Annotated in this window: 45 protein-coding genes and 1 pseudogene (1 of these 46 only partly in view); 18 read left to right on the top strand and 28 right to left on the bottom strand. The window is 72.0% G+C overall.

The features are described from left to right. The 8 genes from ABD832_RS41520 to ABD832_RS41555 form a co-directional block, all read right to left on the bottom strand. Nucleotides 1–1785 carry the 5' portion of a DUF2264 domain-containing protein gene (locus tag ABD832_RS41520; protein ID WP_344908385.1) on the bottom strand. 216 nt of this gene lie to the left of the window's left edge, so the window shows 1785 of its 2001 coding nt (coding positions 1–1785); its start codon is at nt 1783–1785; its stop codon lies off the left edge, out of view. After that, nucleotides 1782–2630, bottom strand: coding sequence for a carbohydrate ABC transporter permease (locus ABD832_RS41525; protein ID WP_344908389.1), 849 nt, complete (start codon nt 2628–2630; stop codon nt 1782–1784). Before ABD832_RS41525 ends, ABD832_RS41520 begins: the two co-directional genes overlap by 4 nt. After that, complete coding sequence (locus tag ABD832_RS41530; RefSeq protein ID WP_344908394.1) at nt 2627–3595, bottom strand: carbohydrate ABC transporter permease; 969 nt, start codon at nt 3593–3595, stop codon at nt 2627–2629. The genes ABD832_RS41525 and ABD832_RS41530 overlap by 4 nt, the downstream gene beginning before the upstream one ends. 16 nt (nt 3596–3611) lie before the next feature. Next, complete coding sequence (locus ABD832_RS41535) at nt 3612–4829, bottom strand: ABC transporter substrate-binding protein (RefSeq protein WP_344908397.1); 1218 nt, start codon at nt 4827–4829, stop codon at nt 3612–3614. Between the two features lie 150 nt (nt 4830–4979). Continuing rightward, complete coding sequence (locus ABD832_RS41540) at nt 4980–5708, bottom strand: hypothetical protein (protein WP_344908400.1); 729 nt, start codon at nt 5706–5708, stop codon at nt 4980–4982. Nucleotides 5709–6029: 321 nt separating this feature from the next. Beyond that, a complete protein-coding gene (locus ABD832_RS41545) occupies nt 6030–6296 on the bottom strand; it encodes a hypothetical protein (protein WP_344908403.1) in 267 nt (88 codons plus the stop codon). 62 nt (nt 6297–6358) lie between these two features. Continuing rightward, a complete protein-coding gene (locus ABD832_RS41550; RefSeq protein WP_344908406.1) occupies nt 6359–6748 on the bottom strand; it encodes a hypothetical protein in 390 nt (129 codons plus the stop codon). Nucleotides 6749–6753: 5 nt separating this feature from the next. Beyond that, nucleotides 6754–7119 (bottom strand): hypothetical protein, encoded by a 366-nt coding sequence (locus ABD832_RS41555; RefSeq protein WP_344908410.1) that lies wholly within the window; start codon nt 7117–7119, stop codon nt 6754–6756. A gap of 95 nt (nt 7120–7214) precedes the next feature. On the opposite strand from ABD832_RS41555, the gene ABD832_RS41560 reads away from it, so the two are divergent. Continuing rightward, nucleotides 7215–7643 (top strand): hypothetical protein, encoded by a 429-nt coding sequence (locus tag ABD832_RS41560; RefSeq protein ID WP_344908413.1) that lies wholly within the window; start codon nt 7215–7217, stop codon nt 7641–7643. Nucleotides 7644–7739: 96 nt separating this feature from the next. Here the strand turns inward: ABD832_RS41560 and ABD832_RS41565 are convergent, their stop codons facing one another. Both ABD832_RS41565 and ABD832_RS41570 read right to left on the bottom strand, forming a co-directional pair. Beyond that, a complete protein-coding gene (locus tag ABD832_RS41565) occupies nt 7740–7934 on the bottom strand; it encodes a CsbD family protein (protein WP_344908416.1) in 195 nt (64 codons plus the stop codon). Nucleotides 7935–8155: 221 nt separating this feature from the next. Further along, nucleotides 8156–8881: a DUF2470 domain-containing protein gene (locus ABD832_RS41570; protein WP_344908419.1), complete on the bottom strand. Its 726-nt coding sequence runs from the start codon at nt 8879–8881 to the stop codon at nt 8156–8158. 88 nt (nt 8882–8969) lie between these two features. On the opposite strand from ABD832_RS41570, the gene rpsD reads away from it, so the two are divergent. Next, the gene (gene rpsD / locus ABD832_RS41575; protein WP_344908422.1) at nt 8970–9584 is read left to right on the top strand and encodes a 30S ribosomal protein S4; all 615 of its coding nucleotides are present in this window, start codon (nt 8970–8972) and stop codon (nt 9582–9584) included. Nucleotides 9585–9628: 44 nt separating this feature from the next. Here the strand turns inward: rpsD and ABD832_RS41580 are convergent, their stop codons facing one another. Then, nucleotides 9629–10594, bottom strand: coding sequence for an ion transporter (locus ABD832_RS41580; protein ID WP_344908426.1), 966 nt, complete (start codon nt 10592–10594; stop codon nt 9629–9631). Nucleotides 10595–10750: 156 nt separating this feature from the next. Then, nucleotides 10751–11485, bottom strand: coding sequence for a TetR/AcrR family transcriptional regulator (locus tag ABD832_RS41585; protein WP_344908430.1), 735 nt, complete (start codon nt 11483–11485; stop codon nt 10751–10753). 75 nt (nt 11486–11560) lie between these two features. Here ABD832_RS41585 and ABD832_RS41590 point away from each other — a divergent pair, with 75 nt between their 5' ends. Continuing rightward, nucleotides 11561–12490, top strand: coding sequence for an ABC transporter ATP-binding protein (locus ABD832_RS41590; RefSeq protein ID WP_344908433.1), 930 nt, complete (start codon nt 11561–11563; stop codon nt 12488–12490). Nucleotides 12491–12498: 8 nt separating this feature from the next. Next, nucleotides 12499–13230 carry an ABC transporter permease gene (locus tag ABD832_RS41595; RefSeq protein ID WP_344908436.1) on the top strand — a complete coding sequence of 244 codons (732 nt, stop codon included), beginning with the start codon at nt 12499–12501 and terminating at the stop codon, nt 13228–13230. 198 nt (nt 13231–13428) lie between these two features. Here the strand turns inward: ABD832_RS41595 and ABD832_RS41600 are convergent, their stop codons facing one another. Beyond that, a complete protein-coding gene (locus tag ABD832_RS41600; RefSeq protein WP_344908439.1) occupies nt 13429–14916 on the bottom strand; it encodes an MFS transporter in 1488 nt (495 codons plus the stop codon). Between the two features lie 100 nt (nt 14917–15016). Here ABD832_RS41600 and ABD832_RS41605 point away from each other — a divergent pair, with 100 nt between their 5' ends. Continuing rightward, a complete protein-coding gene (locus ABD832_RS41605) occupies nt 15017–15985 on the top strand; it encodes an Lrp/AsnC family transcriptional regulator (protein ID WP_344908442.1) in 969 nt (322 codons plus the stop codon). 51 nt (nt 15986–16036) lie between these two features. Here the strand turns inward: ABD832_RS41605 and ABD832_RS41610 are convergent, their stop codons facing one another. Both ABD832_RS41610 and ABD832_RS41615 read right to left on the bottom strand, forming a co-directional pair. Further along, nucleotides 16037–16279 carry a hypothetical protein gene (locus ABD832_RS41610; protein ID WP_344908445.1) on the bottom strand — a complete coding sequence of 81 codons (243 nt, stop codon included), beginning with the start codon at nt 16277–16279 and terminating at the stop codon, nt 16037–16039. Nucleotides 16280–16283: 4 nt separating this feature from the next. Then, nucleotides 16284–17642, bottom strand: coding sequence for a S8 family peptidase (locus ABD832_RS41615; protein ID WP_344908448.1), 1359 nt, complete (start codon nt 17640–17642; stop codon nt 16284–16286). Nucleotides 17643–17873: 231 nt separating this feature from the next. Between ABD832_RS41615 and ABD832_RS41620 the strand changes: the two genes are divergently transcribed. From ABD832_RS41620 to ABD832_RS41640, 5 genes are all read left to right on the top strand, one after another. After that, nucleotides 17874–19862, top strand: coding sequence for a spermine/spermidine synthase domain-containing protein (locus ABD832_RS41620; protein ID WP_344908452.1), 1989 nt, complete (start codon nt 17874–17876; stop codon nt 19860–19862). A gap of 424 nt (nt 19863–20286) precedes the next feature. Continuing rightward, a complete protein-coding gene (locus ABD832_RS41625; RefSeq protein WP_344908455.1) occupies nt 20287–21123 on the top strand; it encodes an alpha/beta fold hydrolase in 837 nt (278 codons plus the stop codon). Then, nucleotides 21116–21703, top strand: coding sequence for a TetR/AcrR family transcriptional regulator (locus tag ABD832_RS41630; protein ID WP_344908460.1), 588 nt, complete (start codon nt 21116–21118; stop codon nt 21701–21703). Before ABD832_RS41625 ends, ABD832_RS41630 begins: the two co-directional genes overlap by 8 nt. A 99-nt stretch (nt 21704–21802) precedes the next feature. Continuing rightward, nucleotides 21803–23026, top strand: coding sequence for a low temperature requirement protein A (locus tag ABD832_RS41635; protein WP_344908462.1), 1224 nt, complete (start codon nt 21803–21805; stop codon nt 23024–23026). A 175-nt stretch (nt 23027–23201) separates the two neighbouring features. Further along, nucleotides 23202–23891 carry a DUF998 domain-containing protein gene (locus ABD832_RS41640; RefSeq protein ID WP_344908464.1) on the top strand — a complete coding sequence of 230 codons (690 nt, stop codon included), beginning with the start codon at nt 23202–23204 and terminating at the stop codon, nt 23889–23891. Between the two features lie 243 nt (nt 23892–24134). On the opposite strand, the gene ABD832_RS41645 is transcribed toward ABD832_RS41640, so the two are convergent. Together ABD832_RS41645 and ABD832_RS41650 are read right to left on the bottom strand one after the other, a co-directional pair. Continuing rightward, nucleotides 24135–26003, bottom strand: a complete 1869-nt coding sequence (locus tag ABD832_RS41645) for an LCP family glycopolymer transferase (protein WP_344908467.1) — start codon at nt 26001–26003, stop codon at nt 24135–24137. Between the two features lie 308 nt (nt 26004–26311). Then, the gene (locus ABD832_RS41650) at nt 26312–27448 is read right to left on the bottom strand and encodes a neutral zinc metallopeptidase (protein WP_344908470.1); all 1137 of its coding nucleotides are present in this window, start codon (nt 27446–27448) and stop codon (nt 26312–26314) included. Between the two features lie 615 nt (nt 27449–28063). Between ABD832_RS41650 and ABD832_RS41655 the strand changes: the two genes are divergently transcribed. Beyond that, nucleotides 28064–28933: a LysR family transcriptional regulator gene (locus ABD832_RS41655; protein WP_344908473.1), complete on the top strand. Its 870-nt coding sequence runs from the start codon at nt 28064–28066 to the stop codon at nt 28931–28933. 91 nt (nt 28934–29024) lie between these two features. After that, complete coding sequence (folP, locus tag ABD832_RS41660) at nt 29025–29858, top strand: dihydropteroate synthase (RefSeq protein ID WP_344908476.1); 834 nt, start codon at nt 29025–29027, stop codon at nt 29856–29858. A 297-nt stretch (nt 29859–30155) separates the two neighbouring features. On the opposite strand, the gene ABD832_RS41665 is transcribed toward folP, so the two are convergent. From ABD832_RS41665 to ABD832_RS41680, 4 genes are all read right to left on the bottom strand, one after another. Then, the gene (locus ABD832_RS41665) at nt 30156–31577 is read right to left on the bottom strand and encodes a pyridoxal phosphate-dependent decarboxylase family protein (protein ID WP_344908481.1); all 1422 of its coding nucleotides are present in this window, start codon (nt 31575–31577) and stop codon (nt 30156–30158) included. Between the two features lie 167 nt (nt 31578–31744). Further along, nucleotides 31745–32383, bottom strand: coding sequence for a TetR/AcrR family transcriptional regulator (locus tag ABD832_RS41670; RefSeq protein WP_344908484.1), 639 nt, complete (start codon nt 32381–32383; stop codon nt 31745–31747). A gap of 58 nt (nt 32384–32441) precedes the next feature. Then, nucleotides 32442–33902 carry a sensor histidine kinase gene (locus ABD832_RS41675; protein ID WP_344908487.1) on the bottom strand — a complete coding sequence of 487 codons (1461 nt, stop codon included), beginning with the start codon at nt 33900–33902 and terminating at the stop codon, nt 32442–32444. Next, nucleotides 33899–34573: a response regulator transcription factor gene (locus tag ABD832_RS41680; RefSeq protein WP_344908490.1), complete on the bottom strand. Its 675-nt coding sequence runs from the start codon at nt 34571–34573 to the stop codon at nt 33899–33901. The genes ABD832_RS41675 and ABD832_RS41680 overlap by 4 nt, the downstream gene beginning before the upstream one ends. A gap of 244 nt (nt 34574–34817) precedes the next feature. On the opposite strand from ABD832_RS41680, the gene ABD832_RS41685 reads away from it, so the two are divergent. The 3 genes from ABD832_RS41685 to ABD832_RS41695 all read left to right on the top strand — a co-directional run bounded on the left by ABD832_RS41685 (nt 34818) and on the right by ABD832_RS41695 (nt 38287). Next, on the top strand, nt 34818–36002 hold the full coding sequence (locus ABD832_RS41685) for a LolA family protein (RefSeq protein WP_344908493.1): 1185 nt from the start codon (nt 34818–34820) through the stop codon (nt 36000–36002). A gap of 250 nt (nt 36003–36252) precedes the next feature. Further along, nucleotides 36253–37266: an ABC transporter ATP-binding protein gene (locus ABD832_RS41690; protein WP_344908497.1), complete on the top strand. Its 1014-nt coding sequence runs from the start codon at nt 36253–36255 to the stop codon at nt 37264–37266. Continuing rightward, nucleotides 37253–38287 (top strand): ABC transporter permease, encoded by a 1035-nt coding sequence (locus ABD832_RS41695; protein ID WP_344908500.1) that lies wholly within the window; start codon nt 37253–37255, stop codon nt 38285–38287. Before ABD832_RS41690 ends, ABD832_RS41695 begins: the two co-directional genes overlap by 14 nt. Before the next feature lie 106 nt (nt 38288–38393). Here the strand turns inward: ABD832_RS41695 and ABD832_RS41700 are convergent, their stop codons facing one another. The 4 genes from ABD832_RS41700 to ABD832_RS41715 are packed head-to-tail and all read right to left on the bottom strand — an operon-like array spanning nt 38394 to nt 43530. Beyond that, complete coding sequence (locus tag ABD832_RS41700) at nt 38394–40430, bottom strand: beta-galactosidase (protein ID WP_344908503.1); 2037 nt, start codon at nt 40428–40430, stop codon at nt 38394–38396. Nucleotides 40431–40476: 46 nt separating this feature from the next. Then, on the bottom strand, nt 40477–41838 hold the full coding sequence (locus ABD832_RS41705) for an ABC transporter substrate-binding protein (protein ID WP_344908505.1): 1362 nt from the start codon (nt 41836–41838) through the stop codon (nt 40477–40479). Between the two features lie 34 nt (nt 41839–41872). Then, nucleotides 41873–42709 carry a carbohydrate ABC transporter permease gene (locus ABD832_RS41710; protein WP_344908507.1) on the bottom strand — a complete coding sequence of 279 codons (837 nt, stop codon included), beginning with the start codon at nt 42707–42709 and terminating at the stop codon, nt 41873–41875. After that, nucleotides 42706–43530, bottom strand: a complete 825-nt coding sequence (locus tag ABD832_RS41715) for a carbohydrate ABC transporter permease (protein WP_344908509.1) — start codon at nt 43528–43530, stop codon at nt 42706–42708. The genes ABD832_RS41710 and ABD832_RS41715 overlap by 4 nt, the downstream gene beginning before the upstream one ends. A 376-nt stretch (nt 43531–43906) precedes the next feature. On the opposite strand from ABD832_RS41715, the gene ABD832_RS41720 reads away from it, so the two are divergent. Continuing rightward, entirely contained in the window at nt 43907–44986 is a 1080-nt protein-coding gene (locus ABD832_RS41720) for a LacI family DNA-binding transcriptional regulator (RefSeq protein ID WP_344908512.1), read from the top strand. A gap of 66 nt (nt 44987–45052) precedes the next feature. Here ABD832_RS41720 and ABD832_RS41725 read toward each other — a convergent pair whose 3' ends face one another. After that, nucleotides 45053–45262 carry a hypothetical protein gene (locus tag ABD832_RS41725; protein WP_344908514.1) on the bottom strand — a complete coding sequence of 70 codons (210 nt, stop codon included), beginning with the start codon at nt 45260–45262 and terminating at the stop codon, nt 45053–45055. A gap of 168 nt (nt 45263–45430) precedes the next feature. After that, nucleotides 45431–45580, bottom strand: coding sequence for a hypothetical protein (locus ABD832_RS41730; protein WP_344908517.1), 150 nt, complete (start codon nt 45578–45580; stop codon nt 45431–45433). A gap of 1027 nt (nt 45581–46607) precedes the next feature. Between ABD832_RS41730 and ABD832_RS41740 the strand changes: the two genes are divergently transcribed. Both ABD832_RS41740 and ABD832_RS41745 read left to right on the top strand, forming a co-directional pair. Further along, nucleotides 46608–46811 (top strand): hypothetical protein, encoded by a 204-nt coding sequence (locus ABD832_RS41740; protein ID WP_425582753.1) that lies wholly within the window; start codon nt 46608–46610, stop codon nt 46809–46811. Between the two features lie 145 nt (nt 46812–46956). Then, nucleotides 46957–47247 (top strand): annotated as a pseudogene (locus tag ABD832_RS41745) (DUF6596 domain-containing protein); the annotation flags it as partial. Between the two features lie 204 nt (nt 47248–47451). On the opposite strand, the gene ABD832_RS41750 reads toward ABD832_RS41745, so the two are convergent. Then, nucleotides 47452–47645, bottom strand: a 194-nt coding sequence (locus ABD832_RS41750; RefSeq protein WP_344908528.1) for a hypothetical protein, incomplete at its 5' end; no start/stop codon positions are given.

The following is a 47645-nucleotide window of genomic DNA, read 5'->3' on the forward strand; positions in this document are numbered from 1 at the left end:
GTGCTCGCCCGGCCCGCCCGTGCCCGGCCGGGACCCACCGGGCCCGCGCCCGCCCGAGCCGGGCCCGTCCGACCGGTGCCCGTCCGAGCCGTGTTCACCGAAGCCGGGTCCGTGCTCGCCGCGGAGCGTGGGGATGACCGTGCGCGGGACCATGACGTTCGTGCCCGGCAGGGCGTGGACCAGCTCCCCGGTCCTGGCCCCGGTCAGGTCCTCGATCACGCACAGCCCGGCGGGCGAGTCGACCCGGGCGTGGCCGGGGCCCGCGGCGGCATGGCGCGCGGCGGGGTCGCGGTCGACCGCGAACGCCCCCTCGGCCGACAGCAGCCTCCGCCCCGTCCGCAGGCGGTGCACCCGCAGGTGCCAGGGAGGGTGCGGCAGGAGCCAGGTGTCGACCTCCACGTCCGGCCACGGCGACCACCGCGCGTGCAGCAGCCCGTCGCGTACCGAGAAGTCCCGGGGCACCTCGCAGGGCCGCCAGTGCGTCCCGTCGTCGCTCAGCGCCAGCGTGCTGTCGAAGGCCCCCTGCTCCAGGCCCCACGAGCCGCCCGGCACGCTGAACCCGAAGTGCGTCGAGTAGGCGAACTTGGCGTACTTGGCCGCGCCGTGCCGTACCCAGGTGTTGTGCTGGCCCGCGCTCAGCATGACGACCTGGCGCCCCTGCTCGCACCGCATCAGTGCGGCCCCCGCGTGCGGCTGGACGCCGACCTCGGCGAGCGGCCGCGCGGGCTCCTCGGCCGCGGTCCAGAAGGGGTGCTCCGCGGGCAGGGCCAGCGGCAGGGACGCCTTCAGCGCCCAGTACGGGGAACCCGGGGCGTTGTACTGCTCGGCGAGCGTGGGCTGGGCGTAGCCGTACCCCACGGTGAGCAGCCCCGCCGCGTCCAGGATCGGCCGCTCCCGCCAGCGGCGCAGGTGCCGCATCAGGTGGCCCCTGACCTCGCCCCAGGGCAGGGCCTCCACCCCGGCGAAGGCGAGCGCGCCCCAGAAGGCCCCCTGGGCGAACCGGTAGGTCAGGCTCCGGCCGAACGGCACGGCGTCCCCGTCGCGGGTGAACCAGTGCTGGAAGTCCAGCGCGAAGGACGCCGCCCGCTCGCGCAGCCGCTCGGCGCGGCCGGGGTCGTGGTCCCCGGCCAGGGCGGCGTAGACCAGGCCGTAGTAGTGCATCGCGAACGGGACGTAGTAGTCGCGCTGGGCGGTGGGGCCGTCGGAGTACCAGCCGCCGCCCAGCGCGAAGGACTCCAGCCGCTCCAGGTGGGCCCGGACCGGCGCGGGGTCGAAGCGCACCCCGGCCCGGTCCAGGCCGAGCCCCACTAGCACGGGGAAGAAGTGCCAGTTGTTGTCGGCGGGCCGTACCGTCAGCGCGCCGGTCAGCCAGGCCGCCAGACGGTCCCGTTCGCGACCGGTCAGCGGGTCCCAGACCCGCTCGGGCGCGATCGCCAGCGCCAGGCCGATCGCGGCGGTCTCCACCAGCCGCTGGTCGACGTCGGTCACCGGCCCCCAGAACTCCTCGTGCCCGGGGTCGGTCCCGGCGGCGAGCCCGGCGCGCCACAGCTCCCAGTGGCCGAAGGACCCGCCGCCCGCGGCCAGCGGCGCCAGCCCCCACAGCGGCCGGGCGAACGCCTCCAGCTCGGCCGCCGCGTCCGGGTAGTGGGCCGCGTTCACCCCGAGCCGCAGGCGCGCCCGCCCGGGGCTGAGGCGGGGCACCAGCGGCTCGACCAGACCGGTCACCAGCTCGCGCACGTCCTCGCGGTCGCGCGGCGCCCCGCTCCCCGCCCCGGCGGGGATCAACTCTTGAGCCCGGTGAACGCGATCCCCTCCATGATGCGGCGCTGGAAGATCATCAGAACCACGATCACCGGCACGACCGCCAGCGCGGCACCGGCCATCATGTAGTAGGCCCGTCCCGACTCGCCGCTGGCGAGCTGCTGCAGGGCCAGCGGAAGCGTGTAGAGCTCGGGGTCGTTGAGCACCACCAGCGGCCAGATCAGGTCGTTCCAGTGGAAGATGAAGCTGGTGATCGTCACGACCGCCAGCACCGGCTTCGACAGCGGCACGACGATCCGCCAGAAGATCTGCATCCGGCCCGCGCCGTCGATGCGCGCGGCCTCCTCCAGCTCGGTGGGCAGCGACAGGAAGAACTGGCGCAGCAGGAAGATGTCCAGCACCGAGGCCACGTTGGGCACGATCAGGCCCCAGCCGGAGTCGAACATGCCCAGCGACTGGGTGACGTGCAGGCGCGGCACCAGGAGCGTGATCGTGGGGACCATCATGCCGGCGAGCAGCAGGATGAAGATCTTGTCCCGGCCCGGGAAGGGGATGCGGGCGAAGGCGTAGGCGGCCAGCGCGTCCACCAGCAGCTTGGCCGGGACCAGGATCAGGCAGACCCAGACGCTGTTGACGAACGCCTGGCCCATCCCGCCGTACTCCAGGACGTAGGAGTAGTTCTCCAGGGTGGGGGACCACTCACCGGTCCTGCGGTCCAGCGGCAGCAGGCTGGGGACCTTGGTGTAGACGTCCGAGCCGTGCTTGAAGGAGGTCGCCAGCATCCACAGGAACGGGACGACCGACACCGCCGCCAGCAGCACCAGGGCGATGTAGACGGGTGCGAGCCGTGCGTTCCTCGCCGTCTTCACGACGCCTCCTGCCTGACGAACTTGAACTGCAGCGCAGTGATGATCATGATGAAGACGAGCAGGATGAACGACATCGCGCAGGCCGCGCCCATCGCGTCGTAGCGGAACGCGTACAGGTACAGGTGCAGCACGTAGGTCAGGCCCGACTGCTCGGGACCGCCGGTGACGCTCCTGCCGCCACCGCCCGACAGGATCACGTAGACCAGGCCGAACACCTGCAGCGCCGCGATCACCCCGGTGACCAGCAGGTAGAAGGTGGTGGGCCGGAGCATCGGCACGACGACCTTCCAGAACCGCTGGACAGGCCCGGCGCCGTCGATGATGGCGGCCTCGCGGATCGAGCCCGGGATGCCCTTCAGCCCGGCCAGGTAGATGAGCATCGAGATGCCGCACTGCCAGGCCGCGATGAACGCCAGCGCCGGGATGACCAGATCGGGGTTGTTGAGCCAGTTCTGCCCGGGGATGCCGAACAGCTCCAGGAACCCGTTGACCAGCCCGTAGCGGGGGTCGTAGAGCCAGCGCCAGATGACGCCCACCGCGGCCTCGGCCGTCACCACCGGCAGGAACAGCAGCAGCCTGAAGGTGTTGGAGCCGCGGCGGATCACGTTGATCAGCAGGGCCTGGCCCAGGGCGGCGACCAGCGTCAGCGGGACGGCGATCACCGTGTACAGCAGGGTGACCTGGATCGACTTCCAGAAGTGCGGGTACTTCGCGTCGTTGAAGAGCAGGTCGGAGTAGTTGGTCAGGCCCACCCACTCGGCCGCCGACCGCAGGTTCCAGTCGGTGAAGCTGTAGTACAGCGCGGCCAGCGCCGGGTAGAGCATGAAGATCACGAAATAGATCATCGCGGGGGCGATCAGAAGCCACCCGATGACGTGGTCGCGCCGCCCGAGACCCGGGCGGCGGCGACGCCGCCCGGGACCAGGCGTCACGGTGGGCTGGTCGGCCAGCACCGGAGATGCCACGTTCGCCTCTTTTCGGTTAGCCGTTCCAGCCGAGGAGCGCGCGCGTCTTGGCCGCGGCCTCGGTGAGCGCTTCCTGGGAGGTCTTCTTGCCGCTCAACGCCGCCTCGATGGCGGGGGCGATGATCTCGTCGTTGATCTGGATCCACTCCGGCAGGGCGGGCCGGGCCTGGGCGACCTTGAGCTGCTCCAGGAACGCCGCCTGGTCGGGCCCGAAGGTCGCGGCGTCCTTCTCGGCCGCGGCCACGTTGGTCGGGAAGCCGCCGAGCGCCTGCGCCAGTGCGGTGTTGTTCTCGGCGCTGGTCAGGTGCGCGAGCCACTTCCAGGCCAGCTCGGCGTTCTTGCCCTTGCTGAAGACCACCGCGTTCTCGCCGCCGATGTTGCCACCGGGCTCGGTCTTGTACGGCAGCGGGGCGGTGCTGAACTGCAGGTCCGGGAACTGGTCCTTGATGTTGGCCACGTCCCACGGCCCGGAGATCGTCATCGCGGCCAGGCCGTTCTCGAAGGCCTTGTCCGAGTCGGTGATCTCCCTGGGCGAGGAGGGCAGCAGGTCCACCCAGAGCTGGAGCGCCTCCACCCCGGGCTGCTGGTCGAACAGGATCTTCTTGCCCTGCTCGTCGACCATGGAGCCACCGGCGCCCGCGACGAAGCCCGGCCACATCCAGCCGCCGTAGCCGTCGCCCTTGGGCACCACGATCCCGGCGGTCTTCGGGTCGTCCTGGTGGACCTTCGCGGCCATCTGCTTGAGCTCGTCCCAGGTCTTGGGCGGCGTCGGGATCAGCTTCTTGTTGTAGAAGAGCGCGACCGCGGTGTGGTCCAGCGGCAGTCCGTAGAGCTTGCCGTTCACCCGGTTGGTGTCGAGGGCGCCCTTGTAGTACGCCTTCTCGTCGACCGTGCCGGCGGGCACCTCCTTGATGGTGCCGTCCAGCGCGTACCTGGCCACCAGGGGCTGGTCCAGGATGCCGACGTCGGGGACGGTCCCGGCGGCGACCGCGCTTCCCAGCTTGGTGTTGTAGTCGTCCTTGGGGATCTTGACGATCTTGACGGTGACCTTGTTGGCCTTCTCGAAGTCCGCCCGCAGCTTCTCGACGACCTCCCCCGCCTGGGGGGTGCGGTCCTGGAACATCCAGTAGGTCAGCGTCGTGGCCTCCGAGGCCGTTCCGGTGTCGCCGCCGCAGGCGACGAGTCCGGCGAGCAGTGCCATACCGGCCGCAGCCCCTGTGACTCTCCTGATCATTTCTTCCTCCTGATGGGGGGTGCAACGGACGATAATGTAAGATGTGAAAAAAGTTCAGCCCCCTTGAGAAACGCTTTGGTAACACGGTGACGGGACGGGCCTCGGAAGCCCGCCCCGGGAGGTCGATCACATGATCGCCGAGTGCTCGGATCAGCTCCCCGCGGCGAGCCGCGGGCCCTTGGTGCGGGCGGCCCCGCCGAAGGTGCCGGCGCCGCTGCCGGTGCCGCGGCCCGCCCGGCGCCTGCCGTACGGCGTCCGGCCGAACGGCTTGAACGTGGACAGGGTCACGTTGAGCAGGTAGACGACCAGGGCGACGCCCGGCGCGACGACCAGGACGACCCCGTCCCGGCCGGGGAGAGGGGACGGCAGGGGGCCGGTCCCCGACACCGCGGCGGCGACCTCCCCGATCTGCGGGCGGAGCGCGAACACCGAGGCGATCAGCGCGGCCGTGCTGGTCACGAGCTTGAGCACCACCCAGTGGTGGCGGAAGAGGCCCCACGGCGTGCACAGGCAGAGCAGGAGCCCGCTCAGCACCGCGGTCAGGCCCACCGGCGCGATCAGGGTGCCGGCCAGGACGTCCATCGCGAGGTAGGAGGCGCGCACCAGGGCGGGGTCGCCGGTGACCAGCGCGGTGACGCCGAGGGTGAGCAGTCCCAGGTCGAGCCCGAGCCAGCCGACCGAGGCCGCCACGTGCAGGGTGAGCACGGTCTTGCGGAGCGCGGGCGGCATGAGCGGGACGGAACGGCGCTCGCCGCGCCGGGCGGGTCCACCGGACGGGACGGGCCCGCGGGCCGGGCCGGGCGTCCCGCGCGGGACGGCCTCGACAGGCGAAGGCGCCGGGGTCACCGGGGTCGATCGGGGCGGGACGGGCTCGGGCATGGGGTCGCCTTCCGGGCACGTACCGCGCCGCGTCCCGGCTCTCGCCCCGGACGCGCGGGGTGTGCCGAGGCGTCGTCGTCGGGGTGCGGGGAGGGCGGGGCGGCGCGGTGGGAGCGGACACGGTCGTCGTGCTGTCCGCTCCACTGTCGCCGTGAACGCGCTCCCGGCCGTCCTCCACCGGAAGGTCACGTGTCTACGCCCCGTGTCGTACGGGCGGCGCTCCTCGCCGGGCGATCCGCCCCTCGGCTCGTACCCCGGGCCGCTTCACCGGGGTGTCCGTCGCCGGGGCGGGCGGCCGGACGCGGAACGCGCCCGAAGCCGCTAACCGGCCTCCGTCGTGCTCCCCGAGGGTGTGCGCGACTGGCGGCGCATCGCCAGCACGATGTCCCCGATGACGACCAGGGCCAGCACGCCCGCGACGATCGTCAGCCAGGGGATGCCCGCCACGACCCCGAGCACGCCGAGAGCGATCGCCGCCACCAGCGCGAACGACCCGAACCGGATGTGTGCGACGTCGCGGGGCGTACCCCTGACCATCGGCTTGCCGGACGCCGAGGTCGTCTCCGGCATCTGTCCTTCGGAAGTCATTTTTCCCCTCCTTGCTCGTGAATGCACCCTTTACCCGGATGCGCCCCTCTCATGTGTCCGGTTCACACCTCGCGTGCGTGTTCGATGGCCTCGGCCAGTTCTTCGGGTGCCGACACCGTCAGGGTTGCGCCCGGATGGGTCAGGAAACCGCCGGGCACCAGAGCCGGCACCGGGGTACGGAACCGGACGCACAGTCCCTTCCTGGCGTTGGTCCCGAACGTCACCCCCCGGTCGGCCAGCGACAGGTGCGGCCCGATGACCTTCCAGGCCGTATAAGGGCCGGTCACCTCGGTGCCCGAGATGTTGGCCACGGGGGTCCGCAGCGACCAGGGGCCGAAGCGGACCGAGAACACGCCCTCGCCCACCTCGGCGAAGGCCCGCCCGGGGCCCACCCCGATCAGCGAGAGCGGGGTCCGCCAGGCCGGGGCGACGTCGAACGCGAAACGTGTCATCGCGGTCAGCGTTCCCAGGGGGCGGTCTCGCCCATCTTGGCGTAGTACTTGGCCAGGTGCGCCTTGATCCTGCCGAGCTCCTCCTCGGGGACGTTCACGCCCCCGCGCGCCCCCTGCAGGACACCCCCGGCCGCCCGTACGGCGTGCGGCACGACCTTCAGCCTTCCGTCGATCACGTCGGCGATGGGCAGCTTGTAACTCCCGAACTCCTCGGGCTCGTCGCCGTCGTACCACAGGTGCGCCTCGCGGTAGCGGGCGTTGGGCTCCTCCTCGGCGTCGGCCCAGGAACGGACGCGCTTCTCGGCCGCGTCGCCGTCCCATGCCCTGTCGCCGTCGGCCAGCGGCAGGTCCTGAAACCGGGTGACCGTCATGACCTCACTCCCTTCGTCGGTGGTTCCCTAACCCGATCGGCCGATCCCATGCCTGGCGGCGACATATTTAGGGTTTGCCGGGGGAGGGGGGCGGCATGACCCAGAACCCTGAGATCAGCGAAGAGACGGTCCCTTCAGAAGAGGCGGAGGACCAGGCCCGGGACGGCGACGTGCCGCAGGGGACGCCCGGAGCGGATGCCTCCGACCAGGCGCCGCCCCCCGCCGGGCCGCGAGGCGCCGACGGGGAGAGCCGGGTCGTGGCGGAGCGCTCGGGCTCGGACACCACCTTCCCGGCGCGCCCGCTGCTGGCCGACCCGGACGACGCGCGCCGCGTCCCCGGGGAGGACGGCCCCGAGATCGAGGACGACTCCGCCGGTGAGGGATCCGGTGGGACGGACGAGGGCGACGGGAACGACACGGAGATCACGGACGGTGGCGCCGAGAGTGCCGGCGACGCCGAGGGGTCAGATGGCGCCGACGGCTCCGGCGGGACGGCCGAACCCGAGGTGGGCCCGGCGTCCTGAGGCCTCTGTCCATGGTGTCCGGGGCGCGACGACCCCCGGACACGGCGGTGGGGGTCCCGGAGATTCCGGGACCCCCACCACGGGGTTGGTCTCAGGTCAGCTCTTGAAGGCGTCCTTGACCTTCTCCGCGCCGTCCTTCAGCTTCTCCCCGGCCTGCTTGAGGTGGCTCTCGCTCTGGTCGGTCCTGCCCTCGGCCTCGAGGCGCTCGTCACCGGTGGCGCGACCCGCGCCCTCCTTGAGCTTGCCGCCGAGCTCTTCGGCCTTGTTGGAGATCTTGTCGTCGGTACCCATGGTGTCATTCCTCCCGTTGATGGAACTTCGTCCATGCAGTGGTAACCCCTGTCCTGCATCGGGGGAGGTAAACATGCCCGGACGGGACCCCCGCCGGGGCAGGGGCTGAGCGCAGGGGAGGCCGGGGCGCGGATCATGCGGTCGGCCGGACGGTCACGGCGACCGGGTGACGGGATGACGGGGCGGGTGACACCCCCGGGCGGGCCGCCGTCACGGTGGGCTCAATGGTGGCAGAGCAGGCAGCGCACGGCGTGTTCGAGGGACCCGGCGTCGCCGATGGGCGAGGGCCAGGGCAGGCGGATCAGCGTCGGGTCATCGATGCCGCAGCGCACGGTCGCACCGAAGCGGTCGAGCTCCCAGAGCCAGGCCCCGGGCACCGGGGCGGCCAGCAGCGAGCTCAGGGCGGCCTCCAGCTGCCTGCGGTGCGCGCCGTTGACGTGGTGGAGCATGCGCTCGGCCTCGCCCATCAGCGGGTCGGGGGTCGCTCCGAGGTACTCCTCGGCGTCCAGCACCCCCGACTCCGGGCCGGTCAGGTAGATCACCCTGCCGACGTCGACGCGGAGCAGGCGAGGCCCCCGCGTCCCCTCCAGCACCTCGAACAGCGCCTCGTCGGGGCAGCGCTCGGCGATCTCCACCGCCGTCTCCCGCACCTCGTCCGCGGGTACGGCCTGCACCCAGCCCTGCACCTTGAGCAGGCCGCGGGAGAGCTCGTGCTCGCCCAGGAAGCGCATCGACGTCAGGTCCACGGTCACCACCGGCTCGTCCCGGGCGTCGTAGAGCGGGTCACCCGGCAGGACGAGCAGCACCGGTCGTCCCGCTCCGTCGACCCCGCCGCGCGCGGGCGTCGCCGGGCCGTCGGCGCCGGAGATGGAGACGTGGGTGGGAGCGGCGGTGGCGGCGAGGGTGCGGACCCGCTCGGGGACGGGCGGAGCGGTGACGGGCTGCATGGACCGGCTCTCCTTGAGGTGGGGGAGATACTGCTGTATAAGATTAGCCTTGCCTAACTAAGGTAAACCTAACCACACAGGAGTGAGCATGCGCTACACCGGACCCAAGGTGCGTCTGTCCCGCAGGGCGGGCATCCCCCTGACTCGCAAGGCGGTCCGCTACTTCGAGCAGCGCCCCTACCCGCCGGGTGAGCACGGCCGCAAGACCAACCGGCGGCAGACGGGTGACTACGGGCTCCGGCTGATGGAGAAGCAGAAGCTCCGCTGGTACTACGACGTCTCCGAGCGGCAGATGCGCCGCTACTGGGACATGGCGCTGCGCAGCAGCGGCCGTTCCGGGGCCGAGCTGGTGGTGCTGCTGGAGACGCGCCTGGCCTCGCTGGTCCTGCGCTCCGGGCTGGCCCCGTCCATCTACGCGGCCCGCCAGTACATCGCCCACGGGCACATCACCGTGGACGGCCGCAAGGTCGACATCCCCAGCTACCTGGTCAGGCCGGGCCAGGTCGTCGCGGTGCGCGAGAAGTCACGCAGGATGCAGCCCTTCGTGGCCGCCTCCGAGGGCACCTACGCCGACGACCGGATCGCCCCCTACCTCGACGTCGACCACGCCGACCTCCGTTTCACCCTGTTCAGCCGCCCGCTGCGCGAGCAGGTCGCGGTGCCCGTGGACGAGCAGCTGGTGGTCGAGTTCTACTCGCGCTGACCCGCCGATCCGCGACGCCGGCCCGCCGCCCCCGGGTGGCGGGCTCACTGGCGTTTCCCGGCCCCCGGGCCCGTACGCCCCCGCGTCCCGTCGCCGTTCTTCCCGCCCCCGGTGCTCTTCGCTCCCCGGCCGGTCTTCCCGGCCACGCCGTGCCCCGTGCCGGCGCCGTTCGCTGTGCCGGTGCCGGTCCCTGTGCCAGCGGCCCTCTCCGCGGTGGAGCCGTCGTCCCGCGCCGCCGGCAGCCGGTCCCGCAGCTCCCGCACCTCGGCCCGGAGCGCGGCCAGCTCGGTGAGCACGGCCCGGCCCACGTCCTCGGTGGCCTGGACGGACTCCTCGGCGTGCTCCTCCTCCATGGCGCTGACCACCACCGCGATGAACAGGTTCAGCACCACGAAGGTGCAGACCAGCATGAAGGCCACGAAGAACACCCACGCCCAGGGGTGGGTGTTCATCACCTGGCGGGTGATGTCGGACCAGGCGTCGCCGGTCATCATCTGGAACAGGGTGAACAGCGAGGTGGGCAGGTCGCCGAAGTAGGCCGGCGCGGTGGCGTGGTAGAGCTTCGTGCCCATCACGGCCGCGACGTAGAGCACCAGCGCCAGCAGCAGCACGATCGAGGTCATCCCCGGGACCGCCGTCAGCAGCGCGCTCACCACCCGGCGCAGGCTCGGCACCACCGAGATCAGCCGTAGAGCCCGCAGGATCCGCAGGGCTCGCAGCACCGAGAGCCCGCCCGCCGTGGGCAGCAGCGAGACCGTCACGATCGCGGTGTCGAACAGGTTCCAGGGATTGCGGAAGAACCGCGGGCCGTACGCGTACAGCTTGCAGCCCAGTTCGGCGACGAAGACGTAGAGCGCCAGGTGGTCGATGACCGTGAGCACCGTGCCGTACCGCTGTACGGCCGCCGCCGAGGTCTCCACCCCCAGCGTGGCCGCGTTGATCACGATGACCGTGACGATGAACCGCTGGAAACCGGGTGTTTCAAGGGCGGCGCGGAGACGCTCGCGCACCGGCACGAAGGCTCCCGTGGTCGGAATGGCCGAGGACAGGTCAAGATCATAACGGCTTGATGAAGGCCCGCGTCCGCCACCGGGATCCGCCCCCGGGTCGACCGTCCGAGTCCGCCCCTCGGATCCATCGCCCCGGTCGGCCGGTCAGAAGGTCGGTCAGGAGGCCGGTTCCGGAGTCGTGACCGGTTCCGGAGTCGTGACCGGTTCCGGGGTCGTGACCGGTGCCGGGGCCGACGACGCGGGGGCCTCGGCGTGCCGGACGGCGTAGTCGCCGATGCCCGACTCCAGCATCGCGAAGCCCCGTTCGGCCTGAAGGCGCAGGTCGGGGGCGATGGCGTCCAGGGTCTCGCCCGCCAGCATGCGCTCGACGGCGCGGGTCATCAGCCGGTTCAGCACCGCGCTGACCTGTGCGGCGACGAGTGCGGGGATGAGGTCGTCGGGGTCGGCGTCGACCTCGTCGGCGAGCGTCATGGCCAGGGCCCGCTCCCGCGCGTCGTTCATCTCCCGCAGCCGCGCGCTGAGCGAGGGGCTCTGGGACGTCATGAGCATGCGCGCGAAGGCGTCACCCCCCTCGTGGAACCCGTAGCGGTGGTGGCGGGTGTCGATCGCGTCCAGGAAGTCCCGGCGCAGCGCCCGCAGCGCGCTCTCCCCGGGACGGCGCTCCCGGACGACCCTGCTCGGCAGGTCCTCGACCTCCCCCTGGCGGTCGAGGAGCAGGTCCTCCTTGGTGCGGAAGTAGTTGAAGACCGTGTTGACCGACACGTCGGCGGTCCTGGCGACCTCGGCCACCGTCACGTTGTCGAAGCCCTTCGTCAGGAAGAGCCACGTGGCGATGTCGGAGATGCGCTGCCTGGTCTCTCGCTTCTTACGCTCCCGCAGGCCTTCGCTCATGGGGACATTCTAGGTGCCGAACAAATTTTGCAGTGACTCCAAGTTTGGTGTTACTTTACGAAAGGAGGCGATCAAATGATCAAGACATCAGCTCTGAGCAAGACCTTTCCCGGCGGCGTCGAGGCGGTCCGGGGGATCGATCTGACGGTGGAGGCAGGGGAGATCGTCGGGTTCCTCGGCCCCAACGGGGCGGGGAAGACGACCACGATGCGCATGCTCACCACGCTGCTGCGCCCCACCGGGGGCGGTGCAACGGTCGCCGGGCACGACCTGCTCACCGACCCCGCCGGGGTACGGCGGCACATCGGTTACGTGTCCCAGAAAGGCGGGATCGCCCCGGCGAACCCGGTGGGGGAGGAGCTCGAACTGCACGCCATGCTGTACGGGATGCGCCCGGCACGGGCCCGCGAGCGGGTCGCCGAGGTGCTCGACCGGTTCGGGCTCACCGCGCTGCGCGACCGGCCGGGAGGGGCGCTGTCCGGCGGTCAGCGCCGCCGGTTCGACCTCGCCTTCGGGCTGCTCCACGATCCCGCGCTGCTCTTCCTCGACGAGCCCACCACCGGCCTCGACCCGCAGACCAGGGCGAGCCTGTGGGACCACATCAGGAACCTGCGCGACGGAGCGGGCCTGACGGTCTTCCTGACCACGCACTACCTCGACGAGGCGGACCTGCTGGCCGACCGGCTGTTCGTCATCGACCACGGCGTCATCGTCGCCGAGGGCACCCCGGCCGAGCTCAAGGGCGGCACCGGGGGCACCCTCGACGACGTCTTCCTCGCCATCACCGGCCGCTCCATGAGGGACGACCCGCCGGGAGGCGATCCGTCCGCCGGCCCGTCCGATGAACCGGACGGGCCCGCCGCGACGGGCGTACGGGACGGTGCGACCGGCGGTGTGACCACCGCTGCGACGAGCGCTGCGACGGCTGGCAGTGCGGGTGGCGGGGGCGCTGGCGGAGCAGGCGATGACCGGCGCGCGGCCCGGATGGCCGGTGAGGAGCGGTGAACGGGGCGATGCGCGTCCTCAGGGAGACCTGGTTGATCTTCCGGCACAACGTGCGGATATCCCTGCGGCAGAAGGCCGGGATCGTCTTCGGGGTCCTGCAGCCCATGCTCTACCTGGTGCTGTTCGGCCCGCTGTTCGCCACGATCGGGACCTGGGAGACACTGATCCCCGGCCTGCTGGTCCAGGTGGGGCTGTTCAGCGCGGGCCTGGCCGGGTTCGGCATCGTCTTCGACCTCCAGTCGGGGGTGCTGGAACGGCTGCGGGTCACCCCGGCGCACCGGATCTCCCTGCTCCTCGGCCGGGTGCTGTCCAACTCGCTCACCCTGCTGATCCAGTCGATCCTGCTGATCGCGGTGGGGTACGCCTTCGGGCTGCGCGCCGCGCTTCCCGGTGTGGTGCTCGCGCTGCTCATGATGACCCTGCTCGGGGTGAGCCTGGCCGCGCTCTCCAACGCGATCGCGCTCACCATGAACCCCGACGCGTTCGCACCGGTCATGAGCACGGCGATCGTCCCGCTGCTCCTTCTCTCCGGGGCGTTCCTGCCGATGTCGATGGCACCCGCCTGGCTGGACGCGCTCTCGCGCGCCACCCCGTTCCGGTACGTGCTGGAGGCCATGCGCGAGCTGTTCGCCGGGCACTACGCGACCTGGACCGTGGGGGTGGGCGTCGCCGTGACCGTGGCCCTGTCGGTGGTCTGCGTCATGGTGGGGACCCGCGTCTTCAACCGCGAGAACGCCTGACCACCCGAGCCCCTGACCACCCGCACGTCTGACCACCCGCACGTCTGAGCATCCGGACTTCCGGCCGGCCGGATCTCTGACCCCCGGAACCCCAGGACGTCCCGCCCGCTGCACCGAGATCGGTGCGGCGGGCGGCGCCCCCGTCCCCCCCGCGGACCTCTCCCACCCCTCATCCCCGACCACCCCCGGCCGGCCCGCTCACCGGGACACGGCCGCTCCTTCCGGTTCGACCGGCCCCCGGGCCGCGGTCCTCACGAGCACCAGGACGATCAGGCCGGCCACGATGCCCAGGACGCCCGCGGCCACCAGGGTGACGTTGAGCCCGTGCGCGAAGGACTCCCGGACGATCTGGCCGTGTCCCTGGCCGGTCAGGACGTGCGCCCGGCCGCTGGTCAGGGCGTCGACGGCGGAGCCCGCGTCCGGCACCCTGCCGTCCAGGCCGCCCTCGACACCGGTGCGGAAGACGCCTCCCAGCAGCGCGACACCGAACGCGAACCCGAGCTGCCGGAACGTGTTCACGGCACCGGCCGCCATGCCGCCGCGCTCCTGCGGGACCGACGCCATCGCCGCCGCCGACAGGGACGGGCTCGCCACCCCCACGCCCAGGCCCACGAGCACCAGGCCGGGGACGAGGGCGGCCCACCCGGAACCGGCCGTGAGCACCGCCTGGGCCAGCGCGCCCGCACCGATGATCAGCAGGCCGACGCCGACGACCAGGCGGGGTGAGGCGTCGTGCAGGAACCGCCCCGCGACGCTCGCCACGATGAAGGCGGTGACGCTCATCGGGAGCATCACCAGGCCCACCTGGACCGCGCCCAGGCCAAGGACCGTCTGCAGCCACAGCGAGACGTAGGCCAGGCAGGCGAAGGCCGCCGCCGTGAGCAGGGCCGCACCGATCATGATCCCGGTGAACGCCCGGTCGCGGAACAGCGACAGGTCGAGCATCGGGTCGTCGCTCCGGAGCTCCACCGCGACGAACAGGGCCAGGGCCACCAGGCCCGCCGCCAGCAGGCCGAGGACCGAGCCCGAGCCCCAGCCGTCCTCACCGGCCCGGATGAGCGCGTACGTGATCGCCGCCGCGGCTGCGGTGAACGTCAGCATGCCGGGAACGTCCAGCCCGCGGGCGCGCGGGTTGCGGGACTCCTGGAAGACCGCCAGCGTGAGGACGATCGCCACGGCGCTGATCGGCAGGTTCACCAGGAAGATCGAACGCCAGCCGAAGTGCTGGGTCAGCAGGCCCCCGGCGATCGGTCCCGCGGCCGCGGCCGCGCCGTTGACCGCGCCCCAGACACCGAAGGCGACGCCCCGGTCCCTGCCCCGGTAGGTCGTGTTCAGCAGGGCCATGGTCGTCGCGAACATCGCCGCCGCGCCGAGCCCCTGCAGGCCCCGCGCCGCGATGAGCGTGCCGATGTTCGGTGCCAGGCCACAGGCCAGGGACGCGAGCGCGAACAGTCCCAGGCCCGCGACGTAGATCCTGCGCCGTCCGGTCAGGTCGGCCAGCGAGCCCGCGCCGAGCAGGAGTGCCGCCAGGACCAGCGCGTAGACGTCCATCACCCACTGCAGGGCCGAGAACGAGGTGCCGAGGTCCCCGGCGATGTCGGGCAGCGCGACCATCACGATCGTGACGTCCACCAGCAGCATGAAGGCGCCCGTGCAGACCGCCACCAGCGGCCACCATTTACGCATGATCCTCCTTGGGTAGGCCACCAGGATCGGGCGTGAGTGACGATGAGAAGAAGCCAGCCGCGATATCACGGCGAATACCGACATCTGATAGTTGTTGGTGATGGAATCCGTCAGGGCCGACGCGCTCGACCGGCAGCTGGTGCACGCGCTGGGGCTGGACGGGCGGGCCCCGTTCAGCCGGATCGCCGAGGTCCTCGGCGTCTCGGACCAGACCGTCGCCCGGCGCTACCGGCGGCTGCGCTCGCGGGGCACCGTGCGGGTCGTGGGGCTGATCGACCGCCGGATGGTGGGCGGGACCCGCTGGTGGCTGCGGCTGCAGTGCGTCCTCGGGGCGGGGACCGCCATCGCCACGGCCCTGGCCAAGCGGCCCGACACCTCCTGGGTGCAGCTGCTGTCGGGCGGGACCGAGGTGCTCTGCGCGGCCCATCCCGGGTCGGACCAGGAGCGCGACGCCCTGATGCTCGACAAGCTCCAGCGCACCGACCGCGTCGTCGCGGTCACCGCGTACTCGATGATGCACATGTACGCCGGAGGCCCGACCGGCTGCGGGATGTTCGAGGTGCTCACCGAGGCGCAGGTCGCCGCGCTGCGCCCGCCGCGGACGCCCGCCGGTGGCCGGGTGGAGCTGTCGGACCAGGACCGGCTCCTGCTGACCGGGCTCTCCGTGGACGGCCGGACCTCGCACACCGACCTCGCCGCGGCCACGGGCTGGTCGGAGTCGACCGTCCGGCGCCGGCTCGACCAGCTCCGCGAGTCCGGCGCGCTCTACTACGACCTGGAGGTCGACTGTCCCTACTTCGGGTTCCGCACCCAGGCCTGGCTCTGGATGACGGTGTCACCGTCCCATCTGGCCGCCGTCGGCGAGGCCCTGGCCACCCACCCGGAGGTCACCTTCGCCGCGGCCACCACCGGCCCGACGAACCTCGCGGCCAACATCCTCTGCCGGGACGACGAGGCGCTGTACGCCTACCTCACCGACCGGATCGCGGGCCTCGACGGCATCCAGAGGCTGGAGACCGCCCCGATCATCCGCAACATCAAGCAGTCGGGATCGCTGCTGCCTGCCTGAGCCCTCGCCCTGCCCACTGGGCCCACCTGGCCCGCCCGGCCCGTCCGGTTCTCACTCCGGGGGACCGTAGGGCTCTATCCGCGGATCGGCGTAGGGGCCCCCGTCCGCCGCGAGCCCGGTGCGGTGGGCTGCGCTCTCGCTCACCCGCAGGCCGTACAGGCCCTGGCCGGGGTCGAGGAGGTCGATGAGCACCAGGCCGTACCCGATGTCGACGTCCTCCTCCGGCAACTCCAGGTGCCGCAGGGCCTGCGCGAGCGTCGCGCCGGAGGGGAGCCGCACCGTGATGAGGACCATCACCTCACGGTACGCGCCCCGCCCGGCGCCGCAATGAGGCGAGTACCCCCAAGGGGTCGACGACCCCGTAGCCGTGGTCGTGGTCGAACCCGACGTCGCTGCGGTCGTCGGCCGTACGGCGCAGCAGGGTGCGCAGCTGGGCGGGGGAGAGCCGGGCGGCGGGCCAGCGGGTGCGCACGGCCGCGACCAGGCCCGCCGCGACCGGGCACGCGGCCGAGGTGCCCGAGTCGGGCTCGTCGTCGCCGAACGCCCGCGAGCCCGAGAAGTGGGTGTAGGCGCACACGTCGGGCTTGCGGGCGACCAGGCGGCCCGGCCCCTGGGAGGAGTAGCCGACCCGCTCGCCCCGGGTGTCGACGCCGGCGACCGACAGCACGGAGCCGTGGGAGTTGGCGCCCGTGATCGGCCGGTCCGGGTAGGCGCAGCGGCCGTCCGGGCAGTCGCGTCCGCAGTTGCCCGCGGCGAAGAGCACGTCCGCGCCGGAGCGCTCCAGGCTGGAGACGATCAGGTTGAACGGGTGGGCCGGGTTGTCGGAGTAGTTGCCCGGATGGCCCGCGGGAAAGTCCCACTCCGGGGAGAAGGACCCCCAGCTGTTGCTGACCACCAGGGAGCGCGAGGCGGCGGGCTGGGCCTCCAGGACGGTGCGCAGGTGGGCGAAGGCCGCCACCGCGTCCGAGAGCAGGCCGTCCAGCGCCGAACCGCCCGGACGCCGGGAGAGCAGCACGGGAATGTCGATGATCGACGCCCTCGGGGCCGCGATGAGCGCGTCGAAGGCGCACATCGTGCCGTGGTCGACGGGGAACTCGCCCGCCCTGCCCGTCACCCCGTCGGGCTTCCAGCTGCGCTCCACGTCGAGGATCACGTCGCGGCCCAGGTGGCGGGCGACGTGCGCGCGGTTGACGCCGGTGTCGAGCACCGCGAGCGCGACCCCCGACCCGTCGAGGCCCTCCGCGGCCAGGTCGGGGACGCCGAGCAGCCGCTCCACGTCGTGCCAGTCGCCGACCGGGGGCGTGCCGCCGCAGGTCAGGCCCGGCTGGATCACCGGGTCGGCGAAGATCCCCACCACCTCGCGGCGCAGCGCGGGCAGCAGGGTGATCCGGGTGGACGCCTCGTCGTCGGAGATCTCCCCGCGGACCAGGACGGAGGCCTCGTCGTCGGCGAAGGAGAACACCAGCGGCTGGTGCAGCGACAGCGGGTCGCCCCCGGCGGCGGGGACCGGGCGGGGCGCCACGACCGGGGCGAAGGACGGGTCCAGCACCACCCCGGGAAGCGCGTCGGCGACGTCGGCGGCCGTCGTGCTCACCGCGGGATCGGCCACGGCCGCGACGACGTCGGGGGAGGGACGGAGCTGGAGCAGGACCCGCATGACGCACCACCGGGGATCGAGGGGACAGGGCCCCCACCACATTCCTTCATCCACCCCGGCCGCGTCCAGCCGTTGAAACCCCCTCGAACACCGCTCACGCCCGTCAAACGGTACAAACGACCGGCGTGGATTTCCTTCACAGCGACGGAATCGATCACTACGTTGGGCGACATGACCGCAGCGGCGGAGACGACGCCAATCCCTCGACCCGATGTCCGGCACGCTCACTGGATGCCGACCCGGCCCAGACTGATCGTGGCCAGCGGCTTCATGCTCTTCCTGGAGCTGGCCCTGATCCGGTGGACCGGGTCGAACATCGTCCACCTGAGTTACTTCACCAACTTCGTCCTGCTGGGGTCGTTCCTCGGTATCGGGCTGGGCTTCCTGAGGGTGGGCCGCACCACCCGGCAGCCGTACTATTCGCCGATCGTGCTGGCCGTGCTGGTCCTGGTCGTGCTGTTCTTCCCGGTGACGGTGGACCGCCAGACCGAGGGCGTCCTGTACTGGACGAGCCTGAGCACCAGCGGGCCGCCGCCCTGGCTGATCCTGCCGGTGATCTTCGCCGCGGCGGCGATCGTGCTGATGGGCCCGGCCGAGCTGGTCGGCCGCTGCTTCCCCGAGCTCGACCGGCTGGAGGCCTACCGCTACGACCTGATCGGCAGCCTCAGCGGCATCGCGCTGTTCACCGCGCTGTCGTTCCTCAGCGCGCCGCCGGTGGTGTGGGGGACGATCGCCGCGGTCGCCTACGCGCTGCTGCTGTGGCCTCGCAGGGTCTGGGCCCGCGTGGCGCTGATCGTGCCGTCGCTGGTCATCGTCGGCGCCCTCGCCACCGAGACGCTGACCGCGGGAGCGCTGTGGTCGCCGTACTACAAGGTGACCTACGTGCGCGGGCAGTGGGAGGGCGTGCCGCTGATGAACATCGACGTCAACGGCATCCCGCACCAGCAGGCCACCCCGGCCAAGAGCCGCCTGGAGTGGGAGCGCCAGTACGCCCTGCCGTACGAGCGGGCCGCCTCCGGCAGGCTGGACGACGTGCTGATCGTCGGCGCGGGCAGCGGCACCGACGTGTCGATCGCGCTGTCCAAGGGCGCCAAGCACGTGGACGCCGTGGAGATCGACCCCAAGCTGCTGGAACTCGGCCGCTCCTACCACCCGGACCTGCCCTACGGCGACCCCCGGGTCACCGCCCACGTCACCGACGGCCGCGCCTTCCTGGAGGGGACCTCCAAGAAGTACGACCTGATCCTCTTCGCGCTGCCCGACTCGCTCACCCTGGTCTCCGGGGCCAGCTCGCTGCGGCTGGAGAGCTACCTGTTCACGCAGCAGGCGATGGAGGCGGCCAGGGACCACCTCAAACCCGGTGGCGCCTTCTCGATGTACAACTACTACCGGGAGAGCTGGCTGGTCGACCGGCTCGGCGCCACCATGCAGGCCGCGTTCGGGCACAGGCCGTGCGTCGACATCGTCAGCCAGACCGGCCAGCAGGCGGTCATCACCGCGGGCCTCACCCCGCAGGGACAGCGGTGCGGCACCGAGTGGGCGGGAGCCACCGCCCAGACCCCGCCGCCCGCGAGTGACGACCTGCCCTTCCTGTACCTGAAGGACCGGACGATCCCGCAGATCTACATCATCACGCTCGGGCTGATCCTCCTGGTCAGCCTGCTGGCGGTCCGGGTCGTGGCCGGTCCGTACCGCAGGATGCGGCCGTACGCGGACCTGTTCCTGCTCGGGGTGGCGTTTCTGCTGCTGGAGACCAAGAGCGTCACCGGCTTCGCGCTGCTGTTCGGCACCACCTGGGTGGTGAACGCGATCGTGTTCGCCGGGGTGCTGGTCGCCGTGCTCGCCGCGGTGGAGGTGACCCGCCGCTTCCGGGTGCCGTCCCTGCCGGTCATGTACGGGGTGCTGCTGGCCGGGCTGGTCCTGGCCTGGCTGGTGCCCAACTCCTGGCTGCTGGGGCTGCCGCTGCCGCTGCGCGCGGTGGCCGCCGTGGTCGTGGCGTTCCTGCCGATCTTCGCGGCCAACGTGGTGTTCGCCAAGCGCTTCGCCGACTCCGCCGACGCGACCGTGTCCTTCGGCGCGAACCTGCTGGGCGCGATGGTCGGCGGCTGCCTGGAGTACCTGGCGCTGGTCATCGGCTACCAGGCGCTGCTGATCGTGGCGGGCCTGATCTACCTGGGCGCCTTCGCGCTGCTGCCCAGGACGGCGGCCAAGGTCGCCTGAGCCCCGGGAGACCGGCTCCCGGGTGCTCCCGGGAGCCGGCGTTCCCGAGCCCCGGGAACCCGGGTGTTCCCCTGACCCGGGGTGCCGGTAAGAACGCTGTCATGAGCCCCGAGCCAGGAGGAGGCGCAGCACGAGCGGCTGCTCACAGCGTTTGCGGGGTGGTTTCTGATCCTCCGCCTGGGACGGCCGCCATGCTCGCCTTTGCGGGCCGCTGCGCCGAGTCCTTCGAGGGTCGGCTCCAGGACGTCGCGATCTCTGGACCACCCTTTTTGATCTTGCTCTGAGAACGGGTCGTTTCTGCGGATCACCCGTCGTCACCGTCGTCGCACAGGGCTGCTCCGCCCCCCGAGGAGATCGCTTGACGCATGTAGTTAATGGCATTAACCTACAGATATCGTCATTAACCAATCTTGCGGAGGTCGCCATGACCGAGTACTTGAGCATCGCCGGCAACAACCTCGCCTACGAGGTGTCCGGGCGGGGCCCTCTGGTCGTCCTGGCGCACGGTATCGGCGACAGCCGGCACTCCTACCGTTTCCTCGCTCCGGCCCTGGCCGACGCCGGGTACCGGGTCGCCAACGTCGACATCCGCGGCTGCGGCGACTCCAGCCTGGGCTGGGACGGCTACAGCCGCACCGACATCGCGGGCGACCTCGTCGCCGTCGTGCGCCACCTCGGCGGCCCCGCCGTGATCATCGGCCAGTCGATCAGCGGCGGCGCGGCGACCATCGCGGCAGCCACCGCACCCGATCTGATCAACGGCATCATCGAGGTGGCGCCGTTCACCCGCGTACAACCCTTCGATCTTGGCGGGCTGATACGGGTGAAGCGCTTCCGGACCGGTTACAGCCAGATGGCGCAGGTCATGGTCCTGGGAAGACTGGCGAGCTGGAAGAAGTACCTCGACGCGGCGTACCCGGTCAAGCCCGCCGACTGGGACGCCGAACTGACGCGTATCGAGGCGAAGCTGACGGAGCCCGGCCGGATGAAGGTCCTGCAGGCCATGTGCAAGACCAGCCCGGCCGACGCCGGCGCACAGCTGGCCAACGTCACCTGCCCGGTCCTGGTCATCGAGGGCAGCCTCGACCCCGACTGGGCCGACCCCCGCGCCGAGGGCGAGAAGATCATCGCCGATCTGCCCAGGGGCCTCGGCGAGCTCGCCGTCATCGAGGGTGCCGGTCACTACGCACACGCCCAGACGCCGGAACACGTCCTCGCGCTGGCCCGGCCTTTCCTCGACAAGACGCTGGCGAATGCCTAGGGCCCGGCTCACCCCGCTGTCGGTCACCGAGGCCGGCGCCGCCCTGATCGACGAGGTCGGCTTCGAGAACTTCAGCATGGGCCTGCTCGCCGAACGGCTCGGAGTCAAGACCCCCGCGCTCTACAAACACGTCACCAGCCAGGCCGATCTGGCCCACCGCATCGCCATCATGTCCATGGCCGAGTTCGCCGACGCCATTCGCGACGCCATCCAGGGGCGGGCCGGCAGCGATGCCCTCGCCGCCGGCGCGCAGGCGATGCGGACCTACGTACGGGAACACCCCGACCGGTACGCGGCCGCCAACGCCGCCCGCCCGACCGGACCCGACGACCCGCTCATCCCCGCCCTCGAGCGGGTGGTCGCCTCCTGGGCGGCCATGCTGCGCGGCTACCACCTGGACCCCGGCCAGGAGATTCACGCCCTGCGGATGCTCCGCAGCGCCCTGCACGGGTTCTCGACCCTGGAAGCAGCGGGCGGGTTCCAGATCGACGCATCCGTCGACGACAGCTTCACCTGGGTCATCGACTTTCTCGACCAGGGCCTGCACGCCGCCACCGGCGGCAGCACCCTCGCCCGCTGACGGGTCGTCGACGAACCCGGCCACATCATCCCGGAGGGCCGACATCATCATCACCCGCGCACCCACGATCACCCGGACACCACCACCCGGCGGCCACCGATGGTGAACATCGACGAAGAGCCCAAGGACACCAGGATCGAGCGGCACGCGAGCTGGGCCGAGCTCTTCTTCGACCTCGTGGCGGTGGCCGGCGTGGCCGCCCTGGCACACGTGCTCGGGTCCGAACCGGACGCCGCGGCGCTCGGTCTCTACACACTGCTGTTCCTGGCGCTGTGGCTGTCCTGGACGACGTTCATGCTGTACGGCAACGTCGCCGCCGGCCAGACCCGGGTGCTGCGGCTCATGGTCGGCATGTTCGGCCTCGGGGTCATGGCCGCGTCCGTGCCGGGCGTGGCGCACACCGTGCTCGGACACGGCGGCGACACCCTTGCGCTCGACGTCTTCGCGATCGCGTACATCGCCACGCGCGTCTACGGGTCCAAGTCGTGGCAACGCGGCGCAGTGTTGCTGGACTTCCCGGTGGTGCAGTACTCGTTGGGACTGCTGCCCTGGTTCGCGTCGCTCTGGGCCGGCGAACACTGGAAGCTCGCGCTCTGGGCGGCAGGAATCGGCCTCGACCTGCTGCTGATCCTGGTCCTGTCCGGCAGCAGGATCCTCCAGCGGATCCAGTCGTACCTCACCGCGCCGGAACGCACTCGGCGTCGGTCACGATCAGGAGTCCGCCCCGACGGCATGGGACCGGTCATTCACGGGGTATCGGCCGATCCGGCCCACCTCTCCGAGCGGCTGGGACTCTTCGTGATCATTGTGCTGGGCGAATCGGTGGTGCAGGTCGTCGCCGCCGCAAGCGAGGCGCGGTACGACATCGGCCTGCTGGCCACCGCGATCGCGTCCTTCGCTCTGCTGGCCGGCATGTTCGGCCTGTCCGTCGTCTTCGGATACGCCGGCCTGCCGCACCTGCGCGCTGGCCGGATCCCCATCCGCGCCGCCCTCGGCCTGCACTGCCTGGTCACCGGCGTCGTCGCCACCGTCGCCGTGCCGCTCTCCCTGGTGGTCGGGCACGGCTCCGACCCACTGTCCGAGCAAGGCCGCTGGCTGCTGTGCGGCGCGGTTGCGGCCTATTTCACCCTCGGCGTGGTCACCGGCGTCGCCAGCCACGGCTCCGACCTGCCGAGGACGATCTCACGGGTCGTCACAGGCATCGCGGCCCCACTGCTGCTCGGCCTGCTCGCCACCCCCGTCAGCGGCCGGATGCTCGTGGTCTACCTGGCCCTGATCGTCCTGGCCCACCTCTGGTTCGAACGACGACCGTGGCCACGATGATCGCGGCCGATCCGGCAGCGGTTCCAGAGGTGGCGGATGTCGCGGGTGAGGGTGTGCGCCCGGGAGCCGTCGAGCTCGTAAGCCCCGCCCGGACCCCGTGACTCACCCTCCGAACACACCTCTCCCTTCACATGTGACCGACCGATCAGTCACCCAGCCGGAAATGGAACACACCATGAAACGACTCCGCTCCCTCGCCGCCGCCGCCTTCCTCCTGGGCTCGGTGATCTATCTCGCCGCCGAAGCGATCGCAGCCGCGGCGTGGAAATCGCCTCGCTACAGCTACGCCACCAACTGGATCAGCGACCTCGGATCCGCAACGGCCGGCGTGTTCCAGGGCCGCGAACTCAACTCGCCGCTGCACGTCGTCATGAACTCCGGATTCATCGTTCAGGGCGTCCTGTTCGGGATCGCCACGGTGCTGCTGTCGCGGACGATCAGCGGGCGGTCCCGCTTCACCGCGGTGACGGGGGTGGTGACCATGATCGGCTACATCCTTGTCGGAACCTTCCACGGTTCCCTGCAGGCGCAGCAGAACGGCACGCTTCCCCTGCACTTCACCGGAGCGACGCTGGCGATCGTCGGCGGGAACGTGCTCGCCCTCGTCCTGGGCATCCACTGGCGAAAGTCTCCCGAGACGCGGCTGATCGGCCTCGTCAGCATCGTCGTCGGAGCATTCGGCCTGGTCTCCGTGGTCGCTCTCTTTCTCACCTTCGGTACCGGCCTGCCCTCGGGTGCGATCGAACGCGGCTCCGTCTACACCATCGTCATCTGGCAGCTCGCCGTCGCCGCCGCGCTCCTGCGCAGCCGGGGCACCTCTCGCGCACCCCGCGACGCCGCGACCGGTGCGTCCACAAGCAACTGAGCCGCCGGCTCCACAACCCGATCGACGACCAGAAACGGGCCCCGGCTCCGAAACCCCCGTCACCTCCAGCGAATCGACCCCGGTTTCCCGACGCGAGGGATCGCTTCCGAGAAACCGGGGAAGCCGCGACAAGGCGGACGAACCTCGATACCTGCTGATCCACCTCGGTAACGCCGGCCAGAGCGCAGATCCGCCGGGCCGTCGCCGTGACGCGGTCCGTGAGCGGCCCGCGTCGCGGCCCGGTCAGAACCCGCAGAGCTCGCTGAGGGACTCGCCCGTGGACTTGCCGTTCGGGGTGGGCGTCCGGCTCGGCCGCAGCGCGGTGTTCCTGGACGGGCTGGGCGTGGCGGCCGGCGTCGCGCCGGTCGTACCGGGGGAGGGGGTCGTGGACGCGGCCTGCGGCCTGCGGGCGGGCTGCTCCGAGCGGCGCAGCGCCCTGGCGGTGGCGGTGCGGATCTTCTGCCAGTCGGGCGAGCCGGTGTAGAACTCCGGCGGCACGAACTGCAGGCTGGTGATCCTGGCGTCCTTGACCTTCAGCGCCAGTTCGGTGAGGTGCTCCACCAGCTCGCGGGGGATGTCGGTCTTGGCCATCTTCCTGGCCACACCCGCGATCTTGGTGAAGTTGGTGAGCACGACCGACGGGGTGGCCTGCTGGGCGAAGGCGCCGATGACGCAGCGCTGGCGGGCCATCCGGGAGAAGTCGTCGCTGCCGACGCGGGAACGCCCGTACCAGAGCGCCTCCTCGCCCGAAAGCGTGCGGTAACCGGCCTTGATCGTCCCGGCCGTGCCGTACAGGCCGCCCCAGGGGATGTCCCGCTCGACCCTGATCTTCAGGCCGCCGATGGCGTCCACCATCCTGGCGAAGCCGAACATGTTGACCAGGGCGTAGTAGTCCATCTTCAGGTTGAGCGTGTGGCCGATCGCGTCCATCAGCGCCGCCGGGCCCCGCTCCCCGGCCTTCTTGCCCGGTACGACCTCCGGGTGGTCCTCGGCGTACTGCCAGACCTCGTTGAGCAGGCCGCCGTTGGGCAACTCGCGCATGAACCCGTCGGGGAACCGCTTGGCGAGCGCGCTGCCGGACGAGAAGTGGACGTGCTGCAGGTTGCGCGGGAGGCTGAACATGACCGTGTTGCCGGTCGCGACGTGCACGCTGGCCACGTTCATGCTGTCGGTCCGCACGCCCTCCCGGTTCCCGGCGCCGTCACCGCCGACGAGCAGGAAGTTCACCCGCTTGCGGCCGGCCCACGGGTCCTCGTGCTTGACGGGAACGGCCGTCGGGTTCGCCGAGGCGGGCTTGAAGATGTCGAGGGTCGTCTGCTTGAAGGTCAGCACGGTGTTGGCGGTCAGCGCGAACGGCGCCATCACCGACACGCAGAGCACGCCCACCACGATTCCCGAGACGATCTGCCCCCTGCCGCTGAGCCGGTTCGGCCTCAGCGTGACGTAGGAGAAGAGCAGCAGCAGGAACCAGGCGATCGCCCCGACCACGGCCAGGACCACCCCGGTCGTCATCATGCCGTCGCGGGTGAGGACGCCGGTGTTGCCGCTGAGGTGGACGACGGCGGCGGTGATCGCACCGCCCAGCAGCGGCACGCCGAAGGCCGCGAGCAGGATGAGGCCGAGCCGGCGGTTCCCGGCCCGCAGGTGCGCCGCGCCGGGCAGGATCGCCGAGAGCGCGGTCCAGCCGATGAGCGCGGCGGTCGTCAGCGGCCTGGCGAACCGGGGGGGCCGTGCACCGGGTGCCGTCGCGGACTCCGCGGGCGGGTCGCCCGCCGGTGGCCCCCCGGCCGGTGGCTCCCCGGCGGGTCCGGCCGGGACGGCCGGGTTCGGGACCCCGCCGTTGCCGCCGCCGTTCCCGGTGGCTCGACCTCCCGCGGCTCCGCCGGGTCCCGGGTGCGCCGGTCCCTGTGGCGTGAGAGGAGGCCGCCCTTTGTGAGGAGGGGGGCCCTGCTCGCGGTGACCCTCCCGCACGGCCTGCGGGGGGAGGGCGCCCTGCTCGCGGTGGGCCTCCGGGGGTGGGCCGGGCCGGTCGCTCCGCGCCGGGGGCGTCCCCCGTCCGCCGGAGACCTCCTGGGCCAGGGGGGTCTCCGGCCCGCCGGCCGGACCCGGCACCTGCGGCGGGGCGGGGGCCGGGGGCGTCTCCTGGGACCCGGACCGGCCGGGTGTTCCGCCTTGGCGTGCGCCGGGACTCCCGCTGCGACGCCGGGTGCGCCGTTTCCCGCTTTCGCCGGCGAGATCCCCCGAGTCTTGCCCAAGGCGCATCGTCACACCGCTTCCTACTGCGTTTTGCCCGGGTTCACCTGCAGACATGGCCAGGGATCGGGATTGAACATAATTTGCCAGGATTCTAGTCCCCATACCTGGACATGACAGACAGATGACCAATCTGTGGTGAATGGCCGCTTAAGCAATGACGTCGGCTAGGACGTCGACGAGGCGGGGGCCAGCCAGGTGTTGCAGTCGAGCGTCCGGTTCCTCTCGTAGCCCTGGCGGAACCACCGGTTGTTGTTCACCGGCGAGCCGTGGTCACGCGGATATCCCGGCCAGTCGCCGACCCGGGAGTAGAAGTAGTAGAGGGTCTGGCGCCGCGCCGGGGTGACCGGGTAGGTGGACGACACCGAGCGCATGAACATCGCGCCGAGGCAGGTCGCCTGGAGCTCGAACCGCCGGCTCAGCGCGAGCCTCCCGTTGCGTCCGCTCGAACGCAGCGACTTCTGCCACCAGGTGGTGGACAGGCCCGACAGGTGCTGCACGTGGTGCCCGTACTCGTGCGCCATCATGCTGATGACCCCGCCGTGCCACTCGGTGATGGCCCCGTACCCCCGGGAGTTGCCCACCCCGCGCGCCATCGCCCTGGTCGAGGCGTAGATGGTGGTGTTGCGCGGGCAGTAGTACGGCACCATGTTGCCCGGCGCGGGGAAGTCGCCGCAGGCGCCGCGGCTCCTCGTCGCGGTGAGGGCGTAGCGGGGCGGATGCCAGGGAATGCCCTGCTCGCGCAGGATCCGCGACCAGCCCCGGTCCAGGCACTTGGACGTCCTGAGGATGAGCGCCTTGAGCTGGGCGTGGCTGTAGATGCTGGGCGACCCCGCGGGGCAGTGCACCCGGGGAAGCCCGCCCGCCCGGTAGAGCGTGTTGCCCTCCAGGCTGGTGTCGAGCACCCGCGTCCTCGTCGTGTCCCCGGTGTCGCGGGTGCTCCCGGCATCTCCGGTGTCACCAGCGTCCCCGGCGTCGCCGGTGTTCCGGCCGTCCCCGGAGGACGCCGTGCGCGCCGGGGCCGAGGTGCGCCTGTCCCGCGGTTCGGCCGGGCGGAAGGTGGGCCGCGGAGGCGCGGTGAAGGCCGGGACGGCGACCGTGTCGGCGCGCCGGAGGTTCGCGGCCACCGCCCCGATGACCACGATCCCGGTGAAGACCAGCGCGACCATGCCGAAGACCACGCCGACGACCACCCCGGCACCGCCGGAGCGGGGCCGCGGGGGCTGCCACTGCGGCGGGGGATGGGCGGCCCGCCGCTGCCACGGGTCGGGCGGCGGGGGCGGGGCCGAACGGCCGTACGGCATCTGCCCGCGGGGCGGCCCGGGTCGCTGCGGATGACCCGGACCCCACTGCGGAGGCCCGGGACGGCCCGGCCCCGGCTGCCACGGGGGCGCCTGCGGGGGCGGGGGGGGCGGCGGCCCCCACCCGGGAGGAGGAGGCTGCGGATGCCCCATGGGCCGGGGCGGCGGGGGCGGCTGGGGGTGTCCCCGCGACGGCCCCTGCGGCGGGTGTCCCTGCGGCGGACGTCCAGGGCCCTGCCCCTGTGGCGGTCCTTGCGGCGGATGTCCCTGCGGGTGCCCCTGCCCCGGGAGCGGCCGCGGGTGCGGCGGTGGGGGTGGTTGCCATCCCGCGGGCCCTCCCCGCGGTGGCGACTGGTTCCCCGCGGCACCGGGCGGCGGTGCCGGATAGGGCTCCCCGCGAGGTGGAGGGTGATGACCGTTGCCTGTCACGCTGTCTCCCCGTTGATCCGCGCGTCCGGCATGAAGGACTAGACCGGGCTTTTGCCGAATTTGGGGCGTAAGCATACTGATTTATCATCCGTCACGGATGTCGCTGCATTCGATTACATTCCGAAATCATCCAAGGTGATCTCCGCGATGTACCGGACCGATCCAGTGCCCGTGACCTAGCTTCGAGGCATGAATCTGCAGCAGCTCCGCTATGTGGTCGCGACGGCGGAGCATCGCACCATGACCGACGCGGCCAGGTCGCTGTACATCGCCCAACCCGCTCTCTCCCGTGCGATCAGGGATCTGGAACGAGAGCTCGGGATGACGTTGTTCGCCCGTTCCGGACGTGGCGTGGTCGTCACGGCGCAGGGACGCCGGGTGGTCAAGCTGGCCCGGGAGGCGCTCGACGCCGTCCACGAGATCGAGTCCCTGTCCACGAACGGCCAGACGTCCGAGGCGGAGCTCCGCATCGCCTCGATCCCCAGCCTCGAACCGGGGCTGGCGGGCCGTCTCCTGCCCGCGTACACCGCCGAGCATCCGGGGGTACGCATCCACATCGTCCGCTGTGACGGACGGGACGGCGTGGTCAACGCCATCAGGGACCAGCGGGCCGACATCGGCCTCACGGACCTGCCCGTCCCCACCGATCTGGTCAGCCACCCGCTGGAGCGCCAGGAGATCGTGCTGATCTCCCCGCCCGGCGTGGACCTGCCCGACCCGGTGCCGATGAGGAGACTCAACGGCATGCGGCTGGTGCTGCCGGCTCCCGGCAGTTCCCGGCGCAGGGAGTTCGACGCGCTCTTCGCCAAGCACGGCGTGGCACCCGTGGTGGCGACGCAGCTCGACGAGCGCGGCAACTGGCTGAACACCGTCCGTTCGGGTACGGCCTCGATGCTCTGGTACCGGGGGATGGCCGAGCAGGCCGCCCGTGCCGGGCTGGTGGTCCGCACCCTCGATCCCTCGGTACGCCGGGTGATCGCCCTCGTCCACGCGCGACGGCGGCTGCCCGCTCTCGCCCAGGAGTTCCTGTCCGTGGCCGAAAGTGGGTCGGCCGCGTAGGACCCGAGGCTCGTCCGTTCTCCCCCAGAGGTTCGGCGCAGGTGGGAGCGCCGTCCTCTCCGACACCGGGCCGTATGTAGGCTCGGTCTCGATGACTATCCTGCGCCTGCGTGGCCGTGAGTTCCGGCCCGGCGAGTTCGCGATCATGGCGGTGGTCAACCGCACCCCCGACTCCTTCTTCGACCGGGGAAGGACGTACGGCTTCACGGCCGCCCTGGAGGCGGTGGACGGGGCCGTGGACGCCGGAGCGGACATCGTCGACATCGGCGGCGTGAAGGCGGGACCCGGTGACGAGGTCGACCCCGCCGAGGAGATCCGCCGGGTGTCCGACCTGGTGGACGCGGTCAGAAGACGCCACCCCCGGCTCGTCGTCAGTGTCGACACCTGGCGCGCCGAGGTCGGCGAGGTCGTCGCCCAGGCCGGGGCGGACCTGCTCAACGACACCTGGGGCGGTGTCGACCCGGATCTGGCCGGGGTCGCCGCCCGGCACGGCATCGGCCTGGTCTGCGCGCACGCCGGCCGCGTCGCCCCGCGCACCCGCCCGCACCGCGTCGCCTACGACGACGTGGTCGCCGACATCGTCGGCTACACCGTCGGCCTCGCCGAGCGCGCGGTGGCCGAGGGGGTGGCCAGGGAGTCGATCCTCATCGACCCCGCGCACGACTTCGGCAAGAACACCCGGCACTCCCTGGAGGTCGGCCGCCGCCTGGACGAGATGGTCGCCACCGGCTGGCCGGTGCTCGTCGCGGTCTCCAACAAGGACTTCGTCGGCGAGACCCTCGGCGGCCTGCCGGTGGACGAGCGCCACGCCGGGAGCATGGCCACGCTGGCGGTCTCGGCCTGGCAGGGCGCCCGGGTCTTCCGGGTCCACGACGCCGCCTCGGCCCGCGCCGCGCTGGCCACCGTCACCGCGCTGCGACACTGACACCGCACCGCACCCCACCTGTCCGAGTCCGGCCCGCGCCCGGTCCCGCGAACGGCTCGTGCCCGGTCCCGCGTCCGGCCTGTGCCCGGCTCGTGTCCCGCCCGGCGGTGACCCCGGCGTACGGGAAGGTCGCGGGGGAGTGATCGGGCCACCCGCGGGAGAACGGGTGGCCCGATCGCGAGGCAGGGGTGCCTCGCCCTTCAGGCGGTCTGCGTGCGGCGTCCCCGCGCGTCCCGATATTTACTGAAATATCGTGACTCAGGTCAGTAAATCAGTAAAATGACCATGGACGCCACCTCAGGAGTAGATGACGGACAGGAAGCGGATCAGGATCGCCTCCCGCCGGTCGCCGGGCAGGGCGTCCAGCACCGTGTTGACCACGGCCATCTCCGGCTGCCCGGACCCGCCCGTCAGGTCCACCCCGACCGAGGCCGCCAGCTCGCCGAAGGCGGCGTCGTCCAGCGCGTCCAGGTCCAGGTCCGCGATCAGCTCGACCAACCCCTCGGGAAGCCGTGCCGGTCCGCGCTCGCGGGCCGCGTCGGCGGACTCCGCGATCACCTCCAGCATCGCCTCGACGCCGTGCAGGGTCACCCCGGTCACCGTGACGTGGATGTTGGCCGGGATGCCCGCGTACGACAGCTGCGGTTGCAGGAACCATCCGCGCCGCCTGGCCTCGTCCGAGAGCACGAACACGTCCACCTCGTCGGAGCCGAAGGCGACCAGCGCCGAGTCCGGGTCGCCCAGCACCCGCAGGCCCGGGATCTTGGCGATCCCCTCGCGGAGCGCGCGGGCCGCGGCCAGGGTGTTGCGGCCCAGCTCCAGGTAGCCCTCCCGGCCCAGGGCCTGGAAGGTGGCCCACGCCCCGCCCAGCGGGCCCGCGGACTTCGAGCTCTGCACGGTCGCGTTGATCACCGTGTAGCCGGGCCACGACGCCGAGGCGAAGTAGGCCCTGCGCCGCATCGCCGGGTCGGCGAAGAGCACGACCGAGGCGCCCTTGGGGGCGTAGCCGAACTTGTGCAGGTCGCAGGAGAGTGAGGTCACCCCGGGGACCGACAGGTCGAAGGGCGGCACGTCCGCCCCGGCCTCGCGCAGCCACGGCAGCAGCCACCCGCCCACGCAGGCGTCCACGTGGCACGGCACGCCGCGCGCGGCGGCGAGGGCGGCGATCTCGGCGACCGGGTCGATCACGCCCTGCGGGTAGGACGGCGCCGAGGCCACCACCAGCACGGTGTCGTCGGTGACGGCGGCCTCGACGCCCTCGGCCGAGGCCCGGTACGTCACCGGGTCCACCGCGACGGCGTCCACCACGACCCCGAGGTAGTGCGCGGCCTTGTGGAAGGCCGGGTGCGCGGTCACCGGGACCGCCATCCGGGGACGCCCCGCGGTCGGGCGGGCGTCGCGCGCCGCCTTCACCGCCAGCATGATCGACTCGGTTCCGCCGCTGGTGAAGATGCCCGAGCCCCCGCCGAGCAGGTCGGCGACCGCGCCGACCACCTGCTTCTCCATCTCCACGACGCTGGGGAACGCCGTCGGGTCCAGGGTGTTGACCTCCAGCATCTCGAAGTAGGCGCCGGCGGCGGCCTCGTGCACCTCGGGGCGGCCGGTGTCGTAGACGTACGCGGTCACCTTGCCGCCACGGACCGGCAGGTCGTCCTGCCGCAGGCGGGCGATCTCGGCGAGCAGCTCGGAGGTGCTGCGGCCCTTGTCGGGCAGGCTCATCGGTCTCCTCGGGGGTACGGCCCGCACAGGCCGGTGGGACACGCGGCCCGCAGGGGACCGCCGGGGGACTGCCAGGATCACACGGATCGCACCGGCCGTGAGCGGGGGAACGCCGCGGATTCCCGGGAAAGGTGAAAAATTCTCTTATATGCGGGAGGGGACGAACGTCAGGGCGGCGAGCCGGGCAGGAGGGCGACCCGGTGCACCATCCGGTGCAGGTAGCCGCGGAACCGCTCCAGCACGACGGGGTCGTCGACGCCCTGCCGGTCGCCCGCCCGGTCCAGCACCCCGCTCTGGCAGAAACCGTGCACGCACCAGACCACCGACCAGAAGGTGTACTTCATGTCCGTGGGCGCCCCGACGTGCCCGGCGTCGACCGCGGGGGTGAGCACGTTGGAGATGAACGTGATCTGCGGCCGGATGTAGCGGCGCTCCAGCTCGGTGACGTCGCTGGCGTCCGAGAGCCACCGGTGCATCCACAGGGAGGGGAACTCCGGGTGGGCCAGGCAGAAGTCCAGGTACTGGTCGACGATCCGGTGCACGGTCACCGCGGTCTGCTCGGGGGTCTCGACGGAGGCGCCCTCCAGCGCCTTCTCCAGGAACCCCCGCTCGGCCCGGTACTCCCGCTCCATGATCTCCAGGTAGAGCTCCCGCTTGCCGCCGAACTCCTCGCCCAGCGCCTCGGGGTCCAGCCCGGCGGCCTCGGCGATCTGGGCCGCAGACGTGCTGTCGTACCCCAGTGCGGCGAACAGCCTGGTCGCCACCTGCAGGATCAGCTCTCGGCGGCCACCGTCACCGGACGTCATGCATGCGACGCTAGATCCCCCGCCGGTACCGGCCAAGCAGGTCATCGACAAGCCTCGGTCAAGATAGGGGAAGCCGTACGACCGCCCGCAGACCCGGCGCGGCGTCCTCCAGATGGACCGCGCCGCCGTGCGCGTGCACGGTCTCGCGCACGATCGCCAGGCCCAGCCCGGCCCCGCCCTCGTCGCGGCTGCGCGCGCTGTCCAGCCGGGTGAAGCGGTCGAAGACCCGCTCCCGGTCGGGCTCGGGGATGCCCGGCCCGTCGTCGGTGACGGTCAGCACCGCGTCGGCCCCCTCGGCGCGCAGCTCGACCCGCACCGGGGCACAGGTGTGCCGCAGCGCGTTGTCGACCAGGTTGACCAGCACCCGCCCCAGGTCCAGCGCGTCCCCGGCGACCGTGACCGGCCCGTCGGGAACCTTCACCGTGACGCCTCCGCCGTAGCGTTCGACGGCCTGGGGGACCAGCCGGTCCAGCTCCACCGGCTCCCTGCGCGCCGGCCTGCCGCCCCGCTCGTCCAGCCGGGCCAGCGCGAGCAGGTCCTCGGCCAGCCGGGACAGGCGCATGGTGTCCTCCAGCACGCCCTCGGCCGTCTCCTGCCAGTCCTGCCCCCCGGGGTGGCCCAGCGCCACCTCCAGCTGCAGCCGGATGCTCGCCAGCGGGCTGCGCAGCTCGTGCGCGGCGTCCGAGACCAGGGCCCGCTGCCGGGAGTCGGCCTTCTCCAGGCGGGCCAGCATCGCGTTGAGCGTGGTGGCCAGGCTGTGCACCTCGTCGCGCGCCTCGGGCACCGGCAGGCGGCGCGACCGGGCGGTGTCGGTGATCTCCTCCGCGCCCCGGCGCAGCGCCGCGATCGGCCGCAGCGTCCTGCCGATGATCATCCAGCTGGCCCCGGCGAGCAGCACCAGCAGCAGCGGGGTGCCGATCAGCAGCACGTGCCCGGCGGTGGCCAGGCTGGTCTGCACCTCGCTGAAGGGCCGGGCCGCGACCACCGTCCGGCCGTGGTCGGCGCTGAGCACCCGGACCCGCAGCAGGTGCGGGATTCCGTACGGCTTGCCGTCCAGGAAGCGCGCCCGGCCCGCGCCGATCACCGCGGCCCGCGCCGGCCCGTCCAGCAGGGGGACCAGCCGGTCGGTGCCGGGGGTGGCGTGGGTGATCCGTCCCGTGGCGTCGAGCACCTGCAGGAGCGTGCCGTCCGGCGAGGTCATCTGGTCGGGCAGCCGCCCGGCGTCGGCCAGCGAGACCGTGTCCCGGGCCCGCTGGTAGATCGACTCGTCGATGGTGGTGATCAGCGCGTTGCCGAGCACACCGATCATCACGTACGCCGAGACCGCCAGCGCGACCGCGAGCACGGCCGAGGCGGCGGCCGTCAGCCGGAAGCGCAGGCTCCTGCGCCGCCACAGCCCGGCCGCGCGGCCCCCCGGCTGCGCGCCCGTGCCACCGGGCCCGGCCGCCGGGCTTGGCACCCCCGCCCGGCCGCGCAACCCGGTGTCCGGCCCCGTTCCCGGTTCGGTCACCGCGCTCATCCGCCGTCGCCGGCCAGCCGGTACCCGGCGCCTCGCACCGTCTGCAGCGCGTTCCTGGAGAACGGCACGTCGATCTTGCGCCGCAGGTAGCCGACGTAGACCTCGACCACGTTGGGATCGGTGTCGAAGGTGTCCCAGACGTGCTCCAGGATCTCCGTCTTGGACACCACCTCGTCGTGGTGGCGGATCAGGAACTCCAGCAGCGCGAACTCCCGGGGCGTCAGCTCCACCGGGGTCTCCCCCCGGGTGACGCGCCGCCGCGCCGGGTCCAGTGCCAGGTCCCCGGCCCGCAGCACGGCCGGGCGCCGGTTCGCTCCGCGCCGCAGCAGCGCCCTCAGCCTGGCCACCAGCACCACGTAGGAGAACGGCTTGGTCAGGTAGTCGTCGGCCCCCAGGTCCAGGCCGTCGGCCATGTCGTACTCGCCGTCCTTGGCCGAGAGCATCAGCACCGGCACCCAGTTCTCCTCCGCCCTCAGCTGCTTGCAGACGTTGTAGCCGGAGATCTTCGGCAGCATGATGTCCAGCACGACCACGTCGTACTCGCCGTGCCTGGCCTGGTGCAGCCCGTCCTCGCCGTCGTGCGCGAGGTCGACCGCGAACCCCTCGGCCTGCAGCCCGCGCTGCAGGGCCGCCGCCATCCGCCGTTCGTCCTCCACGACGAGAATGCGCATCCCTCTCCCTCCGTCACCGAACGTCACCCGGACATCACGCGGACGTCACGCGGACGCCGCCCGGCCGTCACCCGGAACGGCCCATCCTCGGCCATCCGCGCTGAGAGGCGGCTGAGAATCCTGTGAGCCCTCTCAGTCTGTCTCAGCGTCAGCACAGCGACGTTCACGCAAGCTGCTTTCGATGGGGATCGACGGCATACCGTGGAGGAATGAGATGTCCGAGCAAGGAAGACGGGGCCGCGCGATGAGATGGGGCGTGCCGGTCGTCGCGATCGCGGCGGTGGCCGGGGCCATCGGGGCGGGCCCGGTCATCGCCGCCGTCCAGGGGGATCCCGTGCTGCCCGAGCGCACCGCCGAGCAGCTGCTCGCGAGCGCCGTGCAGGCCGGTAAGGCCGAGCCGAGGCCGATGTCGGGCACGGTCATGCAGACCGCCTCGCTCGGGTTGCCGGGACTTCCCGACGTGACGGGCATGAGTGGCACCTCGCCCGCCGCCCTGCTCGCGGGCTCGCACGAGCTGAAGGTCTGGTACGGCGGCGCCGACAAGGTCCGCCTCGCCATGCCGGGCCGGATGAGCGAGACCGACCTGATCGTCAACGGCGACCAGGTCTGGCTCTGGCAGAGCGACGTGAACAAGGCCACCCGTGTCACGACCGACGGCGCCGAGAAGGCCGGTGAGCACGGGCCCGCCAAGCGGGCCCAGGAGGCGCTGCCGGCGACCACGCCCCAGCAGCTCGCCCGGACGCTGCTGGAGCAGGTCGGCCGGGACACCGTGGTCGGCGTGAGCAGCACCGAGAAGGTGGCCGACCGCGCCGCCTACCAGCTCGCGTTCGCACCCAAGGACCCCTCCTCCCTGATCAGGGAGGTCAAGCTGGCCCTGGACGGGGAGACGCTGGTCCCGCTGCGGGTCCAGGTGTACGCCAAGAGCGCGGCCGAGCCCGCCTTCGAGGTGGGGTTCACCTCCGTCACGTTCTCTCCGCCGGCCGCGGAGAACTTCACCTTCACCCCGCCCGCCGGGGCCAAGGTCGACGAGACCTCGTTCGGCGAGCTCACCGAGAAGGGCAGGGCCGGCAGGGACGGGTTCGAGGACCACGAGAGGCTCGGGAAGAAGGTCAAGGTCGTCGGCGGCGGCTGGACCACGGTCGCGGTGCTGCCCGTGCCCGACGACCTCAGGGCCGTGGTGAAGCCGGGACAGGACGCCCCGGCCGAGGACGCGGGAGAACCGGACGTCCTGGGGCACGGCGCTCCCCGGCAGGACGCCAGCGCGATCGCCGACGCCCTGCGCAAGTCGGCCACGCCGATCAGCGGGCCGTGGGGCAGCGGCCAGGTCGTCCGGACCAAGCTGGCCTCCGTGCTGCTGACCGACGACGGCCGTCTGCTGGTCGGCGCCGTCACGCCGGAGAAGCTCGCCGAGGCGGCCGGGCAGAAGTGAGCCCGCCCCGGGGAGGGACACCGGCCGGTGTCCCTCCCCGGAGCCGGGGTCCTGCCCCGCCGGGACGACCGACGGGCACGACGAGCGATGGGGGAGAAGTGCCGATCACGCAGAACGCCGGGACCGGCCCGGTCCGGGACGACGACCCGGTGAGGCCACGGCCGCGCACGGGAGCGCGGACGGGCCCGGGAACGGTCGTGCGCACGGACATCCGGACGGGCATCCGGACGGACACGGGAACGGGGGCGCCGTGACCGCCGTGACGGACGCGCCGGGCGCGAGGGACGCCGAGAGGGCCAGGGACGCCGCCGTGCCGGGCCCGGACGACGGCGAGGGGTTCTCCATCGTCACCGCCGGGCTGACCAAGCGGTTCAGGAGCGGCCAGGTCGCGGTGGACTCCCTCGACCTCGCCGTGCCCACCGGATCGGTCTTCGGTTTCCTGGGCCCCAACGGCTCGGGCAAGACCACCACCATCCGCATGCTGCTCGGCCTGGTGACGCCGACGGCCGGAAGCTGGCGGCTGCTGGGCACGCCGATGCCCGGCGGGATGAACGGCGTGCTGCCCAGGGTGGGGGCGCTGGTCGAGGGGCCGGCCTTCTACCCCTACCTGTCGGGCGAGGCCAACCTGCGCCGCTACGACGCCGCCGACCCCTCGGCCGACCCGCGTACCGTTGCGGCCAGGATCGGGCTCGCGCTGGAGCGGGTGGGCCTGGCCTCCGCGGCCGGGAAGCGCTATCGGGCGTACTCGCTCGGCATGCGCCAGCGGCTGGCCATCGCCGCCGCGCTGCTCGGGCCGAGGGAGCTGCTCGTCCTCGACGAGCCGACCAACGGCCTGGACCCGCAGGGCACCCGGGAGGTACGGGCCCTGGTCAGGGAGATCGCCGCCGAGGGGACGACCGTGTTCGTCTCCTCCCACCTGCTGGCCGAGGTGGAGCAGGTCTGCTCCCACGCCGCGATCATGCGGGCGGGACGGCTGATCGTCCAGGGGACCATCACCGAGCTGCTGGGCGGGGAGGCGATGCGGATCCGGGTACGGACCCCCGACACCGTCCGGGCGGCGGCCGTGCTGGCCGCGCTCGGGCTGACGGAGGTCCGCTCCGACGACGAGGAGGTCGGCGCGGTGCTGGGGACCGCCGCGCCCGAACGGGTGTGCGCCGCCCTGGTCGCCGACGGCGTCGCCGTACGCGGCCTGGTCGTCCAGCGGCCCAGCCTGGAGGACGTGTTCGTGGGCCTGACCGGGGAGGGATTCGATGTCGACGGTTGACGCGGGCCAGGCGGTGCCCGGCACGGAGGCGGAGCCGGCAGGAGAAACGGAACCGCGACCGGCGCCGCGACCCGTCCCGGAGGCGGCCTCGGAACCGGCACCGGGACGGACGCGGGAACCGGCACCGGGAACGACGGCGGGCTCGGTGACGGGCCGGGTGCCGGCCTCGGCGGGGGTGGGCACCGCCAGGGCGGTGGGCGCCCCCCGGGCGTGGCTGCGGCTGCTCGGCTCCGAGCTCGGCCTGATCTTCCGGCGGCCGAGGAACCTCGCCATGCTCGCGGTGCTCGCCGCGATCCCGGTGCTGTTCGGGGTGGCGCTGCGGACGTTCGGCGGTCCCGGCGAGGGCGAGGGGCCGGGGATCTTCGGGCAGGTCACCGGGAACGGGATGTTCCTCGCCTTCGCCTCGCTCTTCCTGCTGGTGCAGCTGCTCCTGCCGGTCGTCGTCGCGATCGTCGCCGGCGACGCGATCGCCGGGGAGGCGGGCATCGGCACGCTGCGCTACCTGCTCACCGCGCCCGCGGGCCGGAGCAGGCTGCTGGCCGTCAAGTACACCGGCGTGGCCGTCTTCTGCCTGGCCGCGGTCGGCGTGGTGGCGCTGGCCGCCCTGCTCAGCGGCCTGGTGCTGTTCCCGGTGGGGCCGATCACGCTGCTGTCGGGAGGGACGATCCCCTTCCTGGACGGCCTGCTGCGGATCGGCGTCGTCGTGCTGTACGTCGCCGCGGGCATGGCGGCCCTGGCCGCCGTGGCGCTGGCGCTGTCGACCCTGACCGAGGTCTCCATCGGGGCCATCGCCGGGACCGTGGTCATCGTGATCGTGGCCCAGGTGCTGGGGAGCCTCCCGCAGCTCGCCGTGATCCGGCCGTACCTGCTCACCGACTGGTGGGACGGCTTCGACGCGGTGCTGCGCGACCCGGTGGCCACCGGCGACCTCGGGCGGGGACTGCTGGTCTTCGCCGTCTACGCGGTCGTGTTCGGCTCCGTCGCCTGGGCCCGCTTCACCGGCAAGGACATCACCGCCTGACCCCGCCCATGACGCGGCCCCCGCGGCCCCCGGCCGGCGCGCCGCCCGCCGGGGTGACGGTCGTCGCACCGGAACGCGGCCCGGGGGCCCTCCCGCGTGGATCGCGTCACGGGCGGGGGACGCGCAGCACCACCAGGTCGGTCGCGGGCACCTCGATCCAGCCGTCCGGGGCGTGCTCGGTGCCGGTGAGCAGGTCGGTGCCGCCCGCGCGCAGCCACCCCGGGGCGGCGGAGTGGTTGAGGGCGAACAGGTAGTCGGATGCGGGGCCGCGGCGCCGTACCACCTCCAGGCCCGGGGTGGTCTCGGCCACCGGGCCCGCGCCGGCCTCGGCCAGGACGCGGGCGAGCAGCGCGTCGACGGCCCCCGGGTCGAGCCGGGTGGCGACGTACCAGGCCCGGCCCGCGCCGTGGGAGTTGACCGTGACCGCAGGGACACCGGCGAGCGGGCCGTCGGCGTAGCGGGCCACGGCCGTGGCGGTCGAGGTCTCCAGGAGCTCGGTCCACTCGGTGGCCGTCCACGCGGGCCCGGCGGCCTCGGTGTGCACGGTGACCGTGGCGCCGGGCAGCAGCGGGAAGAACTCCTCCGTCCGCACGCCCAGCAGGTCGCGGAAGGCGCCGGGGTAGCCGCCGAGCCGGACGTGGTCGTTCTCGTCGACGATCCCGGAGAAGTACGTCGTCAGCAGGTGGCCGCCCGCCTCGACGTGGCCGGCCAGGCGGCGGTTGGTCTCGTCGGTGGTCAGGTGCAGGGTGGGGGCCAGCACCAGGCGGTAGCCGTCCAGGGCGGTGCCGGGCGGGACCACGTCGACGGACACCCCCGCCCGCCACAGGGCCTCGTACCAGCCCAGGGCGAGCTCGCGGTAGCGGATCCGGTCGCTGGGGTGGGAGTCCAGCTCGGCCGCCCACCACGCCTCCCAGTCGAAGACCATGGCCACCTCGCTGACCACCCGGGAACCGGCGATCTCGGCGAGCGCCCCCAGGTCGCGGCCGAGCCCCACCACCTCGCGCCAGATCTTGGACCGGGTGCCGGCGTGCGGGACCATGCCCGAGTGGTACTTCTCCGCGCCCGCGCGGGAGGCCCGCCACTGGAAGAAGCAGGCGCCGTCCGCGCCGCGCGCCACGTGCGCCAGACTGCCCAGCCGCATCGCCCCGGCCGGCCTGGCGACGTTCACCGGCTGCCAGTTCACCGCGCCGGTCGCGTGCTCCATCAGCAGCCACGGCGCGCCGCCCGCCACGCCCCGGGTCAGGTCGGCCGAGAAGGCCAGCTCGATCTCGGGCCGCTCCCTGGCCCTGACGGGGTAGTGGTCGTTGGAGACCAGGTCCACCTCGCCCGCCCACGAGGCGTAGTCCATGTTCCTGCTCTCACCCATGATCATGAAGTTGGTGGTCACCGGGACGTCCGGGGTGACGCGGCGCAGCACGTCGCGCTCGGCGCGGAGCTGGTCGCGCAGCGCGTCCGAGCAGAACCGGGCGAAGTCGAGCTGCTGGGTCGGGTTGACGTAGGAGGCGGCCAGCCGCGGGGGCAGGATCTCCTCCCAGTCGGAGTAGACCTGGCTCCAGAAGTCGGTGCTCCAGGCCGCGTTGAGACCGTCCAGGGTCGTGTGCCGCTCGCGCAGCCAGACCCGGAACGCGGCCGCGGAGACGTCGCAGTGGCAGCGGGCGTTGTGGCAGCCCAGCTCGTTGGAGACGTGCCACAGGGCCAGGGCGGGATGGCCCCCGTAGCGGACGGCCATCTCCTCGGTCAGCCGCAGCGCGTGCTCGCGGTAGACCGGGGAGCTGGGGCACCAGGCCTGGCGCCCGCCGTGGTGCAGGCGCCGGCCCTCGTGGTCCACCGGGAGGATCTCCGGGTGGGCGTGGGTCAGCCACGGCGGGGGAGAGGCGGTGGCGGTCGCCAGGTCGACGGCGACACCGCCCTCGTGGAGCAGGTCCAGGACCCGGTCCAGCCAGCCGAAGTTCCAGCGGTCCGGTGCGGGCTGGAGCCGGGCCCAGGAGAAGATCCCCACGCTGACCATGTTGACCCCGGCCTCGCGCATCAGCCGGACGTCCTCGTGCCAGACCTCCTCGGGCCACTGCTCGGGGTTGTAGTCGGCGCCGTAGGCCAGGCCGGTGGGCCTGGGCCAGCGGATCCAGCGCTGCGGCATGTCCATCCTTCTGATGATATTTCCGATGAAGGGCGGGGGTGCGGGGACGGGGTCAGGAGCCGGAGACCGTGAAGCCCTGCTGCCGGGCGTAACCGGCGATCTGCTGCTGCCACGCGGTCAGGGCCGCGCCCAGGTCGGTGCCGGAGGCGATCGCCTGGCCCACGGTGTCCTTGAAGACGCTGTTGGCGTAGACCTGGAACGGCAGGTACTGCCAGCCCTTGCCCACCTGCGCGGCCCCCTCGGCGAACACCCTGTTGGCCTGCTGGTCGCCCAGCACCGGGATCTTCGCGTCGAGGAACTCGGGACTCTCCAGCAGCTCCCTGGTCGCGGGGAACAGGCCCGAGGCGGTGTTCAGCGACCTGATCGCCTCGGGGTCGGTGTTCAGCCAGCGGGCGAAGCCCACGGCCGCGAGCGGCTTCTTGCTCTGCGCGAGCACGGACACGCCCGAGCCGCCGTTCTCGGCGTTGGCGGGTGCGGAGGCGTCCCAGGCGGGCATGGGCGCGGCGCGCCACTTGCCCTTGGACTGCGGGATCGTGCTCTCGATGGCGCCGGGTGCCCAGGCGCCCGCCAGCCACATCGCGTACTTGCCGCTCGACATGTCCTTCCACCACGCGTCGTTCCAGCCCGCCACCGGGTCGACGAGCTTGTCCCTGGTCAGCCTCGACCACATCTCGGCCCAGCGCCTGCCGCCCTCGTCCAGGAAGCCGATCCGGGTGGTGGTGGCGTTCTCGATGGCGAACGGCCGCCCGCCCGCCTGCCAGATCAGGCTGTCGACGCCGCCCGCGTCACTGGGGTCGAGGCTGGTGACGAAGTTGCCCGGGTCGTCCTTCTTGATCTTCTCGGCGACCGTGACGAACTCGTCCCAGGTCTTCGGCGGCTCCAGCTTCAGCCGCTCGAAGACGTCGGTGCGGTAGAACATCGCCATCGGGCCGGTGTCCTGCGGGACCGCGTAGACGCCGCCGTTGACGTTGACCTGGTCCCAGGCCGAGGGGCTGAACCTCTCCTTGATCTCGGCCGCGCCGTAGGCGTTGAGGTCGACCACGGCCTTGGAGAGCGCGAACTGCGGCAGCGCGAAGTACTCCAGCTGCGCCACGTCCGGTGCCCCGCTGCCGGCCTTCACCGCGGACTGGAGCTTGGTGTAGTGGGCGGCGCCCTGTCCGGCGTTGACCAGGTCGATCTTGACCTTGGGGTACTTCTTCTGGAACAGCGCCACCGTCTTGTCGATGTTGGGCACCCACGACCAGAACGTCAGCGTGGTGTCGGTCTGCAGGGCCTTGTCGATGTCGGCGGCCCCGGCGCTCGCCCCGGCGGCCGGCGCGCCGGAGGGGGGAACGGGTGAGCCGCCGCAGGCGGCCAGTGTGAGCAGGGAAAGGCAGAGCGCGGCGGCCGAGGCCGCCCGCGTGGCAGGACGCATGATGAGAAACCTCCGGGGACGGTGGTGGGGGGTGCTACTTGACGGCACCGGCCGACAGGCCGGACTGCCAGTAGCGCTGGAGGAGGAGGAAGGACACGACGAGCGGGACGATCGCGACGAGCGACCCGGTGAGCACCAGGTTGTAGACGGCCTGGCCGCCCGCGGCGCTGCCCGCCTGGCTGTTCCACTGGTTCAGCCCGACGGTCAGCGGGTACCACGCCGGATCGCTCAGCACGATCAGCGGCAGGAAGTAGTTGTTCCAGGTGGCGACCAGGGTGAACAGCAGCACGGTCACCAGGCCCGGCCGCAGCAGGCGCAGCGAGATGGACAGGAAGATGCGCAGCTCCCCGGCCCCGTCCAGCCGGGCCGCCTCCATCATCGAGGTCGGCACCGCGTCGGCGGCGTAGACGCGCATCAGGTAGAGCCCGAACGGGCTGGCCAGCGCCGGGATCAGCACCGCCCACGGCGTGTTCACCAGGCCGAGCCGGGTGAACAGCAGGAACGTCGGCACGGCGAGCGCGGTGGTGGGCACCGTGATCGCGCCCAGCACGACCGCGAACAGCACCCGCGAGCCGGGGAAGTCGTACTTGGCCAGGGCGTAGCCGCCCAGGGCCGCGATCACGGTGGCGCCGCCCGCCCCGGCGACCGCGTAGAGCACGGTGTTGAGGAACCAGCGGCCGTAGACGCCGTCCTGGTAGGTGAAGACCTGGCGGACGTTGTCGACGAGGGCGAAGTCGTCGGCGAACCACAGGCCGAAGCTGTCGAACAGCCCGGCGTTGGTCTTGGTCGCGCTGAAGAACAGCCAGACCAGCGGGAGCAGGCAGTACAGCAGCATGGCCAGCATCGGGACCGTGAGCACGGCGCGCTTCACGACAGGCGCTCCCTTCGGGCGGTGACCAGCTGCACGGCGTAGGCCACCACGATGGTCACGCCGCCGAGCACCACGGCGACCGCGGCGGAGTAGTTGTACTGCTGGCCGTTGAAGGCGAGGTTGTAGGCGTACATGTTGGGCGTGTAGTAGGTGGTGATCTCCGCGGGGGCCAGCGTGGTCAGCACGTTCGGCTCGTTGAAGAGCTGGAAGCTGCCGATGATGGAGAAGATCGCGGCGAGCAGCAGGGCCGGGCGCAGCGCGGGCAGCTTGATGCTGACGGCCTTGCGGATCTCGCCGGCGCCGTCGATCGCCGCCGCCTCGTACAGCTCGCCGGGGACCGCCCGCAGCGCGGCGTAGAGGATCAGCACGTTGTAGCCGGTCCACTCCCAGGTGACGATGTTGCCGATCGAGGCCAGGATCCACGAGCCGGACAGCGCCTGGCCGCCCAGCAGGCCGAACTCGTCGCCGTAGAGGTAGCCCCACATCAAGGCGGCGACCACGCTCGGGACCGCGTACGGCACGAAGACGCCGAGGCGGTAGGCGCCGGCGAAGCGGAGCCACCCGCTGTCCAGGACGAGCGCCACCAGGAGGGCGAGCGCGAGCATGACCGGGACCTGCACCGCCAGGAAGAGCCCCACCCGCAGCAGGCCGGTGTGGAACAGCCGGTCCTGGAAGGCGGCGGCGTAGTTCGCCAGGCCGACGAAGACGTTGCCGCCGACCAGCCGGTCCTGGAAGAGGCTCAGGTAGAGCGCGTAGGCCAGGGGCGTCACGATCGCGAACAGGAAGACGACGCAGAACGGGGCGGCGAAGGCCCAGCCCACCCAGGGCCGCCGTGCCGAGCCGGTGCGCGGGCGCGTCCGGGACCTCGCGGAGCTCGGGGACCTCGGGGATCCCGGGGACCTCGGGGGAGTGGGGGAGGCCGGGGATGCGGGGGGTCGTGCCACCCTTGCGCCGACGGGCGTGTCTGTCATATGACGTCTGCCCTCCTTGTCCATGTTAGCGCTGCCATGGCCGCACGGCATGAGCATCACAGCGCGCCCTCGACGGCGTCAATAGATTGCCGACGTGAGCAGGAAACATTTCCGTAACGTGCGCTCTCCGCCTCTGAACTGCGGGGCGCTATGGTGTTAGCGCTGCCATGAGGGGATCGGGAGCCGCGGCGACGTGGCACCATTTCTGCGGGAGAGGGGAGATCGGGTGACGGCGGTCGACGACGGATCACGGGCCGGCAGGGGACGCGGCCACGGCGCTCCGTCCATGGCGGACGTGGCCCGGCTGGCCGGCGTGTCGCCCCAGACGGTCTCCCGGGTGGCCAACAACCGCACCAACGTCGAGGACGCCACCCGGGAACGGGTGCTGAGCGCGATGCGGGCACTGGGGTACCAGCCCAACAGCGCGGCCCGCGCGCTGGCCACCGGCAGGTTCGGCACCATCGGGGTGATCAGCTTCACGCTCAGCCGGTACGGGAACGTGCGCACCCTGGACGGCATCGCCACCGCGGCCCGCGCGGCCGGTTTCTCCATCAACCTCGTCGGCATCACGGCCCCGACCCACCAGGAGTTCCGGGACGCCTTCACCAGGCTCAGCACCCAGGCGGTCGACGGAGTGGTGATCATCGAGTCCGAGGTGCTCGACATGCGGACGCTGCGCCTGCCGCCCGGCGTCCCCGTCGTGCTCTCCGACGGCTACGGCGGCCACAGCTATCCCGTGGTCGACTCCGACCAGGCGGCCGGCGCGCGCCTGGCCACCGAGCACCTGCTCGACCTCGGCCACCCGACCGTCTGGCACGTGGCCGGGCCGCAGGACTCCAACTCCGCCCGGCACCGCCACGCCTCCTGGCGGCGGACCCTGGAACGGGCCGGGCGGCAGGTCCCCCGGGTGCTCTTCGGCGACTGGACCGCGGGGTCGGGCCACCTGATCGGCGGTTACCTGGCCGGACGCCCCGAGGTGAGCGCCGTCTTCGCCGCCAACGACCAGATGGCCCTGGGCGTGATCCGCGCGCTGCACGAGGCGGGCCGCGCGGTCCCCGGCGACGTCAGCGTGGTCGGCTTCGACGACATGCCGGAGTCGGCCTACTTCTGGCCGGGCCTCACCTCGATCCGGCAGGACTTCGACCGCAACGGCCAGCTCTGCGTGGACATCCTGCTGGAGCAGATCCGCACCCGCGCCGAGGCCCCGGGCGAGACCCACCTGGTGCCGGTGGAGCTGGTCGTGCGCGGCAGCTCCGGCCCCTGGCACGGCCGCCCCGGCCGGGGAACGCTTCCCGAGTCCTCATGAGCCCCCGTGAGCTCCCGTGATTGAGGACGGCGGGGACTCAGGGGGACCCATGGGGGGTCGGGAGGGTCAGGAGGTCTTCGCCGGGTCGACCTTGAAGATCTCGGCGACGTCGTCCAGCAGGGCGTGCGCGCCCTGCATGCCGACGGCGCTCATCCAGACGGTGTCGTCGACGTCGTGCCGGGTCCCCTTGAGCTTGCCCCAGAGCGGGTTGGACTCGAACTTCTCCTTGACCGCCCCGACCGCCGGGTCGGGATAGGCCGCCCCACGACGCCGCACGGTGACCCGTAGCGCTCTTGATGTAGCGCAGACCCCAGTGATCTGCGTGATCGGGTTGTACCGCCAGTCCCCGCCGCTGCCGCCCATCTTCGAGCCGGGCAGCGCCTGCGGGATGCCGTAGGCCCGAGGAGCGGTTGTAGGCGCGGTGGTTCCAGTTGCTCTCCCTGGTCACAGGCTGTCCAGCAGCGGAACTGCCTGTGCTGCCACGCCCCCGGGAGACGAGCGGTAGGCGATCGTCTTGTTCCTGCTCTTGGCGGTCCTGGCGACCGCCTTCATCGTGGGCTTCACCTGGGTCATCCAGGTGAAGCGGTGCACCATCCGCGCCGTCCCTTTCTGGACGACTCGGTGGCGCTTCTCGGCTCGTTCCCGCCGTCGACGGACCGACCATCGCCGAGGCGGCGAGAACGGTGACGACGGTAGCCGCGTAGGACAGCGAGTGGCTGCTGTTCACGATGTTTCCTGTCCTCGGCCGCGTGCGGGGGCGGGCGAGAGGCATCGACGCCTCGCCCGCCTGACGATTCCGGCGCCCGTGGCTCGGACGGGGAACGCCCGCGCGGTCTCGCCGGCCTGTTTCCGGCATGAGACGCCGCGGCGTGTCTCTCTAGGCGGCTTCTAGTACGCCGGAGAGCGCCGGGCGGCGGTTGGGACACGCGAAGAAAGGTGTTTGCCCGATCTTCGGGATCTACGGGTGATTCAGCGAGAGGTCGATGACGACCGGCGAATCCCCATGCCCGGAGACGGCATGAAATCAGCCCACCATGGGGTTTTCGGAGTGCTCGCTCCTGATCTAGTACAACCCCGCGACAGCGAGTGCGACCACGCCCGGCACGGTGAGCGTAGCGCTGCTTGATGTAGCCGAGCCCCCACTTGATCTGCGTCCTGGGGTTGGTGCGCCAGTCGCGTCCCGCGCTGGCCATCTTCCCGCCGGCAGCGCCTGCGGGATGCCGTACGCGCCCGAGAGCGGTTTGCGGGCGCGGTGGTTCCAGTTGCTCTCCTTGGTACAGAGCCTGCTGAGGCAGTCGAACTGAGTGCTGTTTCAGCCGTGAGCGACACCATCGGCCTGGCGACCGCCCGGTTGCCCGTACTCGCCGCCTGATCGACCTGCGAGACCAGGGAGCGCGCGTTCGAACTGGCCGCCCTGATCCCCGACGCCAAGGTCGAGGGGATGGCATCGAGGTGCGGCGTCATGTTCTCCGCGGGGCGGCTGGACGTGTGACGGCCGCGAACACGCGACCGAGGACCTGCTGCGCGAGCTGGCGCCGCAGGTCCCTGGGCGTGCTCGTGCGCCGCCACGTGCCGGTTCGAGGAGTGCGAGGACGCCGTGCAGGAGGCCGTCCTGGCCGCAGTGGTCCAGTGGCCCGCCGAGGGCGTCCCGGACAACCCTCGCGGCTGGCTGGTCACCATCGCCTCGCGCACGCTGGTCGACCGGCCCGCAGCGACAGCGCCCGCAGGGCCGAGGTCAGGGTCGTCGCGCAGGAGACCGGGCCCGAGGTCCCGGACGTCGACGACACGCTGGCGCTGCTGTTCCTGTGCTGTCACGCGTCGCTGACGCCGGCGTCCCAGACGGCCCTCACCTGCGGCCGTGCCTGACCACCGCCGAGATCGCCCACGCGTTTCCTCGTCCCCGAGGCCACCATGGCCGCCCGCATCAGCCGGGCCAAGCAGCGGTCAGGGCCGCGGGGAGCCGGTTCGCGATGCCGCGCCGCACGAGTGGCAGGAGCGGCTGGACGTCGTGCTGCACGTGCTGTACCTCATCTTCACACGAGGGTACACCGCCACCTCGGCGGCGACCCTGCACCCGCACCGACCTGTCCCACGAGGCCGTCCGCCTGACCCGCACGGTCCACCGTCGCTGCCCGGGACGCGAGGTGGCCGGGCTGCTGGCCCTCATGCTCCTGACGACGCGCGCCGCGCGGCGCGCGTCACTCCCTCGGGGACCTGGTCCCCCTGCCGACCAGGACCGTGCCCTCTGGGACGGGCGACCTGATCGCCGAGGGCGTCTCGCCTCGTCACCGAGGCGATGGGTCCGGCGCGATGAGTCCGGGTGTCGACTCCGCGTCGACCTCGTCACCGGGGCGATGGAGCGCCCCCTCTCGGCCGTACCGGCTGCAGGCGGCCATCGCGGCGACCCACGCGAGCGCGGAGCGGGCCGAGGACACCGACTGGCGGCAGGTCACGTCCTGTACGGATCATCTCGAACGGGTCGCGCCCAACCCGATGGTCACGCTCAACCGGCGATCGCGCTGGCCGAGATCGAGGACCACGAGGCCGGGCTCGGCCTGCTGGCCACCCTCGACGGCGACGACCGGATGGCCGGCCACCACCGCCTGCACGCCGTCCGCGCCCATCTGCTGGAGAAGACGGGCGACCTCGCGTCCGCCCG

The sequence above is a fragment of the Streptosporangium longisporum genome, from assembly GCF_039534895.1.
GTDB lineage: Bacteria > Actinomycetota > Actinomycetes > Streptosporangiales > Streptosporangiaceae > Streptosporangium > Streptosporangium longisporum.

Excerpts from the sequence above, each read along its gene's own strand:
- ABD832_RS41630 (WP_344908460.1), top strand. The coding sequence starts at position 21,116 with ATGCCTAGGGCCCGGCTCACCCCGCTGTCGGTCACCGAGGCCGGCGCC.
- rpsD (WP_344908422.1), top strand. The coding sequence starts at position 8,970 with ATGCGCTACACCGGACCCAAGGTGCGTCTGTCCCGCAGGGCGGGCATC.
- ABD832_RS41555 (WP_344908410.1), bottom strand. The coding sequence starts at position 7,119 with ATGACGGTCACCCGGTTTCAGGACCTGCCGCTGGCCGACGGCGACAGG.
- ABD832_RS41620 (WP_344908452.1), top strand. The coding sequence starts at position 17,874 with ATGCCGACCCGGCCCAGACTGATCGTGGCCAGCGGCTTCATGCTCTTC.
- ABD832_RS41535 (WP_344908397.1), bottom strand. The coding sequence starts at position 4,829 with ATGATCAGGAGAGTCACAGGGGCTGCGGCCGGTATGGCACTGCTCGCC.
- ABD832_RS41680 (WP_344908490.1), bottom strand. The coding sequence starts at position 34,573 with ATGCGCATTCTCGTCGTGGAGGACGAACGGCGGATGGCGGCGGCCCTG.
- ABD832_RS41705 (WP_344908505.1), bottom strand. The coding sequence starts at position 41,838 with ATGCGTCCTGCCACGCGGGCGGCCTCGGCCGCCGCGCTCTGCCTTTCC.
- ABD832_RS41695 (WP_344908500.1), top strand. The coding sequence starts at position 37,253 with ATGTCGACGGTTGACGCGGGCCAGGCGGTGCCCGGCACGGAGGCGGAG.
- ABD832_RS41635 (WP_344908462.1), top strand. The coding sequence starts at position 21,803 with ATGGTGAACATCGACGAAGAGCCCAAGGACACCAGGATCGAGCGGCAC.
- ABD832_RS41655 (WP_344908473.1), top strand. The coding sequence starts at position 28,064 with ATGAATCTGCAGCAGCTCCGCTATGTGGTCGCGACGGCGGAGCATCGC.
- ABD832_RS41585 (WP_344908430.1), bottom strand. The coding sequence starts at position 11,485 with ATGAGCGAAGGCCTGCGGGAGCGTAAGAAGCGAGAGACCAGGCAGCGC.
- ABD832_RS41590 (WP_344908433.1), top strand. The coding sequence starts at position 11,561 with ATGATCAAGACATCAGCTCTGAGCAAGACCTTTCCCGGCGGCGTCGAG.
- ABD832_RS41540 (WP_344908400.1), bottom strand. The coding sequence starts at position 5,708 with ATGCCCGAGCCCGTCCCGCCCCGATCGACCCCGGTGACCCCGGCGCCT.
- ABD832_RS41700 (WP_344908503.1), bottom strand. The coding sequence starts at position 40,430 with ATGGACATGCCGCAGCGCTGGATCCGCTGGCCCAGGCCCACCGGCCTG.
- ABD832_RS41595 (WP_344908436.1), top strand. The coding sequence starts at position 12,499 with ATGCGCGTCCTCAGGGAGACCTGGTTGATCTTCCGGCACAACGTGCGG.
- ABD832_RS41610 (WP_344908445.1), bottom strand. The coding sequence starts at position 16,279 with ATGGTCCTCATCACGGTGCGGCTCCCCTCCGGCGCGACGCTCGCGCAG.
- ABD832_RS41640 (WP_344908464.1), top strand. The coding sequence starts at position 23,202 with ATGAAACGACTCCGCTCCCTCGCCGCCGCCGCCTTCCTCCTGGGCTCG.
- ABD832_RS41675 (WP_344908487.1), bottom strand. The coding sequence starts at position 33,902 with ATGAGCGCGGTGACCGAACCGGGAACGGGGCCGGACACCGGGTTGCGC.
- ABD832_RS41560 (WP_344908413.1), top strand. The coding sequence starts at position 7,215 with ATGACCCAGAACCCTGAGATCAGCGAAGAGACGGTCCCTTCAGAAGAG.
- ABD832_RS41670 (WP_344908484.1), bottom strand. The coding sequence starts at position 32,383 with ATGACGTCCGGTGACGGTGGCCGCCGAGAGCTGATCCTGCAGGTGGCG.
- ABD832_RS41730 (WP_344908517.1), bottom strand. The coding sequence starts at position 45,580 with ATGGTGCACCGCTTCACCTGGATGACCCAGGTGAAGCCCACGATGAAG.
- ABD832_RS41550 (WP_344908406.1), bottom strand. The coding sequence starts at position 6,748 with ATGACACGTTTCGCGTTCGACGTCGCCCCGGCCTGGCGGACCCCGCTC.
- ABD832_RS41565 (WP_344908416.1), bottom strand. The coding sequence starts at position 7,934 with ATGGGTACCGACGACAAGATCTCCAACAAGGCCGAAGAGCTCGGCGGC.
- folP (WP_344908476.1), top strand. The coding sequence starts at position 29,025 with ATGACTATCCTGCGCCTGCGTGGCCGTGAGTTCCGGCCCGGCGAGTTC.
- ABD832_RS41625 (WP_344908455.1), top strand. The coding sequence starts at position 20,287 with ATGACCGAGTACTTGAGCATCGCCGGCAACAACCTCGCCTACGAGGTG.
- ABD832_RS41545 (WP_344908403.1), bottom strand. The coding sequence starts at position 6,296 with ATGACTTCCGAAGGACAGATGCCGGAGACGACCTCGGCGTCCGGCAAG.
- ABD832_RS41570 (WP_344908419.1), bottom strand. The coding sequence starts at position 8,881 with ATGCAGCCCGTCACCGCTCCGCCCGTCCCCGAGCGGGTCCGCACCCTC.
- ABD832_RS41650 (WP_344908470.1), bottom strand. The coding sequence starts at position 27,448 with ATGCCGTACGGCCGTTCGGCCCCGCCCCCGCCGCCCGACCCGTGGCAG.
- ABD832_RS41685 (WP_344908493.1), top strand. The coding sequence starts at position 34,818 with ATGAGATGGGGCGTGCCGGTCGTCGCGATCGCGGCGGTGGCCGGGGCC.
- ABD832_RS41605 (WP_344908442.1), top strand. The coding sequence starts at position 15,017 with ATGGAATCCGTCAGGGCCGACGCGCTCGACCGGCAGCTGGTGCACGCG.
- ABD832_RS41665 (WP_344908481.1), bottom strand. The coding sequence starts at position 31,577 with ATGAGCCTGCCCGACAAGGGCCGCAGCACCTCCGAGCTGCTCGCCGAG.
- ABD832_RS41615 (WP_344908448.1), bottom strand. The coding sequence starts at position 17,642 with ATGCGGGTCCTGCTCCAGCTCCGTCCCTCCCCCGACGTCGTCGCGGCC.
- ABD832_RS41600 (WP_344908439.1), bottom strand. The coding sequence starts at position 14,916 with ATGCGTAAATGGTGGCCGCTGGTGGCGGTCTGCACGGGCGCCTTCATG.